Annotated in this window: 53 protein-coding genes (2 of these 53 only partly in view); 20 read left to right on the top strand and 33 right to left on the bottom strand. The window is 66.9% G+C overall.

From position 1 onward, the window contains the following. Positions 1–219, top strand: the 3' end of a protein-coding gene (mdoH, locus tag DWA33_RS00525; protein WP_114356169.1) for a glucans biosynthesis glucosyltransferase MdoH. The gene continues 1947 nt to the left of window position 1, outside the view; 219 of the gene's 2166 nt are visible here — the last part of the coding sequence; the start codon falls outside the window, past its left edge; it ends in the stop codon at positions 217–219. Here the strand turns inward: mdoH and DWA33_RS00520 are convergent. The 4 genes from DWA33_RS00520 to DWA33_RS00505 form a co-directional block, all read right to left on the bottom strand. Next, positions 216–1442, bottom strand: coding sequence for an MFS transporter (locus DWA33_RS00520; RefSeq protein ID WP_114356168.1), 1227 nt, complete (start codon positions 1440–1442; stop codon positions 216–218). The two genes, mdoH and DWA33_RS00520, sit on opposite strands and share 4 nt — an antisense overlap. Beyond that, the gene (kdsA, locus tag DWA33_RS00515) at positions 1442–2305 is read right to left on the bottom strand and encodes a 3-deoxy-8-phosphooctulonate synthase (protein ID WP_114356167.1); all 864 of its coding nucleotides are present in this window, start codon (positions 2303–2305) and stop codon (positions 1442–1444) included. Before kdsA ends, DWA33_RS00520 begins: the two co-directional genes overlap by 1 nt. After that, the gene (locus DWA33_RS00510; protein ID WP_114356357.1) at positions 2302–3171 is read right to left on the bottom strand and encodes a VOC family protein; all 870 of its coding nucleotides are present in this window, start codon (positions 3169–3171) and stop codon (positions 2302–2304) included. The genes kdsA and DWA33_RS00510 overlap by 4 nt, the downstream gene beginning before the upstream one ends. A 112-nt stretch (positions 3172–3283) precedes the next feature. Further along, positions 3284–3610 (bottom strand): NIPSNAP family protein, encoded by a 327-nt coding sequence (locus tag DWA33_RS00505; protein WP_114356166.1) that lies wholly within the window; start codon positions 3608–3610, stop codon positions 3284–3286. A 106-nt stretch (positions 3611–3716) separates the two neighbouring features. Between DWA33_RS00505 and DWA33_RS00500 the strand changes: the two genes are divergently transcribed. Together DWA33_RS00500 and DWA33_RS00495 are read left to right on the top strand one after the other, a co-directional pair. Then, positions 3717–3968, top strand: a complete 252-nt coding sequence (locus DWA33_RS00500) for a BrnT family toxin (RefSeq protein ID WP_114356165.1) — start codon at positions 3717–3719, stop codon at positions 3966–3968. After that, positions 3958–4242, top strand: coding sequence for a BrnA antitoxin family protein (locus DWA33_RS00495; RefSeq protein WP_114356164.1), 285 nt, complete (start codon positions 3958–3960; stop codon positions 4240–4242). Before DWA33_RS00500 ends, DWA33_RS00495 begins: the two co-directional genes overlap by 11 nt. Before the next feature lie 36 nt (positions 4243–4278). On the opposite strand, the gene DWA33_RS00490 is transcribed toward DWA33_RS00495, so the two are convergent. After that, complete coding sequence (locus DWA33_RS00490) at positions 4279–5136, bottom strand: hypothetical protein (protein ID WP_114356356.1); 858 nt, start codon at positions 5134–5136, stop codon at positions 4279–4281. 132 nt (positions 5137–5268) lie between these two features. Between DWA33_RS00490 and DWA33_RS00485 the strand changes: the two genes are divergently transcribed. Next, the gene (locus DWA33_RS00485; protein ID WP_244601164.1) at positions 5269–5655 is read left to right on the top strand and encodes a PAAR domain-containing protein; all 387 of its coding nucleotides are present in this window, start codon (positions 5269–5271) and stop codon (positions 5653–5655) included. A 93-nt stretch (positions 5656–5748) separates the two neighbouring features. Here DWA33_RS00485 and DWA33_RS24840 read toward each other — a convergent pair whose 3' ends face one another. From DWA33_RS24840 to tpiA, 5 genes are all read right to left on the bottom strand, one after another. Further along, positions 5749–6489 carry a hypothetical protein gene (locus DWA33_RS24840; RefSeq protein WP_147270210.1) on the bottom strand — a complete coding sequence of 247 codons (741 nt, stop codon included), beginning with the start codon at positions 6487–6489 and terminating at the stop codon, positions 5749–5751. A 32-nt stretch (positions 6490–6521) separates the two neighbouring features. Next, positions 6522–7040 (bottom strand): Panacea domain-containing protein, encoded by a 519-nt coding sequence (locus tag DWA33_RS00480; RefSeq protein WP_114356163.1) that lies wholly within the window; start codon positions 7038–7040, stop codon positions 6522–6524. A 77-nt stretch (positions 7041–7117) separates the two neighbouring features. Beyond that, positions 7118–8749 (bottom strand): CTP synthase, encoded by a 1632-nt coding sequence (gene pyrG / locus DWA33_RS00475; RefSeq protein ID WP_114356162.1) that lies wholly within the window; start codon positions 8747–8749, stop codon positions 7118–7120. A gap of 166 nt (positions 8750–8915) precedes the next feature. Continuing rightward, positions 8916–9341 (bottom strand): preprotein translocase subunit SecG, encoded by a 426-nt coding sequence (gene secG, locus DWA33_RS00470; RefSeq protein ID WP_114356161.1) that lies wholly within the window; start codon positions 9339–9341, stop codon positions 8916–8918. Positions 9342–9515: 174 nt separating this feature from the next. Continuing rightward, positions 9516–10292 (bottom strand): triose-phosphate isomerase, encoded by a 777-nt coding sequence (gene tpiA / locus DWA33_RS00465; RefSeq protein ID WP_114356160.1) that lies wholly within the window; start codon positions 10290–10292, stop codon positions 9516–9518. A 256-nt stretch (positions 10293–10548) separates the two neighbouring features. Between tpiA and DWA33_RS00460 the strand changes: the two genes are divergently transcribed. The 5 genes from DWA33_RS00460 (at position 10549) to DWA33_RS00440 (ending at position 17565) form a co-directional block, all read left to right on the top strand. After that, the gene (locus DWA33_RS00460; RefSeq protein WP_114356159.1) at positions 10549–12450 is read left to right on the top strand and encodes a peptidyl-prolyl cis-trans isomerase; all 1902 of its coding nucleotides are present in this window, start codon (positions 10549–10551) and stop codon (positions 12448–12450) included. 36 nt (positions 12451–12486) lie between these two features. Next, the gene (trpD, locus tag DWA33_RS00455; RefSeq protein ID WP_114356158.1) at positions 12487–13503 is read left to right on the top strand and encodes an anthranilate phosphoribosyltransferase; all 1017 of its coding nucleotides are present in this window, start codon (positions 12487–12489) and stop codon (positions 13501–13503) included. A 129-nt stretch (positions 13504–13632) separates the two neighbouring features. Continuing rightward, positions 13633–14430 carry an indole-3-glycerol phosphate synthase TrpC gene (gene trpC / locus DWA33_RS00450; RefSeq protein ID WP_114356157.1) on the top strand — a complete coding sequence of 266 codons (798 nt, stop codon included), beginning with the start codon at positions 13633–13635 and terminating at the stop codon, positions 14428–14430. Between the two features lie 8 nt (positions 14431–14438). After that, positions 14439–14969 (top strand): cyclic pyranopterin monophosphate synthase MoaC, encoded by a 531-nt coding sequence (gene moaC / locus DWA33_RS00445; protein WP_167443093.1) that lies wholly within the window; start codon positions 14439–14441, stop codon positions 14967–14969. Positions 14970–15006: 37 nt separating this feature from the next. After that, entirely contained in the window at positions 15007–17565 is a 2559-nt protein-coding gene (locus DWA33_RS00440; protein WP_114356156.1) for a cation-translocating P-type ATPase, read from the top strand. Positions 17566–17693: 128 nt separating this feature from the next. On the opposite strand, the gene DWA33_RS00435 is transcribed toward DWA33_RS00440, so the two are convergent. Beyond that, the gene (locus tag DWA33_RS00435) at positions 17694–18170 is read right to left on the bottom strand and encodes a hypothetical protein (protein ID WP_114356155.1); all 477 of its coding nucleotides are present in this window, start codon (positions 18168–18170) and stop codon (positions 17694–17696) included. 239 nt (positions 18171–18409) lie between these two features. On the opposite strand from DWA33_RS00435, the gene DWA33_RS00430 reads away from it, so the two are divergent. Next, positions 18410–18910, top strand: a complete 501-nt coding sequence (locus DWA33_RS00430) for an Hsp20/alpha crystallin family protein (protein WP_114356154.1) — start codon at positions 18410–18412, stop codon at positions 18908–18910. A 157-nt stretch (positions 18911–19067) separates the two neighbouring features. Next, positions 19068–19316: a PilZ domain-containing protein gene (locus tag DWA33_RS00425; RefSeq protein WP_114356153.1), complete on the top strand. Its 249-nt coding sequence runs from the start codon at positions 19068–19070 to the stop codon at positions 19314–19316. Positions 19317–19346: 30 nt separating this feature from the next. Here the strand turns inward: DWA33_RS00425 and DWA33_RS00420 are convergent, their stop codons facing one another. Further along, the gene (locus tag DWA33_RS00420) at positions 19347–20201 is read right to left on the bottom strand and encodes an OmpA/MotB family protein (protein ID WP_114356152.1); all 855 of its coding nucleotides are present in this window, start codon (positions 20199–20201) and stop codon (positions 19347–19349) included. A 261-nt stretch (positions 20202–20462) separates the two neighbouring features. Between DWA33_RS00420 and DWA33_RS00415 the strand changes: the two genes are divergently transcribed. The 3 genes from DWA33_RS00415 to arr all read left to right on the top strand — a co-directional run bounded on the left by DWA33_RS00415 (position 20463) and on the right by arr (position 22169). Then, positions 20463–21089, top strand: coding sequence for an HAD family hydrolase (locus DWA33_RS00415; RefSeq protein ID WP_114356151.1), 627 nt, complete (start codon positions 20463–20465; stop codon positions 21087–21089). Between the two features lie 31 nt (positions 21090–21120). Next, complete coding sequence (locus DWA33_RS00410; protein ID WP_181902377.1) at positions 21121–21606, top strand: acyl-CoA thioesterase; 486 nt, start codon at positions 21121–21123, stop codon at positions 21604–21606. Positions 21607–21755: 149 nt separating this feature from the next. Then, positions 21756–22169, top strand: a complete 414-nt coding sequence (arr, locus tag DWA33_RS00405) for an NAD(+)--rifampin ADP-ribosyltransferase (RefSeq protein WP_114356149.1) — start codon at positions 21756–21758, stop codon at positions 22167–22169. Positions 22170–22220: 51 nt separating this feature from the next. Here the strand turns inward: arr and DWA33_RS00400 are convergent, their stop codons facing one another. Then, positions 22221–22583 carry a hypothetical protein gene (locus DWA33_RS00400; RefSeq protein ID WP_114356148.1) on the bottom strand — a complete coding sequence of 121 codons (363 nt, stop codon included), beginning with the start codon at positions 22581–22583 and terminating at the stop codon, positions 22221–22223. Positions 22584–22766: 183 nt separating this feature from the next. On the opposite strand from DWA33_RS00400, the gene DWA33_RS00395 reads away from it, so the two are divergent. Together DWA33_RS00395 and lexA are read left to right on the top strand one after the other, a co-directional pair. Continuing rightward, positions 22767–23978: a molybdopterin molybdotransferase MoeA gene (locus DWA33_RS00395; RefSeq protein ID WP_114356147.1), complete on the top strand. Its 1212-nt coding sequence runs from the start codon at positions 22767–22769 to the stop codon at positions 23976–23978. Positions 23979–24154: 176 nt separating this feature from the next. After that, entirely contained in the window at positions 24155–24865 is a 711-nt protein-coding gene (gene lexA / locus DWA33_RS00390) for a transcriptional repressor LexA (RefSeq protein ID WP_114356146.1), read from the top strand. Positions 24866–24952: 87 nt separating this feature from the next. Here lexA and DWA33_RS00385 read toward each other — a convergent pair whose 3' ends face one another. Then, positions 24953–27226, bottom strand: a complete 2274-nt coding sequence (locus tag DWA33_RS00385; RefSeq protein WP_114356145.1) for a ComEC/Rec2 family competence protein — start codon at positions 27224–27226, stop codon at positions 24953–24955. A gap of 92 nt (positions 27227–27318) precedes the next feature. Then, complete coding sequence (locus tag DWA33_RS00380; RefSeq protein WP_114356144.1) at positions 27319–29001, bottom strand: glutamine--tRNA ligase/YqeY domain fusion protein; 1683 nt, start codon at positions 28999–29001, stop codon at positions 27319–27321. A 161-nt stretch (positions 29002–29162) separates the two neighbouring features. Here DWA33_RS00380 and gltX point away from each other — a divergent pair, with 161 nt between their 5' ends. After that, complete coding sequence (gene gltX / locus DWA33_RS00375; protein WP_114356143.1) at positions 29163–30584, top strand: glutamate--tRNA ligase; 1422 nt, start codon at positions 29163–29165, stop codon at positions 30582–30584. A gap of 150 nt (positions 30585–30734) precedes the next feature. Further along, positions 30735–32039 carry a citrate synthase gene (gene gltA, locus DWA33_RS00370; protein WP_114356142.1) on the top strand — a complete coding sequence of 435 codons (1305 nt, stop codon included), beginning with the start codon at positions 30735–30737 and terminating at the stop codon, positions 32037–32039. An 83-nt stretch (positions 32040–32122) separates the two neighbouring features. Here gltA and lpxB read toward each other — a convergent pair whose 3' ends face one another. The 16 genes from lpxB to dnaE all read right to left on the bottom strand — a co-directional run bounded on the left by lpxB (position 32123) and on the right by dnaE (position 53354). Next, positions 32123–33340 (bottom strand): lipid-A-disaccharide synthase, encoded by a 1218-nt coding sequence (gene lpxB / locus DWA33_RS00365; protein ID WP_244601163.1) that lies wholly within the window; start codon positions 33338–33340, stop codon positions 32123–32125. Then, positions 33337–34194: an LpxI family protein gene (locus DWA33_RS00360; protein ID WP_114356141.1), complete on the bottom strand. Its 858-nt coding sequence runs from the start codon at positions 34192–34194 to the stop codon at positions 33337–33339. Before DWA33_RS00360 ends, lpxB begins: the two co-directional genes overlap by 4 nt. 15 nt (positions 34195–34209) lie before the next feature. After that, positions 34210–35052, bottom strand: coding sequence for an acyl-ACP--UDP-N-acetylglucosamine O-acyltransferase (lpxA, locus tag DWA33_RS00355; RefSeq protein ID WP_114356140.1), 843 nt, complete (start codon positions 35050–35052; stop codon positions 34210–34212). Positions 35053–35061: 9 nt separating this feature from the next. Next, positions 35062–35517 carry a 3-hydroxyacyl-ACP dehydratase FabZ gene (gene fabZ, locus DWA33_RS00350; protein ID WP_110785601.1) on the bottom strand — a complete coding sequence of 152 codons (456 nt, stop codon included), beginning with the start codon at positions 35515–35517 and terminating at the stop codon, positions 35062–35064. After that, positions 35517–36602: a UDP-3-O-(3-hydroxymyristoyl)glucosamine N-acyltransferase gene (gene lpxD, locus DWA33_RS00345; protein ID WP_114356139.1), complete on the bottom strand. Its 1086-nt coding sequence runs from the start codon at positions 36600–36602 to the stop codon at positions 35517–35519. Before lpxD ends, fabZ begins: the two co-directional genes overlap by 1 nt. A 29-nt stretch (positions 36603–36631) precedes the next feature. After that, positions 36632–39160 carry an outer membrane protein assembly factor BamA gene (gene bamA / locus DWA33_RS00340; protein ID WP_114356138.1) on the bottom strand — a complete coding sequence of 843 codons (2529 nt, stop codon included), beginning with the start codon at positions 39158–39160 and terminating at the stop codon, positions 36632–36634. A gap of 172 nt (positions 39161–39332) precedes the next feature. Next, positions 39333–40484, bottom strand: a complete 1152-nt coding sequence (rseP, locus tag DWA33_RS00335) for an RIP metalloprotease RseP (protein WP_114356137.1) — start codon at positions 40482–40484, stop codon at positions 39333–39335. A 44-nt stretch (positions 40485–40528) separates the two neighbouring features. Beyond that, on the bottom strand, positions 40529–41752 hold the full coding sequence (gene dxr, locus DWA33_RS00330) for a 1-deoxy-D-xylulose-5-phosphate reductoisomerase (protein WP_114356136.1): 1224 nt from the start codon (positions 41750–41752) through the stop codon (positions 40529–40531). Positions 41753–41756: 4 nt separating this feature from the next. After that, positions 41757–42605: a phosphatidate cytidylyltransferase gene (locus DWA33_RS00325; protein WP_114356135.1), complete on the bottom strand. Its 849-nt coding sequence runs from the start codon at positions 42603–42605 to the stop codon at positions 41757–41759. A gap of 5 nt (positions 42606–42610) precedes the next feature. Then, positions 42611–43369: an isoprenyl transferase gene (locus tag DWA33_RS00320; protein WP_114356134.1), complete on the bottom strand. Its 759-nt coding sequence runs from the start codon at positions 43367–43369 to the stop codon at positions 42611–42613. Positions 43370–43574: 205 nt separating this feature from the next. After that, a complete protein-coding gene (gene frr, locus DWA33_RS00315) occupies positions 43575–44135 on the bottom strand; it encodes a ribosome recycling factor (protein ID WP_114356133.1) in 561 nt (186 codons plus the stop codon). A 56-nt stretch (positions 44136–44191) separates the two neighbouring features. Further along, on the bottom strand, positions 44192–44908 hold the full coding sequence (pyrH, locus tag DWA33_RS00310; protein ID WP_114356132.1) for a UMP kinase: 717 nt from the start codon (positions 44906–44908) through the stop codon (positions 44192–44194). Between the two features lie 71 nt (positions 44909–44979). After that, positions 44980–45906: a translation elongation factor Ts gene (gene tsf, locus DWA33_RS00305; RefSeq protein ID WP_114356131.1), complete on the bottom strand. Its 927-nt coding sequence runs from the start codon at positions 45904–45906 to the stop codon at positions 44980–44982. A 124-nt stretch (positions 45907–46030) separates the two neighbouring features. After that, positions 46031–47026, bottom strand: coding sequence for a 30S ribosomal protein S2 (locus DWA33_RS00300; protein ID WP_114356130.1), 996 nt, complete (start codon positions 47024–47026; stop codon positions 46031–46033). 245 nt (positions 47027–47271) lie between these two features. Next, a complete protein-coding gene (locus DWA33_RS00295; protein ID WP_114356129.1) occupies positions 47272–49737 on the bottom strand; it encodes a caspase family protein in 2466 nt (821 codons plus the stop codon). A gap of 161 nt (positions 49738–49898) precedes the next feature. Next, positions 49899–53354, bottom strand: a complete 3456-nt coding sequence (gene dnaE, locus DWA33_RS00290; protein WP_114356128.1) for a DNA polymerase III subunit alpha — start codon at positions 53352–53354, stop codon at positions 49899–49901. Between the two features lie 497 nt (positions 53355–53851). Here dnaE and DWA33_RS00285 point away from each other — a divergent pair, with 497 nt between their 5' ends. Continuing rightward, positions 53852–54094, top strand: coding sequence for a DUF3551 domain-containing protein (locus DWA33_RS00285; RefSeq protein WP_114356127.1), 243 nt, complete (start codon positions 53852–53854; stop codon positions 54092–54094). A gap of 103 nt (positions 54095–54197) precedes the next feature. Next, positions 54198–54464, top strand: coding sequence for a DUF3551 domain-containing protein (locus DWA33_RS00280; protein WP_244601162.1), 267 nt, complete (start codon positions 54198–54200; stop codon positions 54462–54464). A gap of 197 nt (positions 54465–54661) precedes the next feature. On the opposite strand, the gene DWA33_RS00275 is transcribed toward DWA33_RS00280, so the two are convergent. Further along, on the bottom strand, positions 54662–55360 hold the full coding sequence (locus tag DWA33_RS00275) for an ABC transporter ATP-binding protein (RefSeq protein ID WP_114356126.1): 699 nt from the start codon (positions 55358–55360) through the stop codon (positions 54662–54664). Between the two features lie 11 nt (positions 55361–55371). Next, positions 55372–56445 carry the 3' portion of a lipoprotein-releasing ABC transporter permease subunit gene (locus DWA33_RS00270; protein WP_114356125.1) on the bottom strand. It continues 207 nt past the right edge of the window, so only the last 1074 of its 1281 coding nucleotides appear in the window; its start codon lies beyond the right edge, outside the window; it ends in the stop codon at positions 55372–55374.

The raw sequence follows: 56445 nt of genomic DNA, 5'->3' as shown, positions 1-56445 counted from the left end.
CTCGCCTTCCATCCTCCCCGCCGGCGCGGACGCATCGATCCGCATCTGGCGACCGCGCGCGTGCTGATCGACGACGCGAGAAGCTTCGACGAGGCGGTCGGCTGGCTTCACCCGCGCGAAGTCCGCGCCGTGCTCGGTGATGATGAAACGCTGCGGCGGCTGCTGCAATTGTCCAGCGCCGACGCGCGGCCCGCGGTCGGCGACGAGCCCGGTGGTTAGAACGGGGATTCGCGGGTCACCGCATCCGCCGGCGGCCGCGGTTTGAGGATGCGCGCCAGCACCAGGCCGAGCATCGCCATCGTCAGGGCCGTCAGAGCCAGCGTCGCGGTCTTGCCGAGCTGCGAGAGGCCGAAGCCGTAGGCGATCGGGCCGGTGGTCTGACCGATGAAGAAGAAAAACGAGTGCAGCGACATCGCGGTGCCGCGCGCGGTCTCGGTGAGTTCGGAGGCGAACACCTGGATGCAGCCGTGCAGCATGTAGAACCCCATCCCCATCAGGATGAAGGCGACGAGCTGCGCCTGCCAGTGCGGGCCGAGCATGATGGCAACGAGCTGCAGCGCGACCAACAGGCCGCCGCCGATCATCATGCCGGTGGTGCCGAGCCGCGGCAGCAATTGCGACACAGTCAGCGTGTAGATCAGCCCGCCGACCGCGAAGCCGGCGATCACCAGACCGGCGACCGCCAGGCTCTCCTCGCCCTGCTCGTGCAGGAAGGCGGCGACGTAAGGGAACAGCCCCATCACGCAGGTGCCCTCGATGAACACCGCGGTGAAGCAGATCGCCGCATTCGGATTGCTGAAAATGGTGCGATAGCCGCGGCGCAGCGCCGGCAGGTCCATCTCGGCGCTGCGCGGCGGCATCTTGGCGCCGCGGGCGCCGAGCGCCACCGCGATCGCGGCGGCGATCACCAGCAGGCCGAGGATTGCCAGCACGCCGCGCCAGCCGAGGAAATCACCGATCACGCCCGAAGCCGAGGCGCCGAGCAGATTGCCGGCCATCGAGCCGCCGAGCACGCGGCCGATCGCCACCTGCCGCCGCTCCACCGTGACCAGATCGGCCGCGAGGCCGAGCGCCACCGGAAACACGCCGCCGGCGCCAATGCCGGCGAGGATGCGGCAGACGAACAGCACCGCGAACGACGACGACAGCGCACCGAGCAGATTGGCGAAGCCGAGCAGCGCCAGACAGACGATCATCAGCCGAGCTTTGCCGAACAGATCGCCGAGCGCGCCGATCGCCGGCTGGACCACCGCGAAGGTGAAGGAAGTGACCGCGGCGAGTCCGGCCGCGGTGGTGATCGTCACGGCGAAATCGTCGGCGATCCGCGGCAGCACCGGGTCGAGCGCGCGCGTCGACAGCGACGCTGCAAAGCTCGACAGCGCGATGATATTGAGCGCCGGCGGCAGCCCGGACGATGAGGCTGCACTGCCGGCTGGCGGCATCAAACGCTCCCGACCGCGGACCGCTTCTTGGCGAGCGCGTCGAATTCCATCAGCGTCTTCATCAGCGCCTCGAACTCACGTAGCGGCACCATGTTGGGGCCGTCGGACGGCGCGTGATCCGGATCGGGATGGGTTTCGATGAACACGCCGGCGACGCCGACCGCGACCGCAGCGCGCGCCAGCACCGGCACGTATTCGCGCTCGCCGCCCGACGAGGTGCCCTTGCCGCCGGGCTGCTGCACAGAATGGGTCGCATCGAAGATCACTGGCGCGCCGGTGGTCTTGGCCATGATCGGCAGCGCGCGCATGTCCGACACCAGCGTGTTGTAGCCGAACGACACGCCGCGCTCGGTCACCAGCACCTTCGAGTTGCCGGCGTGGGTAATCTTGGACACGACGTTGCCCATGTCCCACGGCGCCAGGAACTGGCCCTTCTTGACGTTGACGACCTTGCCGGTCGCAGCGGCGGCGAGCAGCAGGTCGGTCTGGCGACACAGGAACGCGGGGATCTGCAGGATGTCCACGGCCTCGGCGGCGCGGGCGCATTGCTCGTTCTCGTGCACGTCGGTCAGCACCGGCAGGCCGAAGCTGTCACGGATCTCGGCGAAGATCGGCAGCGCGGCGTCGAGGCCGAGGCCGCGGGCGCTGGCTGCGCTGGTGCGGTTGGCCTTGTCGAACGACGTCTTGTAGACCAGCCCGAAGCCGAGCCGGGTGGCGATCTCCTTCAGCGCTGCGGCGACTTCCAGCGCATGCGCGCGGCTCTCGAGCTGGCACGGGCCGGCGATCACCGAGAGCGGCAACGAATTGCCGAATTTGACGTTGCCCGCCACGACGCTGGTGGCGGGCGCAATGCTCTTGTTCACCGCATTGTTCCTCGTTCGAAGATCAGGATGGCGCCGCACACATCGGTCACCACCAGGCGGCCGACATGGCGCGCCGCCGGAATGTTGTGGTCTTGCAGCAGCCGTTCAACCACGTCGAGATCGTCCGCGGCAATCCGTAATCCGACGAAGCTCGCACCCTCGCCTTCGGGCGAAACAGTGATGCCGTATTGATCACGCAGCGATACCGGCTCGACGATCTGGATATCGCCGCGGCAAGTCGACGCCGTCACGCCGATCGACGACGAATGCAGATCGCGGCTGCCGGTGAACGCCTCGAGAAAGATGTGATGATCGGTCGGATTGTCGGCGACCATCACCACCGCGGTCGCGGCGCGCGCGCCGTTGGCGTGCGCCTGAAACGCCGGATTCCAGAAATTCTCCGGATAGTGATGCTGGCAGCTCGCGAACCCCGCCTGCGGCGACAATGGATCACGCGCGAACGCCAGCGAGAATTGCAGCTTCACCACGCTGCCGTCGGGACGTCGCCCCTCCCGCCCGAAGGTGAAGAGATCGCCCGCCGCGATGCCGGCGGCATCGAACCGGCGCAGGTCGGCCGCCGCATCGTCGCTCGCCAGCAGCAGCATCGACAGACCCTCGCGGGCCGCCAAGTAGTCGCGCTGCAGCGCCCCGAACGACAAGCCACCGGCGCCATGCGCGGGAATTTTGTCGGGCTCACCGACCGTCAGCAGCTCGATGAAGAAGCGATCGAACTGGACGATGCGATTGTGCGTCCCCCATGGATGAACGTTGCGCGCCCCGACGGTGAAGCCGAGCCACCGATACAGATCCGCTGCCGCATCGAGATCGTGCACCGCATGAACGATATGGTCGAAGCCGTGGGGCATGAACGACGCCGTCATCGCGAGGAGCGCAGCGACGAATCCATCCAGCCCCGTGCTCGGCGCTGGATCGCTTCGCTTCGCTCGGAATGACGATCGAACCTGATACTCATCCGAATTACTTCACCGCCGAGAACGAGGTCGGCACCAGCAACTGATTGGTGATGGTGTCGACGATCTGGCCGTCCTTCTCGGTCTCGGCCTTCGCGGCGAGCCATTCCGGATCGCTGGCGAACGCGGTCCATTTCTGCTCGCGTTCGGCCAGGCTTTCCCAGGCGAGCAGATAGGTCAATTCCTGATTTGAAGCGCCGACCAGCGTGGTGAAGAACCCGGCCTGACGGATCCCGTGCTTCTCAAACAGCTTCAGCGTGATGGTCTCGAACCGCTTCAGCACTGCCGGCAGTTTGCCCGGCACGCAGCGATAGACTCGGGTCTCGTAGATCATCAGCTCTCCCCATGTTCGGCGAGCTTATAGCGGTAAGCCGCGGGGGTTGTCTTGCGTCACGCGCAGGGAGCAGAGTTGCGCATGCGGCGAACAGATTGTATATACAATGTCGGATTTCGACCCGGCCAAGGATACGATCAACCGCGCCAAGCACGGCATTTCGCTGGCGCGTTGGGCGGAGATGCGGGTGCGGGCCATCGTCCGCGACGGGCGGTTCGACTACGGCGAGGACCGATTCCGTGCCTATGGTTACATCGATGGCCTTGCCTATTGTCTGGTGTTCACTTTTCGCGACGGGCTTCGTCCGATCAGCCTGCGACGCGCCCACGACAAGGAAATGAGGCGTCATGCCCCGTAAGCCCATCGAGCCAGTGTTCGACGACGACAACCCGGAGTGGACCGCTGAGGATTTCGCCAACGCGACTCCCGTGAACATCATGGCCAGAGATCTGACTTCGGAATTTCTCGCGAAGATCCCAAGTCGGCGCGGTCCGCAAAAGGCACCGACCAAGGTGCCGGTGTCGATCCGGCTCAGCGCCGACGTGGTGGCGCACTACAAGGCGACCGGGCCCGGCTGGCAGTCGCGGATCGACGACACGCTGCGCAAGGCCGCGAAGCTGAAGACCGGCTAGCGGGGCTGGCGCTTGCCCGATGCGCGCTGCGAGGCGTCAGCGCGGCTTCGGCGGCGGCAGTTCGCCGGCGGTGGCCGCGATCTGCGGATCGACCAGCGTGACCTTGGCGCCCGGCTCGGCGGCGAACAGTTTCCTGAAATGCTCCGGCCCGAGCAGCTTCGCAGCCTCGTCGATCAGATGCTGATTGCGTGCGTTCAGCGCTTCGGCGCTGGGCTGGCCGGTGCCGGGCCAGGGCTGGGCCGCGAAACGCTGCACCTCGCCGCGCAGCCGTAGCAGACTTGCGAGCTTGGCCGGCTCGGTCGCCAGCAGTTCGGTCGCACGCTTCTCGAATTCGTCCATTGCGACGCCCTCACCGCTCGCCGCCACCGTCAGGCCTCCCGGCCGTCCGAGCCGCGCTACCAGCTGACTGCCGCTGCAGGCGGCGACCTTGGCGGCCCAGGCGGTCTGCTGCAGCCCATAGGTTCCGTAGATGTAGCTCGACAACGGATAGCCGCGCGCCTTGCTCACCGTCAGCGGCGGGCCGCCGCCGTCCGCCGTCGCATACAACACCTGATTGGCAAGTTGGTGGCACACGCCATCGACGCCGTAGCTGTAGATCGTGCCGCGCGCCGCGGGCGTGGTGTTGGAATCGGCATTCGCCTGCACCAGGCATTGCGCCAGCTTGAGATTGCCGGCCTGCTGGCCGAGCGCGCCGGTCGGATTGACCGGCGTTCCGCCTTGCGGATGAAACGATCCCCAGCAGTACCAGAACGACTGACCGGCAACGACCACGTCGGCGATGGTGTTATAGGGATGAACCTGATTGTCGTAGCTGGTCACCCAGGTGTGGTCGACCGGAGATTCCGAGGACCAGGCCGGAATCGCCCAGGCATAGAGGCTGACCGACGGTGCCATTTCCATTCCCCCGAAGAGATGTTGCGCGACACGTTACGGTTGTGCCGGAAGCATCATCTACCGGACCAGGAATGTCCACGCGCAAGCGGCGGCCATTCACCGAAAATCGGCGCCCCCAAAAGGAGCTGGATTATGACCACGCGATCATCGCGGACCGTTGCCGGCCGTTCTGATGCCGTCCCGGGCGTGCGGTGGACGCCGCGCGCGCTGGCGCTCGTCCTGGCGCTCGGCGTGGGGCCTGCGTTCGCCCAGGCCCCCGGCAGCGGCACGCCTGGCGTCGTCACCGGCGGCAGTCAGGACGTGATGGTCGGTGGCAAGCCGGCCGCCCGCGCCGGTGACGTCACTACCGACGGCGCGATCGTGCAAGGCTCCAGCAACGTTTTCATCAACGGCAAGCCCGCCGCGATCGGCGGCAGCCGCACCGGCTGCGGCGGCGTGGTGGTCGGCAGCGGCTCGGGCGTGTTCATCAACGGCAAGCCGGTCGCGCGCAGCGGCGATCCTTCGACCGGCTGCCGCTGACGACGACTTCGCTCTTACACCAGCCGGCTCTGCACCAGCGCGAGCCGATGAAAAACTAATACAGGCACTACGAATCCACGCTCGATCATACGATCAGAATAGCGACCCCTGAGCGCTATCGACTATTCGATAGCCCCAATATTTCCCCGGATTTGTTCCATCGCCGCGTTCGAGATGCTTCACTACAGCTTCAACATACACCTGAAGAAACTGATCTATCTTATCCGCACCGAAAAGCGAGAGATCCCTACCATAGAGCGCTCGGAACTCCCGACTTGAATAATCACCGCTTGGACCAGCATATAAGTACTCGATATCCGCAGCCTCATAGTCATCACGAGCGAGCTGGTTGGCGGCCACTGAGCAAACAAAATCGACCTGCCAACCAAGCGGACGAGAGTCTTTTCGAAAGCCAGGAATAACTAGATGAGCTGATTGTCGATTTTGAACTCTAACAAAGGGAGCTTTTATACCAATGTGAATATTACTGCCTCGATATCTAGCTATGCGTACAGCTACATATCCAATCCGATAACAAACAGACTTGTTAGATGCGGCGTGCTGTCCAACTGCCCGAATGATCGCCGTGTTCTGCGCTCTGCCCTTTGGATTTCCTGAGCTTTCGCAATACTTAATGGCCTGCTCCACCGAGCTGGCACCTCTGAAGATGTCAAAAGTTGCCCGAATTGACGGGTCGTGATTAAACCCCCCGCCGCGAGGGCGTAAGTAGAGATCCTCGATCCTGTCAAAGACCGCTTGAACATCAACCTTCGTCGGTTCTGGGCCAAGAAAACGGGCGACATCCTGGACGTTCACTAAGTACAGACCCGGCATTGGGCCACCTCAGTTGTTCTCGATTTGATCTTTTACACCGAGTTACGAATTCCTTTCAACGAAAAATGGGCGAGGATTTCCTCATCCCGAATTCTCATACCAAAGCGGGCAACAACCTTGTCAGAATTCCAAAGCTTTTCCCACGGCGACCCCTCATCGTGAGTCAAATCACGAAGGTCCCAAGGGCCAAAACCTTTATAGAGGTCAAATATCTCTTCGACGAATTTTTGATCTGCCTCAAGTAGATTTGGGACGACCTCGTAGATCTCTCCGCTGAGAAGATCGAATTTCTTGGCTCTCGAACTAATTTTCGAACTACCATGATGTTTAAAGGCATCTCGAACTACTTTGACTACTGGCCCGTTTTGCCAAGCCTCGAATTCATTCTTAATAAGCGGCCTCTGCTTGTAGACCAAGTACCATCCGTGGCAGAAATATATCAACTTAAGCAAGCTTATCTGCGTGAGGCTCAACCGCTTCCCATCAGCGTAATCGAGGAGATAGTTAGCTATCTCTCGAGCGTCATAAGGAGCTGTGGATATTTGGACCATGATGAGAACATATCATGAACAAAATGGATTGGACAGCTGCGTTTAAACGCTGAATCCATAGGTATCGCAATCAACACTTACACCAGCCGGCTCTGCACCAGCGCCGCTTCGACGAACGAGGCGAACAGCGGGTGCGGGTCGAACGGGCGCGACTTCAGCTCGGGGTGGAACTGGACGCCGATGAACCACGGGTGGTCCTCGTATTCGACGATCTCCGGCAGCACGCCGTCCGGCGACATGCCGGAGAATTTCAGGCCGTGCTGCTCGAGCCGGTCCTTGTAGGCGGTGTTGACCTCGTAGCGGTGGCGGTGGCGCTCCGAGATCTCGGTGGCGCCGCCGTAGATCTGCGACACCCGGCTGCCGCGCTTCAGCGCCGCCGGATAAGCGCCGAGCCGCATCGTGCCGCCGAGGTCGCCGGCCTGGCTGCGCTTCTCCAGCTCGTTGCCGCGCACCCATTCGGTCATCAGGCCGACCAGCGGCTCCGGCGTCGGGCCGAACTCGGTCGAATTGGCCTGCTCGATACCCGCGAGATTCCGCGCGGCCTCGATCACCGCCATCTGCATGCCGAAGCAGATGCCGAAATACGGCACGTCGCGCTCACGCGCGAACTGTGCCGCCTTGATCTTGCCCTCGGCGCCGCGCTGACCGAAGCCGCCGGGCACCAGGATGCCGTTGACGTGCTCGAGAAACGGCGCCGGGTCCTCGTTCTCGAACACTTCGCTCTCGATCCAGTCGAGCTTGACCTGGACCTTGTTGGCGATGCCGCCGTGGCTCAGCGCTTCGATCAGAGACTTGTAGGCGTCCTTCATCCCGGTGTACTTGCCGACGATCGCGATCGTCACCGCGCCTTCGGGATTGCGGATGCGCTCGTTGATCTCGTGCCAGCGCGCCAGCTGCGGCGGCTCCTTGGCGTCGATCGCGAACGCCGCCAGCACTTCGTCGTCGAGCCCGGCAGCGTGATACGCCTCCGGCACCGCATAGATGCTGTCGGCGTCACGCGCCTCGATCACCGCGCTTTCGCGGACGTTGCAGAACAGCCCGAGCTTGCGCCGCTCCTCCTTCGGGATCGGCCGGTCGGTGCGGCACAGCAGGATGTCGGGCTGGATGCCGATCGAGCGCAGCTCCTTGACCGAATGCTGGGTCGGCTTGGTCTTCAGTTCGCCGGCGCTCGGGATGTAAGGCAGCAGCGTCAGGTGGATGTAGATCACGTCCCCGCGCGGCAGATCGTTCTTGATCTGGCGGATCGCCTCGAAGAACGGCAGGCCCTCGATGTCGCCGACGGTGCCGCCGATCTCGACCAGCACGAAGTCGTAGCCGTCGTTGTCGCTGACGATGAATTCCTTGATCGCGTTGGTGACGTGCGGGACCACCTGGATGGTGGCGCCGAGATAGTCGCCGCGGCGTTCCTTGGTCAGGATGTCCTGATAGATCCGGCCGGTGGTGATGTTGTCCTGCTTGGTCGCAGGCCGGCCGGTGAAGCGTTCGTAATGGCCGAGATCGAGGTCGGTCTCGGCGCCGTCGTCGGTCACGAACACTTCGCCGTGCTGATACGGCGACATCGTTCCGGGATCGAGGTTGAGATAGGGATCGAGCTTGCGAAGGCGGACTTTGTAGCCACGCGCCTGCAGCAGCGCACCGAGTGCCGCCGATGCCAGACCCTTGCCGAGCGAGGAGACCACGCCGCCGGTGATGAAGATATACCGCGCCATGGGACTTTACCTTTAATGCCGCCGGTCCGATTCGCCAAAACGAATCGCATCCCTCGGACGGTTCGGCCAAGGCCTGTGGGTGACGCTGAAGGCTCAGCGATTTCAGACGATTGCCGAAGGGACTTCAGACTGTGCGCGAGGTCCCTTCAGCGCATATCGGCAATGCTTATTGCGACTGCGGCGGGGTCGGCGCCGCGGGCGCTGCCGGTGCCGCAGGCGCGGCCGGAGCCGCGGGCTGCTGGTTCTGCTGCTGATCGGCCTGCTTCAGCGAGTCGAGCAGACCACCGCCCTGCGACAGCGGCGGGGCCGGCTGCCCCGGGGCCTGCTGCTGGATCGGAGCGGTCGGCAGGATCGTCGCCGGCTGCCGGTTGTAGCTCGCCAGCCAGGTGAGCAGCAGGCTGGTGGCGAAGAACCCGACCGCCAGGATTGCGGTGGTGCGGGTCAGAAGGTTGGCCGTACCACGGCTCGACATGAAGCCGCCACCGCCACCACCGCCGACGCCCAGGCCACCGCCCTCGGACTTCTGCAGAAGCACTACGCCGATCAGGCCCAGCACCAACATCAGGTGAATGACGATAATGACAGTCTGCATCTTACCCTTCCATCGCAAGCCGGTGCCGCCGAATGGCCACAGGCGCCGGCGGGCGGCTGCTCGACAGGCTTGCGGGATCAATGAAGTCGCGCGGTGTCTACACGATCGCGCGGGGATTTGTCACCCCCGCATGGTTCCAGAAACGCCGCATCAGAACCGCTCGGCGCGGCTTAGTTAGGGACAGCCCGCGGCGATCGCAAGGAAATCCGACGCCTTCAGGCTGGCGCCGCCGATCAGCGCGCCATTGACGTGCGGCACCGCCAGCAATTCGCGAGCGTTCGAGGGCTTCACCGAGCCGCCGTACAGGATCCGCATCGTCTCGCCGGCCGTCCCGAACCGATCGCTCAAGGTGTTGCGGATAAAGCCATGAACTTCTTCGACATCCGCCGTGGTCGGGGTGCGGCCGGTGCCGATCGCCCAGACCGGCTCATAGGCCACCACCAGATTTGCCGCGGTGGCCCCGTCCGGCAGCGAGCCGGCCAGCATCCCGGCGACGACGTCGAGCGTATGGCCGGCGTCACGCTCGCCCTGGGTCTCGCCGACGCAGACGATCGCGACCAGACCGGCGCGCCACACCGCCTGCGCCTTGGCGCGGACGATCGCATCGGTTTCGGCATGGTCGGCGCGGCGCTCGGAATGGCCGACGATGATCGCGGCGGCGCCGGCGTCCGCCAGCATCTCGGCGGCGATATCGCCGGTGTGCGCGCCCGAGGCGTTGGCGTGGCAGTCCTGGCCGCCGATCGCAAATGGCAGGGTTTTACCTGCCGCCTTGTCCACGACTCGCGCGGCAAAACTGGCGACCAGCGTCGCCGGCGGGCAGACCAGCAAATCGATACCAGGTGAAACCTGCGCCGCGCCGTCGAGCATCGCGTCCAGCTCGGCGATGGACTCCCCGAGGCCGTTCATCTTCCAGTTTCCAGCAATCAACGGGCGAACGGCGGGGACCGGCATGAGCACTCTCGCAATAGAGGGTTGAGCCGTTCCGCTAGCAGAGCCGATTGCGAGACTCAAGGAGACGTGAATTTCCCCGCTGCGGCGATCCGCAGCACAGCCGGAGATTCGAGTGGCCGCAACCCGACCACGATACTGGCGTTCGGTTGCGACGCCATCGACGGCACTTTATGATGGATTTTCAAGCCGGCGACGCTAATTTGCGCACCCGCGCCCAGCGAGCGCGGCCGGTTCCCTCCTGACAAAAAGTGACTCCATGCTCCGAGGAATGCGCAAAGCCTCATCCAACTGGGTTGGCAAGACCATCATGACGATCGTGATGGGCGTCCTGATCATCAGTTTCGGAGTCTGGGGCATCGCCGACGTGTTCCGTGGATTCGGCCGGTCGACGCTCGCCAAGATCGGCAGCACCGAGATCTCCACCGAGCAGTTCCGGCAGACCTACAATGATCGACTGCAGCAGATCGGCCGCCAGTTCGGCCGGCCGCTGACGCCCGATCAGGCGCGCGCGATCGGCATCGACCGTCAGGTGCTGCAGCAGACCATCGCCGAGGCCGCGCTCGACGAGGACGCGCGCCGGCTCGGGCTCGGCCAGTCCGACGCCGAGACCATGAAGTCGATCCTGGAGGATCCGAACTTCAAAGGTGCCAATGGACAGTTCGACGCCGGCCGCTTTCAGCAGCTGATCCGGCAGTTCGGCTTCACCGAGCAGCGCTACGTCGCCGAGCAGCGCCGCGTCGCGCTGCGCCGTCAGATCGCCGGCACCATCACCGCCGGCCTCGAACCGCCGAAGCTGCTGCTGCAGGCGCTGAGCCAATTCCAGAACGAACAGCGCGCGATCGACTATCTGAAGCTGACCGACGCCCAGGCCGGTGCCATCGAGGCGCCCTCGCCGGCCGACCTCAGCGCGTTCTACGACTCGCACAAGGCGCAGTTCCGCGCGCCCGAATACCGAAAGGTATCGTTTCTGGTGGTGACGCCCGAATCGCTCGCGAAGTGGACCGAGGTGTCCGACGCCGACGCGCAGAAGCTGTTCGAGCAGCGCAAGGACAAGCTGTCGACACCGGAGAAACGGCAGATCCAGCAGATCGTGTTCCCGAACGCCGACGAAGCCCAGGCGGCCCGCGCCAAGATCGCCGGCGGCACCAGCTTCGCCGACCTCGCCAAGGAGCGCGGCGTCAAGCCGGCCGATCTCGACCTCGGCTTGGTCAGCCAGTCCGACATGCTCGATCCGAAGGTCGCCGCGGCGGCGTTCGCGCTGCCGCTGAACGAGGTCAGCCAGCCGGTGCAGGGCCAGTTCGGCACCGTGCTGCTCGAGGTGACCAGGATCGAGCCCGGCAAGCAGCCGGAGTACGTCAGCGTGGCGGCAACCCTGAAGCGGGATATCGCCCAGGAGCGCGCCCGCAGGCAGGTGCAGGAGCTGCACGACAAGATCGAGGACGCCCGTGGCGGCGGCGCCAGCGTGATCGAAGCGGCCAAGCAGTTCGGCCTCAGCGCGGTCACGGTCGAGGCGATCGATCGTTCGGGCCGCGGGCCGGACGGCACGCCGGTGGCGTCGATTCCGAAGGGACTCGAACTTGCCAACGCCGCGTTCAACAGCGATCCGGGCGTCGACAACGACGCCATCAGCTACCAGAACGGCTATGTCTGGTACGACATCATCGGCGTCACGCCATCGCGCGAACGTCCGCTCGACGAGGTCAAGGACAAGGTCGAAGCCGGCTGGCGCGCCGAACAGGTCACCGAGAAGCTGCGCAAGCTCGCGACCGAATTGGTGCAGAAGCTGCAGGGCGGCGCCAAGCTCGCCGAGGTGGCGCCGGCCGGCGTCACGGTGCAGAGCGCGACCGGGATCCAGCGCGAAGGCGCCGACGCCGGCCTGCCGAATACGGTGGTGGATGCGGTCTTCCGGACCGCCAAGGACGGCGCCGGTCAGGTCCAGGGTGGCAGCGGCACCGAGTGGTACGTGTTCCGCGTCACCGGCGATACCGTGCCGCCGGCCGACGTCAACGCGCCGCAGATGCAGCAGTTGAAGGACAATCTGGTGCAGCGGCTGCGCGACGAGCAGGTCGGCGAGTACATCGCCTGGCTGGAGAACGACATCGGCACCAAGATCAATCAGGAAGCGGTGGCGCAGGCAACGGGGGCGGCGACGAACTGACGGCGTAACGCCGCAGTCCGGTCGCCGAAGGGGACAATGGTTGATTTCAAATCGATTATCGCAAAGGTCGCGACCGGCGCGACGCTGACGCGCGAGGAGGCTGCCGGCGCCTTCGACGCGATGATGTCCGGCGACGCGACGCCGTCGCAGATGGGCGCGCTGCTGATGGGCCTCAGGGTCCGCGGCGAGACCGTCGACGAGATCACCGGCGCGGTGACCGCGATGCGCGCCAAGATGCTGCCGGTCACCGCCCCGGCGGACGCGGTCGATATCGTCGGCACCGGCGGTGACGGCTCCGGTTCGGTCAACGTCTCGACCTGCGCCTCGTTCGTCGTCGCCGGCTGCGGCGTCACCGTCGCCAAGCACGGCAATCGCGCACTGTCGTCGAAATCCGGCGCCGCCGACGTGCTCGCCGCACTCGGTGTCAGGATCGACATCACGCCCGAGCAGGTCGGCCGCTGCGTCGAAGAAGCCGGCATCGGCTTCATGTTCGCGCCGACGCATCACCCGGCGATGAAGAACGTCGGCCCGACCCGGGTCGAACTCGCCACCCGCACCATCTTCAACCTGCTCGGACCGCTGTCCAACCCGGCCGGCGTCAAGCGTCAGATGATCGGCGTGTTCTCGCGGCAATGGGTGCAGCCGCTGGCGCAGGTGCTGAACAACCTCGGCTCCGAGGCGATCTGGGTGGTGCACGGCTCGGACGGGCTCGACGAGATCACGCTGTCCGGCACCACCGCGGTGGCCGAACTGAAGAACGGCGAGATCACCAGCTTCGAGATCAGCCCCGAAGACGCCGGCCTGCCCCGCGCCCCGGCCGAAGCGCTGAAGGGCGGCGATGCCCAGGCCAACGCGGTGGCGCTGCGCGCCGTGCTGGAAGGCATGCCCGGTCCGTACCGCGACGTCGCGCTGCTCAACGCCGCCGCGACGCTGGTGGTCGCCGGCCGCGCCAAGGACCTCAAGGAAGGCGTCGCGCTCGGCGCGAAGGCGATCGACAGCGGCGCCGCCGAAGCACGGCTGAAGAAGCTGATCGCTGTGTCGGAAGCGGCCTAGTCGTCATGCCTGGCCTCGTGCCGGGCATCCACGTCTTGGTCACGCGACGTGCCGGCGATGTGGATGGCCGGGACAAGCCCGGCCATGACGGAGTACAAACGCAGCTTCACTCGAACTGGACGAGCCATCGTGTCCGACATCCTGACCAAGATCGAAGCCTACAAGCGCGAGGAGATCGCGGCCGCCAAGCGCGAGCGTCCGCTCGCCGCGATCGAGGCGATCGCGCGTGAAGCCTCGCCGCCGCGCGGCTTCGTCAAGGCGCTGCGCGCCAAGCATGCGGTCGGCGACTACGGGCTGATCGCCGAGATCAAGAAGGCATCGCCATCGAAGGGACTGATCCGCGCCGACTTCGATCCGCCAGCGCTGGCACGGGCCTATCAGGCCGGCGGCGCGGCGTGCCTGTCGGTGCTGACCGACACGCCGTCGTTCCAGGGCAGCCTCGATTATCTCGTCGCCGCGCGCGCCGCGGTGTCGCTGCCGGCGCTGCGCAAGGACTTCATGTACGACACCTATCAGGTGGTCGAAGCCCGCGCCTACGGTGCCGACTGCATCCTGATCATCATGGCGGCGCTCGACGATGCCGAAGCCAAGGACATCGAGGACGCCGCGTTCGAGTTCGGCATGGACGTGCTGCTCGAAGTCCACGATGCGCCAGAGCTGGAGCGCGCACTGAAGCTGCGGTCGCCGATGGTCGGCGTCAACAACCGCAACCTGCGTACCTTCGAGGTGACGCTGGCGACCAGCGAGGCGCTGGCGCCGCTGATCCCGAACGATCGCCTGATGGTCGGCGAAAGCGGCATCTTCACGCCCGCCGATCTCGCCCGCCTCGCCCACGTCGGGATGTCGACCTTCCTGGTCGGCGAAAGCCTGATGCGGCAGCAGGACGTCACCGCCGCCACCCGCGCGCTGCTGGCGCGCGCGGCCTGAGGCGAAGCATGGCAAAGACCGCGAAGTCGAAATCCAAGCCGGAGGCAACGCCTCCCGCCCTCACCCATATCGGCGCCAGCGGTGAGGCGCGGATGGTGGACGTGTCGGAAAAACCTGCCACCGAACGCGTCGCGGTCGCCGAGGGCCGCGTGGTGATGAAGAAGGCGACGCTGGAGCTGATCCTCAGCGGCGACGGCAAGAAGGGCGACGTGCTCGGCACGGCGCGCGTCGCCGGGATCATGGCGGCCAAGCGCACCGCCGAGTTGATCCCGCTGTGCCATCCGCTGGCGCTGTCCAAGGTCACGCTCGACATCACGCCGGACGCCAAGCTGCCTGGCTGCATCGTCCGCGCCACCGTCAAGGTCACCGGCCCGACCGGCGTCGAGATGGAAGCGCTGACCGCGGTCTCGGTCGCGTGCCTGACGATCTACGACATGATCAAGGCGGCGGAGCGCGGCGTCCGGATCGAGGGCATCCAGCTCATCGCCAAGACCGGCGGCAAGTCCGGCGACTACGTCGCCAGTGCGAGCCGGAAATGAGCTAGCATCGGCGGCCTCTCGAACGTCAGGTTCCCCGATGCCCGCCGACCTCGCCTCTCCCGCCGACACCATCACCGGCCTCAGCGAGCGCGAGGCTGCAGCCCGGCTCGCCGGCGAGGGCTACAACGAGCTGCCCAGCCCCGATCGCCGCACGCTGCTCGGCATCGTGCTCGAGGTGGTGCGCGAGCCGATGCTGGCGCTGCTTCTCGGCGGCGGCGTGGTGTACCTGGCGCTCGGCGATCTTAAGGAAGCAATCATCCTGCTGATCTTCGCCACGCTGTCGGTGGTGATCACGGTGGTGCAGGAAGCGCGCACCGAGCGGGTGCTGGAGACGCTGCGCGACCTCACCAGCCCGCGGGCGCTGGTGATCCGCGACGGGGCACGCAAACGCATTGCCGGCCGCGAGGTGGCGCGCGGCGACGTCATCGTGCTGTCCGAAGGCGACCGCATCGCCGCCGACGCGGTGCTGTTGCAGGCCGACGATCTCTTGGTCGACGAGTCGCTGCTGACCGGCGAGTCGGTGCCGGTGCGCAAGCTCAGCCGTGACGAGGCCGACGCCTCGGCATCGCATCGCCCCGGCGGCGACGATCAGCCCAATGTTTATTCCGGCGCGCTGGTGGTGCGCGGCGGCGGCATCGCCGAAGTGATCGCCACCGGCCCACGCAGCGAGATCGGCAGGATCGGTCAGGCGCTCGGCTCGGTGCAGACCGAAGCGCCGCGGCTTCAGCAGCAGACCCGCAAGCTGGTGCGGACCTTCGGCATCATCGCCGGAGCGTTCACGCTGCTGGTCGTAATCCTCTACGGCACGCTGCGCGACGGCTGGCTCGACGCGGTGCTGGCCGGCATCACGGTCGGCATGTCGATGCTGCCGGAGGAATTCCCGGTGGTGCTGACGGTGTTCATGGCGATGGGCGCGTGGCGGATTTCGCAGGCCCGGGTGCTGACCCGGCGCGCCGCCGCGATCGAGGCGCTCGGCTCCGCCACGGTGCTGTGCACCGACAAGACCGGCACGCTGACCGAAAACCGGATGTCGGTCGCCGAACTGCGGCTCGCCTCCGGAGAGGCGTTCCGGCCGGGCGGGGACGCCGCGCTGCCGGACGGCTTCGCGCCGCTGCTGGAAACCGGCCTGCTCGCCGCGGCTCCCGATCCGTTCGATCCGATGGATCAGGCACTGCACCGTCTGGCCGGCGATCACCTGCCGAATGGCAACGGCGCACGCAGCCTGGTCCACGCCTACGGGCTGCGCCGCGACCTGCTGGCGATCACCCAGGTCTGGCGCGACCCGGACGATGCCGGCAACTACGTGGTGGCGGCTAAAGGCGCGCCGGAGGCGATCGCGCGGATGTGCGGGCTCGATGACGCCGCGCTCAGCGCCGTCTCACGGACCGTCGATGCGATGGCCGCCGACGGGCTGCGCGTGCTCGGCGTCGCCCGCGCCTCGCATCCCGGCGAGGATTGGCCGGAGACCCAGCTCGGCTTTCGTTTCAACTTCCTCGGCCTGATCGGCCTCGCCGACCCGCTGCGCGCGTCGGTGCCGGCCGCCGTCGCCGACTGCCGCGCCGCCGGCATTCGCGTGGTGATGATCACCGGCGATTATCCGGCGACCGCGCAGGCGATCGCCCGTCAGGCCGGGATCGGGGCCGACGCCTGCGTCACCGGCGAAGAAATCGCGGCGCTCGACGACGCCGCGCTGGCGGAGCGGCTGCGCAGCGTCACCGTGTTCGCGCGGATCATGCCGGAGCAGAAGCTGCGGATCGTCGAGGCGCTGAAGGCCGATGGCGAGGTGGTGGCGATGACCGGCGACGGCGTCAACGACGCGCCGTCCCTGAAGGCCGCGCATATCGGCATCGCGATGGGCGGCCGCGGCACCGACGTCGCCCGCGAGGCTTCGGCAATCGTGCTGCTCGACGACGACTTCGCCTCGATCGTCAAGGCGATCCGGCTCGGACGGCGGATCTACGACAACCTCGTCAAGGCGATGGGCTTCATCTTCGCCGTGCACGTGCCGATCGCCGGGCTGGCGCTGCTGCCGCTGCTGTTCGGACTGCCGATCCTGCTCGGCCCGATCCATATCGCGTTCCTGGAGATGATCATCGATCCGGTGTGCTCGATCGTATTCGAGGCCGAGACCGCCGAGGACGACGCGATGAAGCGGCCACCGCGCGATCCGGAGCAGCCGCTGTTCAGCCGTGCGCTGATCGCCTGGGGTTTCATCCAGGGAGCGCTGGTGTTCGCGCTGGTCGGCGGCGTGTTCGTGATCGGACAGTATCGCGCGATGCCAGACGCCGAACTCCGCGCCCTCACCTTCTTCGCGCTGGTGCTGAGCTTCGTCGGGCTGATCTTCGTCAATCGCTCGTTCAGCGCCTCGCTGCTGACGGCACTGCGGCGGCCGAACGCGATGCTGGCGGGGATGCTCGGCATCGTCGCGGTGGTGCTGGTGGCGAGCCTGACATGGCCCTGGCTGCGCGATCTATTCCGGTTCGGCCCGCTGCATCCGGACGATCTCGGCCTCACCGCGGCCGCGGCGCTGGCGGTTCTGATCGTGCTGGAACTGGTCAAGCCGCTGTGGCGGAGGATGATGCGGCAATCGGCCTGACGCCGGCCGCCGCATCGCACGGCGCGCATCTGCGTCGTCACGCTAACGCGTAGTCCGCGGCCTGCCGGTCGATCACGAACCGGCTGGTGTTGGAGCAATTTTCACAGCGGTAGATGTGGCGCTCGAATTCAACCCTGCGCCCGACCGGCCGCGGCTCGACGCGCGCAAGCCGCATGGTCGCGCCGCACTCGGGGCAGCGTGACGGGTCGAAACTGGTTGATACGTGGCGCCAGACCATAATGCCTCCTCCATGATGGCCGGTCATCGTCGGACGGATCATGCTGAGCGGCGCGGTCGCCGCTCAGACGGATCGAGGCCCCGCCTTTCGGCGGCGGATCGTCGTCATCGAGCCGCTGCAGGGCGTCGAGGATCGCGCGTAGCGGCACCGGATTGCGGTGCCCCGGCGCAAGACGCAGCCACGGCTGCTGCTCGACGGCGTTGGCGTCGGATGCCCATGAGGACAGAATGGCCCGCTTGTCCGCGGTGCTCAGCGCGTCGTCACGCAGCACCTGGTCGGGATGATCGTAGACCGTCGCCGACGGTCTCGAGGCCGTGACGCTCGCGGCGCCAGGCGCGTAGCTGTGTTCGAAATTGGTGGATCGCATCTGTGGTCCTCCCGAATTCCTCCTTCCAAACCGGGACGGCCGATGACTTGGACACGGCGTTACCGCTTTCAAGACCCCGCGCGAAAAAAATCTTCTCGCCCCGTCACAGGGCTACCACCCGCCTCTTGACGGCGGCACGGCCGCGCCCAAATCGAGGGCGCACCCACGATACGCGGGCGACTTCCCGATCACAACTAACAGTATCGAGGATCATTCAAGACGAGTACGAGGAGGCATCCATGAACATGCGCGACATCATCCCCTGGGGCCGGACCAATCAACCCGCGACCCGCTCGTTCGACGGTGACCCGTTCCTGTCGCTGCACCGCGAAATGAACCGGCTGTTCGACGACGTATTCCGCGGTTTCGACTTGCCGACGCGTGCCGGTGCGCTGACGCCGTTCAGTACAGGTTGGCCGAAACTCGAAATCGCCGATGGCGACAAGGAGCTGAAGATCGCTGCCGAAGTGCCGGGCCTTGAAGAAAAGGACGTCGAGGTGTTGCTCGACGATGGCGTCCTGACCATCCGCGGCGAGAAGACGTCGTCGACCGAGGCCAAGGACAAGCAGTTCAGCGAGCACTTCTACGGCAAGTTCGAACGCCGGATCCCGCTCGACGCCGCGATCGCGGCGGACCAGGTCACAGCCAGCTTCAAGAACGGCGTGCTGACCGTGACGCTGCCGAAAGTGGAAGCCCCGCCCTCGACGGCCAAGCGGATCGAGATCCAGAAGGCGAGCTGATACTAACCCGCGGTTAAGCATGTCGTCGTGCCCCCCGTGCGGGGCACGGCGTGTCGCAAACAGTTAGCGATCGTTATCCGTCGACAACAACTCGAATTTAACAAGTCTGAGTTGCAATCGTTTCCGACGTTGCTCCAACCACGCGGGGAACCATTGCATGACTCAGCCGCGGCGATTTGCGCGTGTCCGTCCGAGCGGGCTCGTATCCGGCAATGCCAATTTGATCGTCGGGGCCAAGCTGCCCGTGATCCCCTGCCGCGTGCTCGACTATTCGGCCGGTGGCGCCTGCGTCGAGCTCAATGCCGACGCCAATCTGCCGCAGCGGTTCGAGCTGCTGCACGGCGCCACCAGAAAAAAATGCCGCATGGTGTGGAAGCGCGGCCGCCGCGTCGGGCTGTGCTTCTGAGCCGATCGAACGGGCCCGGCGAAAGCTCTGTCAGCGTTGCAGGTCCGGCGGGAGCGGCGGATTCTCGCGCATCAGCATGATGGTGACGCGACGATTGGCCGACAGCATCGGCGCATCCGGCAACAGCGGATCGCCGTCGCCCTTGCCGATCAGAGACAGCACCTGGCTTGTCGGCAGCCCCTCCTGCTTGAGAATTTCGTGCACGGCGCTGGCGCGGTCGACCGACAGGCTCAGCGGATCGACGTCACCGTTCCGCATGACGGTGGCTGCGGTGTGTCCGACGATGCTGATCCGCAGCGAGGTGGCGCGCAGCGGCGCCGCGAGCCGGGCGACCAGCTTGCGGGTGCGCTCGTACGGCACCGCCGAGCCGTCCGGAAACATCGGGCGGCCGTCCTGATCGGTGAGCTCGAGATTGAGCCCGGCCGGGGTTTCGTCGAACATCACATTCTTCGACATCTCGGCGAGTTCAGGCACGTCCTGCAGCGCCTGGCGCAGCGAGGCCGAGGCCAGTGCGAATTCGCGTTCGGCCTTGGCGTGCGAAGCCGCGCTGCCGGAGCCGCCCGCCTCTTCCAGATGCGGCGTGTTGCTGGCCTGGTCGGGCGCGACGTTGCGCTTGCTCTTGACGTGGCCCTGCACCGGCACCCCGTCGGTCTCGAGAATGCCGGCGAACCGCGAATTCTGCTGCACGCCGAACGCCTCGCGCATCGAGCCGGCGATGATCTGCATCTTGTGCAGGTCCTGGGTCGAGAACGAAACCAGCATCACGAAGAAGCTGACCAGAAGGCCCATCAGGTCGGCGAAGGTCACGAACCAGCCGTGGGCCTGGTGTTCCTCTTCGACCTTCTTCTTGCTGCCCGACGCCAGGCGACCGCCACCGCCCTTCATCAGGATCGCCCCGATGCGGTCGAGAACTGCGACAAGACGGGACCTTCGAAGCGCATGAGCGGATCGCCGCTGACCAAATCCGGCGCCGCGACCCCGCATGTGGTGCAAGGTGATTGCAAAAGGATGCGCTCGCAGCGCCAATCGTTCTACCTGCTGCGGATTACCAAACGGTTTCGTCAGCCTATAACATTCTTTAACCAAAATAAGCCTGTGTCGCTGCTCGCCTCTGATTCCGGACTCTCGCCGACAGGTTTCGAAGATATGACGACCGCTCTCAGTCCCGGCGCCGCCGATGCGCTGCTGTTCGATCTCGGCCGCGTGGTGATCGACTACGATCTGCGCCGCACGCTGAAGGCCTGGGCGGTCGAGCTCGGCAGCGATCCGCACGCGTTGATGGCCAAGCTCGCGCAGGACGACACTTTCCACCGCTACGAGACCGGACACGTCACCGACGAAGAGTTCTTCGCAGCGGTACGCACCGCGCTGGACCTGAAGCTGACGGACCAGCAACTGCGCGACGGTTGGAACGCGATCTTCATCGGCGAGATGCCCGGCATCGCCCCGCTGCTCGACCGCGCCGCCAGGCATCTTCCGCTGTACGCGCTGTCCAACACCAACGCCGCGCACATCGCGCATTTTTCCGAGCACTATGCCGAGTTGCTGGTGCACTTCCGCGAACTGTTCCTGTCGTCGCGGATCGGAATGCGCAAGCCGCACGGCGAGACCTACGATTTCGTCGTCAAGGCGATCGGCATCGCGCCGCAGCGCATTGTGTTCTTCGACGATCTGGCGGAAAACGTCGCAGCCGCGCGCGAGCGCGGGCTGCACGCGGTCCAGGTGCGCTCCAGCGACGACGTCGCCCGCGCGCTCGATCAGCTCGGCCTGTAAGCGCGCGAACGAACCGCGACGAGACCTGATGATGACCGACGCTGCCGCCGATCTCGCCTGGGATCATCCCGCCCCGTTCACGCTGCCGATGACGCCCGCGCCGGGCGATATCGACGGGCTCAATCACACCAACAATTCGGTGTATGTGCGGTGGTGCGACAGCGTCGGATGGGCGCATTCCGAAGCGCTCGGCCTGTCGCTCGCCGACTGGCAGCGGCTCGATCGGGCGATGGCGATCCGCCGCGGCGAATACGACTACCTGCTGCCCAGCCATCTCGGCGACGAGATGCTGCTCGGCACCTGGATCTACGGCAGCGACGGCAAGCTGGTGATGGAGCGCCGCTTCCAGCTGATCCGCCCACGCGACGGCGCCACCATCATGCGCGGGCGCTGGCAACTCGTCTGCATCGAACTCAGCAGCGGCCGGCCACGGCGCCTGCCGCCGGAATTCGCTACGGTGTATCTGCCGGTGATGATCAACGCCGACGATGGCGACCCGGCGCCGGCAACCGCTTAGTACAGGCCCCTTCAGGCCGAGGCCGCACGACGTCTCGGCCCCTGGCGAAGGAAACCGCGACGCAGGTCGGTATCAGCGCCTGACTTGATTGCCCGCCCACGTGGCGCCTTGTCGCCTCATCTCGGTTCAACCACCGGAGCCCGCCCCTCATGTCCGCAGCGGCCAGCATGTTCGTGCGCCAATTTTTCCACGGGACACGGGCAGATCTCAGTCCCGGAGACCTGATCGTGGTCGGCCACCAGTCCAATTTCACTACGGCTGCGCCGTTGTCCTGGGTGTATTTTGCCGGCACGCTGGATGCCGCGATCTGGGGCGCCGAGCTGGCGGCCGGCGATGCGCCGCAGCGGATCTATGTCGTCGAGCCCACCGGCCCGTTCGAGGACGACCCTAACCTGACCGACAAGAAGTTCCCCGGCAACCCGACGCTGTCCTACCGCTCGCAACATCCGCTGCGCATCGTCGCCGAAGTGACCAAGTGGCAGGGCCACACGCCGGAGCGCGTGCAACAGATGAAGGACGGGCTCGCCCGCCTCAGCGCCGAGGGCGCTGAGATCATCGACTAGAGCCTCAGACGCGCGACCACGCGGCGAGCGCACGCCGCGCGACGACCGTCGTCATTGCGCCGGCAGCGCCCGGCAGTCCATCGAATACACCAGCTCGCCCTTGGCGGTGCGGCCGATCGGCTGGCACGGCACGGAGGCGCGGGCAGCAGCCGGCGCCGCCGCAGGCACGCTCGGCGCGGCCGTGGGCCTCGCTGCTTCGCCGGCTACCGATGCGGCTGGTGCGGGCGCCGGAGACGGTGCCGGAGTTGCCGGGACCGCCGGTTCAGGCGCGGCGCCGGGCGGACTGTAGTCGCCGGTGTTGAACGACGGCATCCAGCCTTTGCTCCAGTCGTGGCGCATCCAATACACCGAGACGAAGGCGATCGTGCCGACCACGATCATGATCCGCAGGAACCATTTCGGAAACTCATCCATCTGCGCGCTCCGTCCGCTCGATGCCAGCAACAGGTGGTACAGGCCGACACGACGGTTCGACAATAATGATTTCGAACGACGCGGCGCCGCAGGACGGCTGCGGCAGGCTTGCGTGGTCGCCGTGCGCCACCTAAAGCCGGCTTGGACGCTTCGATTTCGTTTCGCCTGGAAGGGAGTGGTGCCATGGCCCTGATGCCGGTCGACGATGCGCTCGCCGCGGTGCTCGCCGGCGCGCACGGGCTCGAGACCGAGATGGTCGCGCTCGAGGACGCGCACAGCCGGGTGCTGGCGCGCGATCTCACCGCGCTGCGCACCCAGCCGCCGCAGCCGATGTCGGCGATGGACGGCTATGCGGTACGTGCCGCCGATGTCGCGGCCCCGCCGGTAACGCTGCGGGTGATCGGCGAGATCGCAGCCGGCCGGCCGGCGACGACCGGCATTGCTGCCGGCGAGACGTTGCGGATCTTCACCGGCGGCGTGGTGCCGGACGGCGCCGACGCGGTGGTGATCCAGGAAGACACGGTGCGCGACGGCGACCGCGTCACCGTGAACGAAGCCGTCCGGCCCGGCCGTCACATCCGCCCGGCCGGGATCGATTTCAGCGAAGGCGAGGTGCTGCTGCGCCACGGCCACCGCCTCAGCGACCGCGACCTCGCGCTCGCCGCCGGCATGAACCACCCGGCGCTGCCGGTGCATCGCCGGCCGCGGCTGGCGATGCTCGCCACCGGCGACGAACTGGTGATGCCGGGAGCGACGCCCGCCCCCGGCCAGATCGTCTATTCCAACGGCTACGCGCTGCGCGCGCTCGCCCGTGCCGAGGGCGCCGAGGTGATCGACCTCGGCATCGCGGCCGACACCCTCGACGCCACTCGGGCGGCGATCCGGCAGGCGCGCGATCTCGACGTCGATCTGCTGGTGACGACGGGCGGCGCGTCGGCCGGTGACCACGATCTGGTCAAGGACGCGCTGGAGGCCGAGGGCACCGCGATCGCGTTCTGGAAGATCGCGATGCGCCCCGGCAAGCCGATGATGCACGGCCGCCTCGGTGCGCTGCGGGTGATCGGCCTACCCGGCAACCCGGTGTCGTCCTATGTCTGCGCCGTGCTGTTCATGGTGCCGCTGATCCGGGCGCTGTCGGGGCGGAGCCAGGCCAAGCATGTGCCCGAACCGGCGCTGCTCGGCGCCGACATCGGCGCCAACGATCAGCGCCAGGACTATCTGCGCGCCAATCTGGCGCGCGACGGTGAAGGCCGCCAGATTGCGACCCCGGTCGACAGCCAGGATTCGTCGCTGCTCGCCCGGATGGCGGCAGCCGAAGCGCTGATCGTACGCCCGCCCTTTGCCCCGGCGGCGCAAGCCGGCTCCGGCTGCCTCATACTTAAATTACCGTCATAGCAACTGGTGAATTTCCGGGCGCGCGATTAAGAGGTTGCGGAACACACCCCGAACAGATAGTGTCCGTTCATGATTTGTTTTCGAGATTCGAGGAAGATGGCTGCCGTCGGAAGCTACTCTCTTCGAACCGGAACGCACCTCGAACCGGCCCACCGTCGCCGACTGGGGATTTGCCGATGCTGACGCGCAAGCAGTTTGAGTTGTTGAAATTCATCAACGAGCGGCTGAAGGAAGCCGGCGTCCCGCCGTCGTTCGACGAGATGAAGGACGCGCTCGACCTCCGCTCCAAGTCCGGAATTCACCGCCTGATCACGGCGCTGGAAGAACGTGGCTTCATCCGTCGGCTGCCGAACCGCGCCCGCGCGATCGAAGTCATCAAGCTGCCGGACACCGGTGGCATGCCCAGCGGAGGCCGCCGCGGCTTCACCCCGAGTGTGATCGAAGGCAACCTCGGCAAGGTTCGGCCGCCGAGCTCGGCTCCCGTCGAGGATGACGATGATCGCGGCAGCGTCGCGGTGCCGGTGATGGGCAGGATCGCCGCCGGCACCCCGATCGAAGCGCTGCAGACCCGCAGCCACACCATCAGCGTCCCCGCCGACATGCTGGGTAGCGGCGAGCACTACGCGCTGGAAGTGCGCGGCGACTCGATGGTCGAGGCCGGCATCCTCGACGGCGACATGGCGCTGATCCAGAAGAACGATGTCGCCAACACCGGCGACATCGTCGTGGCGCTGATCGACGACGAGGAAGCGACGTTGAAGCGGTTCCGCCGCCGCGGCGCGTCGATCGCACTGGAGCCGGCCAATGCGGCGTATGAAGTGCGGATCCTGCCGCCCAACCGCGTCCGGATTCAGGGTAAGCTGATCGGGCTGTACCGCAAATACTGAGGCGGACCGCCTCCGGTCCGGCGGCGCCCTGCTCTGCGGCCGCCGCCACATCGTCTCGCACCGCATCGTCTCGCACCGGCCGGCGGTTCAGTCCTCGTCCGACTGATCCTGCGGCGCCGGGGTCGCGTCGACCGGAGCCCGGCGGGCGGCTGTGCCTGGGGCAGCGGGATCACCGGCCTGCTGCGGCCCCTCCGGCCGCGCCGGAGCCCACGGACGATTGCGGCCGCTGGGCCGGGCCGTCTCGGCCACGAACAACTTGGGAGCGGCCGGGCTCCGACGCAGCGCCACAGCGCCCTTCTCCCGCAATTCATCGGTCGCGATCACCCGCGCCGCACAGTCCGGCGGCGGCTGCGCCGCGGTGACGATCAGGACGGCGCGGGCGCAGTCGTCGTCGAGGCCGTCGGGCCGCAGCGACAGCGCCACCAGTCGGCCATCCGCCAGTGGCGCCACGCAGCCGTCGGGATCGCAGGACACGCCGGCGCGCAGCGACGGCGCGTCCGGGGTCCGGGGATCGGCGTCGGCGGCGAGCCACTGCTTCAGCCGGAAAGCGTCGGCGCCGCTCTGCATCAGGTGCAGCCGGCCGTCGGCGCCCCGGACCGCGACCTGCCGCCCGTCACCTGAAATCAGCACCTCCGGCTGCGGCGTCAACGCCACCCAGCCGACTGCGGCCACCAGCCCCAGCGCACCGCTCCAGCGCAGCGGCGTGCGCAGCAATCCGATCAGCACCAGACCGAGCGAGGCCAGCAGCAGCGCTCCGGTGCCGAACGCGGTGACGCGGCCGACCGCGCCGGGCAACGCCGCCACCCACTGCGCCACCAGCACCATCCAATCGATGCCGAACTCCATGATCCGCCAGAACGGCGCGTCGAACCCGAACGGCATCGCGGCGAGCCCGAGCAGCCCCGCCGGCATCACGATCGCGGAGACCACCGGCATCGCCGCCAGATTGCTGAGCACGCCGTACGGCGTGATGCGGTGGAAGTGATAAGCGCCGTAAGGCATGGTCGCGAGGCCGGCGATCAGCGAAGCGAGCGCCAGCAGCGCAATCTCGCGGCCGCCCCACAGCGCTGCGCGCGCCGCCGCCGAACTGTCCGCCTTGGCGAACAGCGCCGGCATGCCGACCTGCACCAGCGCCACCAGGCCGAAGGTGGCGGCGAACGACATCTGGAAGCTCGGGTGCACCAGCGCTTCCGGGGCGATCAGCAGCACGACCAGCGCCGCCAGCGCGAGGGTGCGAAAGGTGATCGCGCGGCGGTCGACCATCACCGCGATCAGCACCACCGCGGTCATCAGAAACGAGCGCTGGGTCGCGACCTCGGCGCCCGACAGCGCCAGGTAGAACGCCGCCGCGCCGAGTGCCGCCGCGGCAGCGACCTTCTTGATCGGAAACGTCACCGTCAGCGCCGGGATCAACGCCAGCAGCGCGCGCAACGCAAAGAACACCACGCCCGCGACGACCGCCATGTGATATCCGGAAATCGACAGGACATGGCCCAGGCCGGAGACGAACATCGCGTCGTTGACCGGCGTCGAAATCGCGTCGCGCTTGCCGGTGAGCAGCGCGGTGGCGATGGCGCGCACATCGCCGTCGAGCGCAGCCTTGATCCGGGCGTCGATCGCGTCGCGCAATCCCTGCGTCGCCGCAGCGTAGCGGAGCCGCCAGCCGCCGTCCTGCGGCGGCTCGGCGGTGGCGATCGCGCCGAGCACGAAGCCGGACGCCGCGATGCCTTGGAAATACAGATCGCGCGCGAAGTCGTAGCCGCCCGGCCGCAGCGGCTGCAGCGGCGGCTGCAGCCGGGCCTTCAGCGTCACGAAGCTGCCGACCGCGGGCGCGGTGCCCTTGCGCACCGACAGCCGCACCCGCTGTAGCGGCGGCGCTCGCGCCGCCGTCAGCTTGGTCACCCGCAGCACGAAACGATCGGTGCGCTCGCGCTCCTCGCGAACTTCGACGAAGCCCTGCAGCTCGGCAGCAAAGACCGGCACCGCCAGCACCGGATGCGCGATCCTGGCGGCCTTCAGCGCCACGGTGGCGAACCCCGCCGCCAGCGCTGCGCTCAGCAGCAGCGCCGCAAACGCCCGGCTTCGCCGCAGCAGCACGGCGGCGACCGCGGCCACTGCAGCGGTTGCCGCAGCGACCCAGGCGACCGGCTCGTGATCGGCGGCGAAGTACAGCGCGATGCCGGCACCGAATGCGACCGGCGTCCACGGCAGCAGCCGGCCGGGCCCGGCTTCGGCATAGGTCCAGTCACGCAGGCGGTCCTGCAGGGCCGGCCACCACGACAGGCCGAACGGCTGCACCGCGCCGGCCCCTGCCGGAGCGGTCGGCCACGTCCGTGCTCTGGTCCGATCGCGCCGCTCCACGGCACCCGCCCCCGTCCGCCGCGGCGCGGACAGTGGAGCAGATTGCGCCGGCCGGCAATCGCCCGCGGGCCGCGATCGGGATCAGAAGCCGGTCAGCCCTTGGCGACTTCCTTGGCGAAGGTATCTCGCAACCCGATAGTCCGGTTGAACACCGGCCGCTCCGCGGTCGAGTCGCGGTCGCGGACGAAGTAACCCTGGCGCTCGAACTGCAGCGGATCAGTCGAAGTGCTCGCCGCCGTCTCCGGCTCGATCCGAGCCTCGGTGAGAATTTCGAGCGACTGCGGGTTGAGGTCGTCGGCGAAGGTCGCGGCGCTCGGCGCAGGATTGGCGAACAGCTGATTATAGATCCGGATTTCCGCCTTGACCGACTGTGCGGCCGGCAGCCAGTGCATCGTCGCCTTGACCTTGCGGCCATCGGGCGCGTTGCCGCCGCGGGTTTCCGGATCGTAGGTGCAGCGTAGCTCGACGATCTCGCCGGCGGCGTTCTTGATCATCTCGCGGCACTTGATGAAATACGCGTAGCGCAGCCGCACTTCGTTGCCCGGAGACAGCCGGAAGAACTTCTTCGGCGGGTTCTCCATGAAGTCGTCCTGCTCGATGTAGATCTCGCGGCCGAACGCGACCTTGCGGGTGCCGAGGCTCGGATCGTCCGGATGGTTGATCGCCTCCAATTCCTCGGTCTGGCCTTCCGGGTAGTTCTCGATCACCACCTTGAGCGGCTTCAGCACGGCCATCCGGCGCTGCGCGGTGCGGTTCAATTCCTCGCGGATGCAGAACTCCAGCATCCCGAGATCGACCACGCTGTTGGCTTTCGCCACGCCGATCCGCTTGACGAAGTCTCGCAGCGCCGCCGGCGGCACGCCGCGGCGCCGCATCCCCGCCATCGTCGGCATCCGCGGATCGTCCCAGCCCGCGACATGGCCACCGCGCACCAGCTCGGTCAGCACACGCTTCGACAGCAGAGTGTAGGTGATGTTGAGCCGCGCGAATTCGTACTGCCGCGGCTGCGACGGCACAGGGAGCTTCGACAGAAGCCATTCGTACAGCGGCCGGTGATCCTCGAACTCCAGCGTACAGATCGAATGGGTGATGCCCTCGATCGCATCCGACTGGCCGTGCGCGTAGTCGTAGCTCGGATAGATCGACCATTTGTCGCCGGTGCGCGGATGGTGCGCATGCAGGATGCGGTACAGCACCGGATCGCGCAGGTTGATGTTGCCCGACGCCATGTCGATCTTGGCGCGCAGCACTCGCGCGCCGTTCGGAAACTCGCCGGCCTTCATCCGCCGGAACAGGTCGAGGTTCTCCTCGACCGAGCGGTCACGGAACGGGCTGTTCTGGCCCGGCTCGGTCAGCGTACCGCGGCTGGCACGGATCTCGTCCTGCGACTGGTCGTCGACATAGGCGTCGCCGTTCCGGATCATCAGCTCCGCCCAGGCGTAGAGCTGCTCGAAATAGTCCGAGGCATAGAACATGTGCTCGCCCCAGTCGAAACCGAGCCAGCGCACGTCGGCCTGGATCGAGTCGATGTATTCCTGCTCTTCCTTGGTCGGATTGGTGTCGTCGAACCGCAGGTGGCAACGGCCGCCGAATTCCTGCGCGATGCCGAAGTTCAGCGCGATCGACTTGGCATGGCCGATGTGCAGATAGCCATTGGGCTCCGGCGGGAACCGGGTCACGATGGTCCGGTGCTTCCCGCTGTCGAGATCGGCCTGGACGATGTCGCGAATGAAGTCGCGCCCTGCCTCGCCCGCCGCTGTGTCTGCCGTCGTCATGCGTCAATCGTCCTACTGCTCGGAACCGAAGGGGGTATCTGCCAAATCCGCCGCCCCGCGCCAACCCCCAGGGAGCCCGCGGACCACTTTAGTTATGCGCCGATCCTGCTATACACCCTGCGCGCCGCTCCGGCCTGTTTCCTTCCCTGCAATTGGTTCGAATGACCCGTCCCGTCGTCACCCGCTTCGCGCCCTCGCCCACTGGTTTCCTGCACATCGGCGGAGGCCGCACCGCGCTGTTCAATTGGCTGTATGCGCGCAAGCACGGCGGCACCATGCTGCTGCGAATCGAAGACACCGACCGCCAGCGCTCGACCCAGGAAGCGATCGACGCCATCCTCGACGGGCTGAAATGGCTCGGCATCGACTGGGACGGCGACACCGTCTACCAGTTCGCACGCGCCGCCCGGCACCGCGAGGTCGCCGAGCAGTTGCTCGCCGCCGGCAAGGCCTACCGCTGTTACGCCACCGCCGAGGAGCTGGCGACGATGCGCGACAAGGCCCGTGCCGAGGGCCGAGCCAAGTTGTACGACGGCACCTGGCGCGATCGCGATCCGGCCGAGGCGCCGGAGGGCGTCAAGCCGACCATCCGGCTGAAGGCTCCGCTCACCGGCGAGACCGTGATCGACGATCAGGTGCAGGGCCGCGTCGCCTGGCAGAACGAGAACCTCGACGACCTGGTGCTGCTGCGCGGCGACGGCACGCCGACCTACATGCTGGCGGTGGTGGTCGACGATCACGACATGGGGGTCACCCACGTCATCCGCGGCGACGACCATCTGATCAACGCCGCGCGGCAGAAACAGATCTACGATGCGATGGATTGGGAGCTGCCGGTGATGGCGCACATCCCGCTGATCCACGGCCCCGACGGCTCGAAATTGTCGAAGCGCCACGGCGCGCTCGGCGTCGATGCTTACCGTGCGATGGGGTACCTCCCCGCCGCGTTGCGCAACTACCTCGTCCGACTCGGCTGGAGCCACGGCGATCAGGAAATCTTTACCACGCAGGAGATGATCGAGGCGTTCGATCTGCCGGCGATCGGCCGCTCGGCGGCGCGATTCGATTTCGCCAAACTCGAGAGCCTGAACGGTCACTACATCCGCCAGAGCGACGATCACTGTCTCGTGACGCAACTCGAGGACCTGCTGAAATACATCCCGCAGGGCCCGGCGCTGGCCGCCAAGTTCGACGACAGCGTTCGCGCCAAGCTGGCCCAGGCGATGCCGGGACTGAAGGAGCGCGCCAAGACGCTGGTCGAATTGCTCGACAATGCCGGTTTCATCTTCGCCGACCGCCCGCTGGCGCTCGATCCGAAGGCCCAGGCGGTGCTGACACCCGAAACCAGGCATTTGATCGGCCGGCTGCGCGCCGCGCTGGAGGACGTTTCGCCATGGACAGCGGCGACCACCGAGGCGGCGATGCGGGCGTTCGCCGACCAGGCCGGCCTGAAACTCGGGGCGGTGGCGCAACCGCTTCGGGTGGCGCTGACCGGACGGACCACCTCGCCCGGAATCTTCGATGTTCTGGCGGTGCTGGGGCGCGACGAATGTCTGTCGCGGCTGGCTGATCAGGCCGGGTAAAATCCCCGGGGAACGGCTCGTGTCCGGCCGCCTTGCAGTGCACAGTGCAATGAGCTACGCCTTTCCGCCAGCGCTTCAAGACAACCAGTCTCGCTCGCAAGAGCGCTGCGCATACGGCTGGTTTCGCCAACGAACATCGGGGACCACACGATGGACGCAACGACCAACAACAAAACGGCAACGCTGACGGTTGGAAACAAGAACTACGATCTTCCGGTTCTGACCGGGACAGTCGGCCCCGACGTCATCGACATCGGCAAGCTCTACGCCCAGACCGGGATGTTCACCTACGACCCGGGCTTCACTTCGACGGCGAGCTGCCAGTCCAAGATCACCTACATCGACGGCGACGCCGGCGTTCTCGAATATCGCGGCTACCCGATCGAACAGCTCGCCGAAAAAGGCGACTTCCTCGAGACCTGCTATCTGTTGCTGTACGGCGAACTTCCGACCAAAGCGGCGAAGGAAGATTTCGACTACCGCGTCACCCGGCACAACATGGTGCACGAGCAGATGGCCCGGTTCTTCCAGGGCTTCCGTCGTGACGCGCATCCGATGGCGGTGATGGTGGCTTCGGTCGGCGCGCTCGCCGCATTCTACCACGACTCCACCGACATCAACGATCCGCAGCAGCGGATGGTCGCCTCGATCCGGATGATCGCGAAGGTCCCGACGCTGGCGGCGATGGCCTACAAGTACTCGGTCGGCCAGCCCTTCATCTATCCGAAGAACACGCTCAGCTACGCGGCGAACTTCCTGCGGATGTGCTTCGCGACCCCGTGCGAGGAGTACATCGTCAATCCGGTGCTGGCGAACGCGCTCGACAAGATCTTCACGCTGCACGCCGACCACGAGCAGAACGCCTCGACCTCGACCGTGCGCATCGCCGGCTCGTCGGGTGCCAATCCGTTCGCCTGCATCGCGGCAGGTATCGCCTGCCTGTGGGGCCCGGCGCACGGCGGCGCCAACGAAGCCGCGCTGCAGATGCTGAAGGAGATCGGCACCGTCGAGAACATCCCGGATTTCATCGCCAAGGTGAAGGACAAGAGCTCGTCGGTGCGGTTGATGGGCTTCGGCCACCGCGTCTACAAGAACTACGATCCGCGCGCCAAGATCATGCAGCAGGTCTGCCACGAAGTTCTGGCCGAAACCGGTCACCACGGGGACCCGCTCCTCAAGGTGGCGATGGAGCTGGAGAAGATCGCGCTCAGCGATCAGTACTTCATCGATCGCAAGCTGTACCCGAACGTCGACTTCTATTCGGGCATCACGCTGAAGGCGATGGGCTTCCCGACCGACATGTTCACCGTGCTGTTCGCGGTCGCCCGCACCGTCGGCTGGATCAGCCAGTGGAGCGAGATGATCGAGGACCCGCAGCAGAAGATCGGCCGTCCGCGCCAGCTCTTCACCGGCGCCACCACCCGCGACTACGTCGAGATCGACAAGCGCGGCTGATCTCCACACGCACGAACGTCGTTGAAGGACCGGCCTCGCGCCGGTCCTTTTCGTTTCCGGGATCGGGTCGGTAGAGCAGTCCCTCAATCCGCCGATGAAGCGCTGTGGTGATCACCACCCTTGTGCCGCATCACGTCCAGCACGATGTCGGCCGCGCAGGCGCTCGGCGTTTGCGCGCCGGTCGACAGGATGCCGTCGATCCTGGCGAAGCCGGCGAGCTGGCGGCGGCGCGCCGGCGTGTCTCCCAGCAGGTCGCGCACCGCCGGCGCGAGCTTTTCGGGGACGCAGTCCTCCTGGATGAATTCCGGCACGACCTCCTCGCCGATCACCAGATTGGCGAGGATCACCGTGCCCGGCCGCACCACCCGCCGCGCGATCCAGACCTCCAGGCTGCCGGCGCGATAGGCGGTGACCATCGGCACACCGGCGATCGCCAGCTCCAGCGTCACCGTGCCCGATTTCGCCAGCGCCGCATGGGCAATCCGGAACGCGGCGCGCTTGTCGTTCTCGCCGACCACGATGCGCGGCTGCACCTCCCAGGACGCGACCGCGGCGCGGACCAGAGCCTCCAGATGCGGCGTGGTCGGCAGCACCGCCTCGAACGCCACGCCGTCGCGCCGGAGCTGCGCCAGCGTCTCGCCGAACGCGGCAGCGTGGTGACGTACTTCGCTGCGCCGGCTCCCAGGGAGTACCAACAGCACGGGCGGCGAGGCTTCACGGCGCGCCTGCTCGGCCGGATTCGGCCGCAGCGAGCCGAACTGCTCGGTCAGCGGATGCCCGACATAGCTGCACGGCGGGCCCTGCAGCCGGCGATACTCCGCAGGCTCGAACGGCAGCAGCGCCAGCACGTGATCGACATAGCCGAGCATCGCCCGCGCCCGGCCCGGGCGCCATGCCCACACGGTCGGCGACACGTAGTCGACGATCGGAATCGCCGGATCGCGCTGCCGCACCCGGCGAGCAACGCGGTGGGTGAAATCCGGGCTGTCGATAATCACCAGGATGTCGGGCCTGGCGGCGAGCACGTCGTCTGCCGCGCGGCGGATCAGCTTCAGGATCATCGGCAGCCGCTGCACCACCGCGGCGAAGCCGATGATCGACAGCTCCTCGATCGGAAACAGCGACACCAGCCCCTCGCCGGCCATGCTGTGGCCGCCGATGCCGGCGAACCGCACGTTGGCGCCCAGCCGCGCCCGCAGCTCGCGCATCAGGGCGCCGCCGAGCCGATCGCCGGACTCTTCGGTCGCAATCAGATAGATCGTCGGGACGAGGTCGCCAGCCATGACGGTCGTGGTGCTCATGCGGGCATCCCGATCACGAACAAACCGGCCCGGTCGGCGGCGAGGACCATCTCCTGGGGCTCAGCGACGACGGTATGGCCGGCGACAACGGCGACGCCGCCAAGATGCGCGGCGACCAGTCCCTCGATGGTTTTCGGCCCGAGCGCCGGCAGGTCGAAGCGCAGATCCTGACCGGTCTTGGGTGCCTTCACCAGCACGCCGTGGCCGGGCTTGGCGCGGATCCGCCCGCCGTCGCGAAGTTGCGCCACCCGCCGCAGCAGTTCGTCGGTGCCGCCGGTGTCCTCGACCGCCACGACGTGGCCGTCGATCACCACGCAGCCCTGGCCGATGTCGAACGGGCTCAGCGCCGCCAGCACCGAGCGGCCTTTGGCGATGTCGGCCTGGACGCTGGCGTCCGGAGCGGCGCGGGTCAGGCAGCCCGCGGGGATCAACAGATCGCTGGCGACGTCCTTCAGACCGAGCAGCCGGAAGCCGTGACGCTCGAACAGCCGTCCGATGCCGGTCAGCAGATGGTCGTCGCCGCCGCGATAGGCCGCCAGCACCGCCGGCAGCACCTTGATGGCGCCCCAGTCGAGCCGCAAGTCCGACAGCGCCGGCCGCACCAGGGAGCCGATGAACACCAGATCGCTGCAGCCCTCGGCGCGCAGCAGCCGCAGCAGCTTGCCCAATGCCCCCATCCGCAGCCAGTGATGGCGGTAGGCGGTGACGCGCTCGGGATCGCAGCTTCCCTTCAGCGCGAACAGCACCGGCGTCAGTCCACGCGCGGCGAGCTGGTCGGCGACCGCGAACGGCAGCGTGCCGCCGCCGGCGATGATGCCGACCGGGCTAGCTGTCTGCAGCGTGGGATCGGTCATGGCCGCGCCGGGCGGTCAGGCGTCGTCGCCGTCGTTGACGGCCGAACCGCCTTCACGCGCCATGCACAGCGCGACGCGCGCGCCGCGACCGCCGCGGCCCTTGATGTCGTCGATGAACGCGACGATCTCGGCGATTGCCGGATCCTCGGCGGTGCGCGGACGCACCCGTTCGAGCCGTTCGGCGAGCGGACCGCTGCTGTAGAACAGGTCGTCGAAGAACGAGCGCACAATCGCGAGCCGCTCCTTGGTGAATTTCCGCCGGCGCATGCCGACGATATTCAACCCGGCCAGCTTCGCATAGATGCCGCTGGCGAGCGCGTAGGGAATGACGTGGGTGCGCAGCCCGCTCATGCCGCCGATCATCACCTGGGAGCCCACCCGGGTGAACTGCTGCAGCACCGTCATGCCGCCGATGAAGGTGAAGTCGCCGATCTCGCAATGGCCGCCGAGGGTCGCCGCATTGGCGAAGATCACGTCGTTGCCGACGATGCAGTCGTGGCCGACATGGCTGGCCGCCATGAAGAAGCCGCGGTCGCCGACACGGGTGACGCCGCCGCCGCCGACCGTGCCGGTGTTCATCGTCACGTTTTCGCGGATGGTGCAGGCGCTGCCGATGATCAGCGTGGTCGGCTCGCCCTTGTAGCCGGTCGACTGCGGCGCGCCGCCCAGCGAGGCGAACGGATGGATGGTGCAGCCTTCGCCGATCGTGGTGTGGCCGGTCAGATTGACGTGACCGATCAGCCGGGTGCCGGCACCGATGCTGACATGCGGGCCGATCGTGCAATACGGCCCGATCTCGACCCCGTCGCCGATCACGGCCCCGTCTTCGATCCGCGCAGTCGCGTCAATTGTGCTCATTCAGGTCCGTCAATCTGCCAGCATCGCGCCGACATCGGCCTCGGCGACGATCTGGCCGTCGACCTTGGCCTCGCCGTGAAACCACCACATCGTCTTACGGCGGCCGGTGCGTGTCAGGTGATACTCGACGGTATCCCCTGGAATCACTGGCTTGCGGAACTTGCACTTGTCGATGGTGAGGAAATACACCGCGCGCGGCTTTTCGGTGCCGGTCACCGACATGATCCCGATCACGCCAGCGGTCTGCGCCATGCCTTCGATCATCAGCACGCCCGGATACACCGGCCGCTCCGGGAAATGCCCCTGGAACGCCGGCTCGTTCACGGTGACGTTCTTGATGCCGATGCCGCTGTAGTCCTCGCGAATGTTGATGACGCGATCGATCAGCAGAAACGGAAAGCGGTGCGGCAGTGTCTGGAGGATGGTGTTGATGTCGACTTTCTCAAAGCGTATCGGCGATTCCATCACGCCCGTCCTTCGTCCCTGTCGTCGTCGGGTCGTGCCGCCGTCTCGGCTCCGCTGCCCTCAGCGAGCCGCCGTACCGCCAGCATCTCCCGGAACCATGTCCTGGTCGGCCGGGCGAACATGCCGCCCCAGCGCTCACCTGCGGGAATACTGTCCTTCACTCCGGACATCGCCGCCACCTGGGCGCCGTCGCCGATCACCACGTGATTGTTGATGCCGACCATGGCGCCGAGGGCGACGTTGTCGCCCAGCGTCAGGCTGCCGGCAAGACCGCATTTGGCGGCGATCACGCAATGTCGACCAATTGTTACGTTGTGGCCGATCTGAACCTGATTGTCGATCTTGGTGCCCTCGCCGATCACGGTGTCGCGCAGCGATCCGCGATCGATCGTGGTGCCGGCGCCGAGTTCGACGTCGTTCTGGATGATCACACGGCCGGTCTGCGGCACCTTGGTGTGCTGGCCGGCAAAGATGAAGCCGAAGCCGTCCTGGCCGATATGGCAGCCGGGATGCATCAGCACGTTGTTGCCGATCAGGGCGTGCTGCAGATGGCTGCCGGCACCGATGTCGCAATCCCGTCCGATCTTCACCCCGGCGGCAATCACCGTGCCGGCTCCGATCACCGTGCCGGAGCCAATCTCGACGTCGGGCCCGATCACCGCGAGCGGCTCGACCGTGACCTCGTCCTCGAGCCTGGCGGTCTCGTGGATCACCGCCGTCGGCGCGATGCCGGGCGCAGCTGCGAGGCCGGTGTGCGGGCGCAGCGCGTCGGCATAAAGCTGCCGCGCATAGGCAACAAAGGCGTGGAACGGCCGCCGGGCCCGCAGCACGGCGACGTGCGGCGGCACCCTGCCCTCGAACCGCTCGCTGACCAGACAGGCGCCGGCCCGGGTGTTGGCGAGCTCGTCGGCATACCGCAAATTTTCAAAAAAGCTCAAGTGCATAGGGCCGGCCTCGTCGAGCGAGGCCAGTCCAGTGATGCGATGCTCCGCGTACGAAGCATCGACCAGCGTTGCCTTCGTGAGGCTGGCGATCTCGGCCAGGGTCGCCGAAGGACGCGGCGGGAAGAACGAAGTGGATGCCATTCCTTCGGTCGCAGTCCGATCTGCGGGACTTAGAACGAGGTCCCGCCGCCGAACTTGAACTCCTGAACGCGGTCGTACTTACCCTTGGTGATCGGGATCGCGTAGTCGAAGCGCAGCGGTCCGAACGGCGACGCCCAGATCAGGCCGACACCGACCGAGGTGCGGACGAGGTTGGTGTCGTCGTAGTTCAGGCCGGAGCAGGTGCCGATCGTGGTCTGGCTCGCCGGGGTGCAGCCGGGCGTGTTGACCTCGCCGGTGAGCGACCACGACGTCGGGCCCTTGTAGTCGAACAGCGAACCGGCGTCGGCATAGACGGCGCCCTTGAGCCCGACTTCCTTCGGCAGGAACCAGAACGGCATCTGCAACTCGACCGACGCGCCCCAGTAGTTGGTGCCGCCCAGCGCGTCGCCGCCGTAGCCGTAGATGGCGTAGGTGCCGATGTCGCGCGGACCGATGCCGTTCGGGGCAAAGCCGCGAACCAGGTTCGAACCCATCTGGAAGTGGTCGAGCATCCGGAGCTGGTTGTCGCCATAGGTGCTCAGGTTGCCGGCCTGCAGGTGGATCAAGCCGACCAGATCCGCCACCAGCGGGGTGTAGTACTTGGCGTCGAACGCGGTCTTGATGAACTTCACGTCGCCGCCGACGCCGGCGAAGTCCTGGCGCAGGTCGACCAAGAGACCGTCGGTCGGGTTCTTGATGTTGTCGAGGGTGTTGTAGGTCAGCGTGTAGCCGAGCGACGAGGTCCAGTAGGCGCCGCCGGCCAGACCGATGCGGACCGGCAGCGAGGCTTCGCCGTCGCCGTAGCAGCCGAGCACGCCATAGGTGCCCTGCAGGTTGTTGGCGGCGATGTACTGCGGCGTCGGGAAGAACGAGCTGCTGCTCGGGATGTTGTTACAGTTGTTCAGGTACGACGGCAGCGTGATCTCCTGCCGGTACAGCGAGTAGCGGATCTGCAGCGACAGGTCTTCCCGCAGCGCGAAGCCGAGCCGCGGGCTGAAGCCGAGCGTCTTGGTCGAGTACGAGATGTAGCGGTTGGCGAGCTGCTCACGCTGGTACAGGTCGAGGCCCAGCGCGACGCGGTAGTCGAGCAGGTAGGGCTCGACGAACGACAGCGAGTAGCCGCGGGCGTACTGGCCGTACTGCACCGACGCCTTGGCGAAGATGCCGCGGCCGAGGAAGTTGCGCTCCGACACCGAGACTTCGCCGAGCGCGCCGTCGCTGGTCGAATAGCCACCCGACACCGAGAAGTCGCCGGTCGACTTTTCTTCGAGGTTGACCACCAGGATGACGCGGTCGCTCGAAGAGCCCGGCTCGGTGGTGATCTTGACCGACTTGAAGAAGTCGAGATTCTTCAGGCGACGCTCGGCGCGGTCGACCAGCGCACGGTTGTAGGCGTCGCCTTCCGAGATGTCGAACTCGCGCCTGATCACGTAATCCCGGGTCCGGGTGTTGCCGACGACGTTGATGCGCTCGATGTAGACCCGCGGACCCTCTTCGATCGAGAACACGATCGAGACGGTGTGCTCGTCGAAATTGCGGTCGCCGCGCGGCCGCACGGTCGCGAACGCATAGCCGCGCCGCGACAGCTCGATCTGCATTTCCTCGACCGACTTCTCCAGCGCCTCGGCGTTGTACAGCGAGCCGACATTGACCCGCGAGAAGCTGCGCATCGAATTGGCGTCGAGGGTCGGAATCGTGGAGTCGAACGTCACCGAACCGACGCGGTACTGCTGGCCTTCCTCGATCTTGAAGGTGACCAGGAAGCCCTTGCGGTCCGGATCGTATTCGGTCAGCGCGGCCACCACCTGCACGTCGGCGAAACCGTGCTTCAGATAGAAGCGGCGGATCAGATCGCGGTCGGCCTCGACACGGTCCGGATCGTACACGTCGCCATTGCCGAGGAAGCTCAGCAGGTTGGATTCGCGAGTCTTGATCACGTCCTTCAGCCGATAGGACGAATAGGCCTTGTTGCCGACGAACTCGATCGACTTCACGCCGGTCTTCGGACCTTCGGTGATCACAAACACCAGGTCGACGCGGTTGTTCGGCTGCTCGATGATCTGCGGGTCGACGCGAACGTCGTAGCGGCCGGAGCGGCGATAGATTTCGGCGATCCGCAGCGCGTCGCCCTGCACCATCGGGCGGGACAGCGTGCCGCGCGGCTTCGACTGGATTTCAGCCGACAGCTGCTCGTCCTTGATCTTCTTGTTGCCCTCGAACGCCAGCCGGCCGATCACCGGGTTTTCGACGACGCTGACCACCAGCCGACCGCCGACCTGGTTGATCCGCACGTCCTGGAACAATCCGGTTTCGATAAGCGCCTTGAGGCCGTCATCGATCGCCCCCTGGTCGAGCCGACCGCTCGGACCCGGCTTGAAATACGAGCGAATGGTCTCTGCCTCGACGCGCCGATTGCCCTCGACCCCGATCGACGAGGCAGACTGTGCGGCGACAGGAGACGCCATCACCACGCCAACCGCCGTGGTGGCGACCGGTACGGCGAAAAACACCAGGGCGGCACCGACTACCCCCCGCAACACTCGCATTCCAAGTTTCATGCGCAACGCGCCCTTGTCATTCCGATGCCGGCACGTAGCCCCCGCACCGACAGAATCCCCAGGTTGCCTCGCTTGTAGACAATTTTGCCCGCCCGGCAAATGTCCTTTAGCGCTGCGATTTCAATTTCATTCCAACACGTTGCCCATCCGCCACGTTTGACAGACCAGAGACTCACGATGACGCCAGATGCAGGATGTCGTTGTAGGTCGCGAACATCATCAACATCAGCACCAGCGCGAGACCGATTCGGAACCCGACCTCCTGGGCCCGCTCCGACAGCGGCCGGCCGCGGGCGGCTTCAATCCCATAAAACAACAGATGCCCACCGTCGAGCAATGGAACCGGGAACAGGTTCAACAGTCCGATCGAGATCGACAGTACCGCCGCCAGGTGCAGGAGCGGGGTAAAGCCGATCGTGGCCACCTGCCCCGACACCTGGGCGATCCGAAGCGGTCCGCCGAGCTGGTCGGCGGCCTCACGCCCGGTGAAAATGCCGCCGATATAAGAGAACGTCCGCTCGACCACGAACCAGGTCTCCTTGACGCCCATCCACAGCGCCACCGCGGGATTGACCTGCTCGGTGGTCACCTCCCCGGCAGCGGTCGACCGGCTGATGCCGAGAATGCCGAGGCGCTGGACGTTGCCGAAGCGGTCCTTGATCTCCTTGAGCTGCGGCGTCGCCACCAGATCGACGGTCGAGTCGCCGCGCTTGACGGTAAATTTGAGCTGGTTGCCGGCTTCGGCGCTGACGAAGCGCTGCATCTCGAGGAAATTGCTGATCGCGCTGCCATTGATCGACGTCACCACGTCGCCCGGCTTGAACCCGGCCGCCTCGGCGGCGCTGCCGGGCTGAACGCCGTCGACCCGCGCGGAGGTGCTGGGAACCCCGAAGACGCTGAACAGGAAGGTGAACAGCACGATCGCCAGAATGAAATTCGCCAGCGGTCCGGCCACCACGATCGCCGCGCGCGGCCCGACCGGCTTGTGATGGAAGCTGACGGCGCGATCCGCCGCGGACATCTGCGACAGCGTCTCGCCCGAAGGCGTGCTGGCCTCGCTGTCGTCGCCGAAGAACTTGACGTAGCCGCCGAGCGGCACCGCCGACAGCTTCCACCGGGTACCGTGGCGGTCGTTGAAGCCGAAGAGCTCCGGGCCGAAACCGATCGAGAAGGTCAGGACCTTCACGCCATTCCAGCGCGCGACCAGAAAATGCCCGAGCTCATGGAAGAACACCACGATCGTCAGCACGAACAGGAACGGCACCACATAGCCTACGAGGCCGTGGCTCAAACTATTGAAACTGTTCAGAAAAAGATCGGCCATCCCATTCCTTTCGCGCAGAACCGACGGCCCTGTTCCATGATCCTCTAAGATGCCTTTGCGGCAATTTGAGGCAATAGGGTGGCAGCCAGGTTGCGCGCCTGCTGGTCAAGAGCGATGGCGTCGTCGGCGGAGCCGAGTGGCGCCTGGTTGCCGGCCCGAACCCAGCTGTTGAGGGTATCTTCGACCAGCCGCGCGATCGCCCCGAACCGGATCTTCTGGGCGATGAAGGCGGCGACGGCGATCTCGTTGGCGGCGTTGTAGACGGTGGTGGCGCCGTTGCCGATGCGGAGCGCGTCGTAAGCCAGGCGTAAACCGGGAAAACGCGCGAAATCAGGTGCTTCGAACGTCAACTGACCAATCTTGGCGAGGTCGAGCCGGGCGGCCCGGCCGGTAATTCGATCCGGAAAGCCGAGACAATGCGCGATCGGGATCCGCATATCGGGAGCGCCGAGCTGCGCCACCACCGAGCGGTCGGCGAATTCGACCAGGCCGTGAACGATCGACTGCGGGTGCACCAGCACGTCGATCTCGTCCGGCGAAAGCGCGAACAGGTACGAAGCCTCGATGACCTCAAGGCCCTTGTTCATCATCGAGGCCGAATCGATGGTGATCTTCTGGCCCATGCTCCAGTTCGGATGCTTGAGCGCCTGCGCCAGGGTCGCCTGCTCGATGTCGGCGGCGGCCCAGGTGCGGAACGGACCGCCCGAGGCGGTAATGATGACCCGGGTCAGTTCATGGCGATTGCCCGAAGCCAGAGCCTGGAACAGCGCGTTGTGCTCCGAATCTGCCGGCAGGATCTGCGCGCCCGCGGCGGCGGCCCGGCTCATGAAGAAGTCGCCGGCGCACACCAGGCACTCCTTGTTGGCGAGCGCCACGGTGGTGCCGCGGTCGACCGCGGCCAGCGCCGGCTTCAGACCGGCCGCGCCGGAGATCGCCGCCATCACCCAGTCGGCCGGCCGCGCGGCCGCCTCGATCACGGCGCTCTCGCCCGCGCCGCAGGCGATGTCGGTGCCGGCCAGCGCCGCGCGCAGCTCGCCGAGCCGTGCCGGATCGGCGACCGCCACGAAGCGGGCATTGAATTCCTTGGCCAGCTTGGCGAGGCCGGCGACGTTGGCGTTACCGGTCAGCGCCTCGACCCGGTAGCGCTCCGGCTCGGCGCGGATCAGGTCCATCGTGCTGTCGCCGATCGACCCGGTGGCGCCTAGCACGCTGACCGAGCGGATGCCGCCATGGGCCGGGTCGGCGTTTTTCAAAGGGACAGGGTTCATTGCCTCACCACACCATCAATCCGCCGCCAATACCATCCAGTGGCGCCCGCGTCAGTCCAATCAATACTGCCACCACCACCGCTGTTACATAACCGTCGAGCCGGTCCATCAGCCCGCCATGGCCGGGAATGATGTGGCTGGAGTCCTTCACGCCGAACCGGCGCTTGACCGCGGATTCGAGCAGGTCCCCAAGCTGGGATGCGGTTGAAAGAACCGCCGCAAGAACCAGAAGCGGCACGACTTTCCCAAATCCCGCCAAGCCGAAACCGAGCCCGACGACGAGGCTCAGGACCAGCCCGCCAATCGCCCCCGCCCAGGTTTTCTTCGGGCTGACGCGCGGCCACAGCTTGGGGCCGCCGATCGTCCGGCCGGCGAAATAGCCCCCGATATCGGCACCCCACACCACCAGCAGGACCAGCACCAGCGCGGCGAAACCATGATCCGGATCGAGCCGGACCAGAATCGAGGCGATCAGCGCCGCGGCGGCGTAGCCGAGCCCGGTCGCGGTCCAGCGCCGCGGCTGATCGCCGAGCAGCGTCAGCCCGCCGACACCGAGCACCGCCGCGACCAGCGCCGGAGCGGGCTTGCCGAACGCCAGCCCCAGCCCGCAAACGATCAGGCACAGGCAACCGAGCACCAGCACGCGAAAGTCGCGCGCCGCGCCGACGATCCCGAGCCATTCGACGAACAGGCCGATCGCAACCAATGTGGCGAGCACCGCCCAGGGCCAGCCGCCGAGCCAGGCGATCGCGATCGCGCCCGGCGCCAGCACCAATGCGGCGGCGATTCGCTGGATCAGATTCCGGGACCCCTGCTCGGCCGCCGGCGCCGGCGGCGCGTTGTCCTGGCTCACGCGTGTCACGATCCTGTCTTGGCGGCCAAACCGCCGAACCGGCGCTCACGCCGGGAATACTCGGCAATCGCGCCTTCCAGCGCGGCCTTGTCGAAGTCCGGCCAGTGAATGGGCACGAATACCAGTTCACTGTACGCCGCCTGCCACATCAGGAAATTCGACAATCGTTGTTCTCCGCTTGTGCGGATGATCAGGTCGGGATCGGGGATGTCGGGGGCGTCGAGATAGCGACCCAGCGTTTCGATATCGATCGTCGCCGGATCGCGCTTGCCTTCGGCAACCTCGCGCGCCAGCCGCTGCGCGGCGTTGGCGATCTCCTGCCGGGAGCCGTAGTTGAACGCGACGACGAGGTTGAGCTTGGTGTTGTTGCGGGTCAGCTCCTGCGCCTCGTCCAGCATCGCACACAGATCGCGGTCGAGGCGGTTGCGCTCGCCGATCACCCGGATGCGGACGCCATCCCGGTGCAGCGAGGCGAGATCGTTACGGATGAAGCGGCGCAGCAGGCCGAACAGATCGCCGATCTCGGTGGCCGGCCGCGACCAATTCTCCGAGCTGAACGAGAAGATCGTCAGATACTGGATGCCGAGCTCGCTGGAGGCCCGGACCACACGGCGGAGCGCCTCGACGCCGCGGCGATGGCCCTCGGCGCGGGGCAGCCCTCGCGCAGCGGCCCAGCGGCCGTTGCCATCCATGATGATCGCGACATGCGCTGGCGCACTCGGCGGCTCGGTCGGATCAGGCAGCGGCGCGGCAGCTTTCGACATAGCTCATTCCCGAAGCGTCATCCCGCGAGAAGGTCACCGGCTCGCTGCCAGAAATTATTCGAGATCAGTAAGTTATAGTCGACGCCGCGACAAGACCCGAAGTGTGACGACGGCCGGCGCCGCACCGGCGGGCGTCGCTGCCGGGAGCCCATGCAGCCGACCGTCGGACGCCACGATCCCGTGCATCCGACGGTCGTCAGAGAGCCTAGACCGTGAGGATTTCCTTTTCCTTGTTCGCGAGCAACTGATCGATTTCGGCGATCGACGCGTCGGTGGCCTTCTGCACCTCCTGGTCGAGCCGCTTCTGATCGTCCTCGGAGATCTCGTGCGCCTTCTCCAGCTTCTTGATGGTGTCGAGGCCGTCGCGGCGGACGTGGCGAACGGCAACACGCGCGGCTTCGGCGTATTTGTGAGCGACCTTGACCAGATCCTTGCGGCGCTCCTCGTTGAGCTCGGGAATCCGCAGCCGGATCACCTGCCCTTCGGTCGCCGGAGACAGGCCGAGGTTCGAATCGACGATGCCTTTCTCGACCGCCTTGACCATCGACTTGTCCCAGACCTGCACCGAGATCATCCGCGGCTCCGGCACCGAGACGGTGGCGACCTGATTGAGCGGCATGTGGCTGCCATAGGCGTCGACCTGCACCGGCTCCAGCATCGAGGCCGAGGCGCGCCCCGTGCGCAGACCGCCGAGCTCGTGCTTCAGGGACTGCGCGGCCCCCTGCATCCGCCGCTTCAATTCGTTGATGTCGAACTTGTCGGACATTGCCGCCTCTCTTTCTCAACCGCTCATCATCATCGCCGCGCGCCGCGCGGCCGTCGTCAGCCTGCTACGACAGTGCCCCGTCCCGCGCCGCTCAGCACCGCGCCGATCGAACCGGGCTCGGCGATCGAGAACACGATGATAGGCAGCGAGGTCTCGCGGGCAAGCGCGAAGGCCGTCGCATCCATCACCTTGTAGCCGCCGGCCAGCGCTTCGGAGTGCGTCAGTTTCTCGAACCGCTTCGCAGTCGGATCGAGCTTGGGGTCGGCGGTGTAGACGCCGTCGACATTGGTCGCTTTGAGCACCGCGCCGGCGCCGATCTCGGCGGCCCGCAGCACGGCGGCGGTGTCGGTGGTGAAATACGGATTGCCGGTGCCGGCGGCGAGCAGCGCGATGCCGCCTTCGGCGAGCGTCTGTTCGGCGGCGGCGCGGGTGTAGAGTTCGCAGACTTCCGGCATCATCAGCGCGGCCAGCGCGCGCGCGTTCTGACCGCGGCGCCGCAGCGCTTCGGCGAGCGCCAGGCAGTTCATCACGGTGGCTAGCATGCCCATGGTGTCGCCGGTGGTGCGCGAGACGCCGCGGGCGGAGACCTCGACACCGCGGAAGATGTTGCCGCCGCCGACCACCACCGCGACCTCGACGCCGAGGGCGCGGGCGGCGATCAACTCGCCGGCGATGCGATCGATGGTGGCCTGATCGATACCGTAGTCCTGGGGACCGGCGAAGGATTCGCCCGACAGCTTGACCAGCACACGACGATAGATCGGCTCAGCCATGACGCGGTCGCTTCCCCTGTTGCTGTGGCGACTCCCGGCCGGAGGGCCGGAAGTCGCAGAGCGCGAAACGCTTACTTCTGGCCCGAGGCGGCGGCGACTTCGGCGGCGAAGTCGCTGGTCTGCTTCTCGATGCCCTCGCCGAGCGCGTAGCGGACGAAGCCGGTGATCTTGATCGCCGCGCCGACCTTGCCTTCGGCTTCCTTGACCGCCTGCGCGACGGCCTTGCCCTTCTCGTCGTGGATGTAGGCCTGCTCCAGCAGGCAGACTTCCTTGTAGTAGGTCTTCAGGCCGTTCTCGACGATCTTCTCGATCATGTTCTCCGGCTTGCCCTGCTGACGATACTTGTCGGCCATCACTTCGCGCTCGCGCTGCACCACCGCCGGGTCGAGGCCGGCGGGATCGAGCGCCTGCGGGTTGGCGGCGGCGACGTGCATGGCGAGCTGGCGGCCGAGGGTCGCGAGCTCGTCGGTCTTGCCGGCGGACTCGAGCGCAACGATCACGCCCATCTTGCCGGCGCCGTCGATCACCGCGTTGTGGATGTAGCTGGCGACCACGCCCTGCGACACTTCGAGCGCGGCAGCGCGGCGCAGCGTCATGTTCTCGCCGATGGTGGCGATCGCATCGGCGATCGCGCCGGCGACCGTCGAGGAGCCGACCGGGGCGGCGTTGATCGCGTCGATGTCGGCGCCGACCTTCAGCGCGACCTGGGCGATCATCTTGACCAGGCCCTGGAACTGCTCGTTGCGGGCGACGAAGTCGGTCTCGGAATTGACCTCGATGACAACGCCCTTGGTGCCGTCGGTCAGCGCGCCGATCAGGCCTTCGGCGGCGACGCGGCCGGCCTTCTTGGCGGCCTTCGACAGGCCCTTCTTGCGCAGCCAGTCGATCGCGGCGTCCATGTTGCCGTCGGTTTCGGCGAGCGCCTGCTTGCAATCCATCATGCCGACGCCGGTGGTCTCGCGCAGCTCCTTGACCATTGCTGCAGTAATCGTTGCCATCGCTAATAAGCCCTCTGCCTGTGAGTGCGACCGCGCAGCCGAAGCCCGCGGTTCGCAATCAGGAACACATCTCAGATTTTGACGACGGAACGATGCGGCCGGATGCCGGCCGCATCGCCTCGTATTATTCCGCCTCGGCGGTCAGCGACTTGGCCTGCGCCACCCAGGCGTCGGCCCGGCTCGGCAGACCGACTTCTTCGCCGATCTGATGCGCGGTGGCCTGGTCGAGTTCGGCGAGCTGCCAGTAGTGGAAGATGCCGAGGTCGTTGAACTTCTTCTCGATCGCGCCGGACACGCCCGGCAGCTTCTTGAGATCGTCCGGGGTGCCGCGCGGGCCCGGCAGGCCCTGGAAGGTCGTCGCCTGCGCCGCCGGCAGGTCTTCACGCAGCGGCTGCGCCGCCGCGCCGATGTCGATGCCGACATCACCCTGCGCGCGCGAGATGCCGTCGATCACCGCACGGGCGACCAGGTCGCAGTACAGCGAGATGGCGCGACCGGCGTCGTCGTTGCCCGGCACCAGGTAGGTGATGCCCTTCGGATCGCAATTGGTATCGACGATCGCGGCGACCGGGATGCCGAGACGCTGGGCTTCCTGGATCGCGATGTCTTCCTTGTTGGTATCGATCACGAAGATCAGATCCGGCAGGCCGCCCATGTCCTTGATGCCGCCGAGCGAGCGGTTGAGCTTGTCGCGCTCGCGCTGCAGCTCGAGGCGCTCCTTCTTGGTGTAGGCGGCCGCGTCGGCCGAGCTCAGCACGTCTTCGAGGTGACGGAGCCGGCGGATCGAGCCGGAGATCGTCTTCCAGTTGGTCAGCGTGCCGCCGAGCCAGCGCGAGTTGACGAAGTACTGCGCCGAGCGCTTGGCCGCGTCGGCCACCGCATCCTGCGCCTGGCGCTTGGTGCCGACGAACAGCACCCGGCCGCCCTTGGCGACGGTGTCGCTGATCGCCTGCAGCGCGCGATGCAGCATCGGCACGGTCTGGGTCAGGTCGACGATGTGGATGTTGTTGCGGACGCCGAAAATGTAGTCCGCCATCTTCGGATTCCAGCGATGCGACTGGTGACCGAAATGCACGCCAGCTTCGAGCAGCTGACGCATCGAGAATTCAGGAAGCGACATAGGTAGTTCTCCGGTTGGTTCCTCCGGAAACGTGTGAGCGACCATGCCGAACTGGGGACGAATCCCTTCGCGGCCCGGTGCCACCGGACGGCCTTGTGAGCCATGTTTCCGTGTGAGATGGCGCGCGTTATAGCGGGATTCCCCGATAACGCAAGGCGAACCGCTCCGGATCGGCACAGGAGGCGGCGGAGAGGCGGCGGACCGGGTCTGGCCCGATCCGTCCGATTCCCCCCTCCCGGCCGGGTTCAGCACTCCTTTGCGCCGGGCGGGCACCGTTTGGCGGGACCCTGCGGCCGCGGCGGCGGGGCAGCCCGGGGCGGCGCCGGCGGCCGCGGCGGAGCCACGTGGGGCGGCGGCGGTGCGACGCGCGGCGGAGCCGACGGCGGCGCCATCCGCGGGGCTGCATGTTGCGGCGGTGGCGGCGGCGCCATACGGGGCGCCACATGCACCGGCGGCGGCACCGGTCGGGCGACCGTCGGCGGTGCAGGTCGCTGGATGCGCGGGGCGGCAGGCGGTGGGCGCCGCTCGACCGCCGCGCCGCCCGGAGGTCCCGGCGGTCTGGCGGGCGCAGAGACCGGCGGGGCCGGCCGTAGCCTGGCCGCAGGGGCCTGCGGACGGGCCGGTTCGGGACGCACGGCAGGGGCTGGACCGGGTCGTGGTGCGACGACCTGGGGCTTTGCCGGCGGTCCTGCCGGTGGCGCGACCGGACCATTCCGGACCGCGGCCGGGCCGCCGGGACCGGGAGCCGGCCGACCAGCCGGCTGCGGCTGACCGACCGAAGCAGCCCCCGGCCGCGCGGCGACGCCCGGCGCGGGGGGCAATCCCTTGGTGCCGGGCACCGGCAGCGCCTGAACGGCCGGCGCAGCGCCGCCGGGCGCACCCGGTCCGGGCTGGCCCTGCCCCGCCGGCCGGGCGACGGCGGGTCCGGGGCCCTGGCCTGGCCGCTGCGCAGCTGGGTTCGCCGGCGCGGGGCTATTCGGAGCCGGCGCCGCGGCGGGCCGGATCAGCCTCGGCCCCTGCAGCTGGACGCCGGGGCGCGGCGCGAAGCCGCCGGGCGGCGCTGTGGCGATCGACGCACTCTGCGGCACCGGCGCCTTGCCCTGCCGGATCAGGGCGGCCCGATGCAGCGCGGCAGCGGGCAACGCCGCGCCGATCACCGCCCCCGACGCGACAGCGGCCGCGGTGCCTGCCGAAACCGGGGCGCCAGGAGCCGCGACGGCAGGCCCGGCCGCCGGGGGGCTCGCCACCGGAGCCGCCGGATTGGCCGGCGCGGCCGGCGGCTGGTTGATCACCTGATTGATCACCGTGGTGTTGTGGATGTTGGCGAAGATGATGTTGTTCGGCGGCGGACGCACGTAGTCCGGCGGGCGGACATAGGCCGGGATCGGCACGAACAGCGGCCTCGGCAGATAGAACAGCCCGATCGGCGGCGGTGGCGGCGGCAGCACCACGAAGTCCGGCGGCGGTGGCGGCAGCAGGTACACCGGCGGAGGCGGTGGCGGCGCGAAGTCGAACTCCGGATCGCTGAACATCAGCACCGGCCGGTCGACATAGACGATCTCGTCGGGCGGCGGCGGCGGCACGTCGTAGTCTATCACCGTGAAGCTCGGCGGAGGCTCCAGCGCCGCCGCAAGTATCTCCAGCCGGCGCCGCGCATCGGCCGCATGCGGACCGCGCGGATAGCGTCGCAGATACGACCAGTACGCATCCGGCGTATCGACGCGGTAAGTCCGACGCCAGGTAATCGCCTCGCGCCGCGCGGCGACGATCGCCCTCACCCGCTTCGCCAGCGGATCGTTCGGATAGGCAGCGAGGAAATCCTCATAGGCTTGCAGCGTGTCGCGATCGAGCGCCGCTGCAAACGCCTCTTGCGCGCCGAAATCGCGGATCGGTTTGGCGCGCAGCGTCTGGTCGACCGCGGCCATCGGCGGCGCGTCGGGCGCGCGATCGAAGAACATGAAATTGGACTCGATCGTCCGCGTATCCCACGGCAATTGCGCGCCCTTGGTATTCTCATTGACGCGCAGCCGGACGCGGTCGAACAGTTGCGGCAACGTCAGGCCGCCGGTGCGGATCATCTCGGCCAGCGCCTGGGCGTAGACTCCGTAGGCGCCGCGCTCGTCCGGCGCCACGGTGCCGGGCGCGGCGTTGAAGGCGATCAGCATCTTCGGATTGGGCTCGACCATCGCCAGACCCGAAGCGACCGAGCCGGCCGGCACGAACGGCTGCTCGCGCGCCAGATCGAGCACCACGACACTGGTCTTCAACGGCAGCGCCGCGAGCTGGCGCAGATAGTCGCTGATCCGCAGGCCTTCGGTCGGAATCTCGGTGTCGCGCGACAGCTGCGTATCGACCGGGATGAAGTAGTTCTCGCCGGCATATTGCACGCCGTAGCCGGCAAGATAGATCGCCGCGACGGTGTCCGGCCCGGACTCCTCGGCCTTCTTCAGAAAATCGCGGAAGGTGCCGCGCAGCGTGTCGCCGTCGAGATCGCGCGCGCCGCTGACGTCGAAGCCCGCCGCCTGCAAAGTCTGCGCGATCAGACCGCCGTCGTTCGCGGCGGTGGACAACGGCGCTTTCGCATAGGCGCCGTTGCCGATCACCAGCGCGATGCGTTTTTCCTGCTGCTGAGCCGCCGCAGGGCCGATCGGGCCGGCGATCAGAACAACCAGGATGGTGGAGACGACCGAAACGAGATGGTTGAGACGCATGGCCGGAGACCCGCTGCACGGGCGCCGCAGGAACCGGCGCAGCGCCGCGGATGACATTTCAGCGCGTCGCAATCTGAATGGTGATTGAACAAACCGCCGTTGGTTCGCGGGGAAGCACTGCCCTCGCCGCGGGTCGCCTTCACGCCGGAGTGAGCTCCCGCCTACAGCGTCTCGACGTGTTCGACGCCGCTGACGGCCTTAATCGCGCCCGCGATCTGCGGCGACACCTGATATCTGCCAGGGATCTCGAACTCGACCTCGGTCTGCGGGTCCAGCCGCAGCACCAGCGCGACGTTGCCGCCGGCCGCCTTCGACTCCGGGGGCTGCAAGCGTTTGGTAAGCGATTCCAGCGGCTTGGTGTCAAGCAGGAAGATCCGCAGGCCCTTCTGGGTCTTCGCCGCTGCCGCGTCGAGCAGTTCGGCGTGCAGCACGCGGGCGCGGACGTCCTCGCCCTGCAATTCGGCGCCGAGCTGCATCAGCACCGCCGCACCGGGTTCCAGCACCTCGCGATATTGCGCCAGCCCCTCGGAGAACAGCACCGCCTCGAAATGCCCGGTCGGGTCCGACAGGCCGATGATGCCCATCTTGTTGCCGGTCTTGGTGCGCCGCTCCATCCGCGACACCACCGTGGCGGCAACCTTGCCGGCGGTGGCGCCGGATTTCACCGCCTTGCAGAACTCCGACCAGGACTGCACCCGCAGCCGCTTCAGCGCGGTGGCGTAATCGTCGAGCGGATGCCCCGACAGGAAGAAGCCGATCGCGTCATATTCACGGCGCAACCGCTCCGCCGGCAGCCAGGCCTCGATCTGCGGTAGAATAATCGACGGCGCATCCGACAGGCCGCCGAACATGTCGTTCTGGCCGCTGGTCGCCGCTTCATGATTGCGCTGGCAGGCCGCGACGATGGCGTCGGCGCCGCCGAACACCGCCGCGCGGTTGGAGTTGAGGCAATCGAACGCGCCGGCGGCAGCGAGACATTCGACGACGCGGCGGTTGAGGGCGCGCGGATTGACCCTTGCGGCGAAGTCGGCGAGCGAGGCGAACGGCTTGTCGCCGCGTGCCTCGACGATCTGCTGCACCGCCTGCAGGCCGACGCCCTTGAGGCCGCCGAGCGCGTAGTAGATCGTGTTCGGCCCGACCTCGAAGGTGGCGCCGGAATGGTTGACCGAAGGCGGCTCGACCTTGATGCCGAGCCGCTGCGCCTCGGCGCGGAATTCGCTCAGCTTGTCGGTGTTGTGGATTTCCAGCGTCATCGACGCGGCGAGGAATTCCACCGGATAGTGCGCCTTCATGTAGGCGGTGTGGTACGACACCAGCGCGTAGGCCGCCGCGTGGCTCTTGTTGAAGCCGTAGTCGGCGAACTTCGCCAAGAGGTCGAAGATGGTGTCGGCGGCGTCCTTGGCGACACCGTTCTTGACTGCGCCGTCGACGAAGATCGCGCGCTGCTTGTCCATCTCGGCGCGGATCTTCTTGCCCATGGCGCGGCGCAGCAGGTCGGCGTCGCCGAGCGAATAGCCGGCCATCACCTGCGCGATCTGCATCACCTGTTCCTGGTAGATGATGACGCCGAACGTCTCCTTCAGGATCGGCTCCAGCATCGGGTGCAGATATTCCGGCTCCTCGTCGCCGTGTTTGCGGGCGCAGTAGGTCGGGATGTTGGCCATCGGGCCCGGGCGATACAGCGCCACCAGCGCGATGATGTCCTCGAACCGGTCGGGCCGCATGTCGATCAGCGCCCGCCGCATGCCGGCGCTTTCCACCTGGAACACGCCGACCACGTCGCCCCGCGCCAGCATCTGGTAACTCGGCGCGTCGTCGATCGGCAGCGTGGCGAGATCGACGTGGATGTCGCGCTGCTTCAAGAGCTTCACCGCGACGTCGAGCGTCGTCAGGGTCTTCAGGCCGAGGAAGTCGAACTTCACCAGCCCCGCCGGCTCGACCCATTTCATGTTGAACTGGGTCACCGGCATGTCGGACTTCGGATCGCGATACAGCGGCACCAGCTCGGACAGTGGGCGGTCGCCGATCACGATGCCGGCGGCGTGGGTGGAGGCGTGGCGGGTCAGGCCTTCGAGCTTCTGCGCGATGTCGAAAGCGCGCGCCACGATCGGGTCTTCGTCGCGCGCCGCCTGCAGTTTCGGCTCGCCCTCGATCGCCTGTTTCAGGGTGATCGGCGCCGCCGGATTCTGCGGCACCAGCTTGGTCAGCTTGTCGACCTGGCCGTACGGCATCTGCAGCACGCGGCCGACGTCGCGCAGCACGCCGCGCGCCTGCAGCGTGCCGAAGGTGATGATCTGCGCCACCTGATCGCGGCCGTAACGCTGCTGCACGTATTCGATCACTTCGCCGCGGCGGTCCTGGCAGAAGTCGATGTCGAAGTCCGGCATCGACACGCGCTCGGGATTGAGGAACCGCTCGAACAGCAGGCCGAACTTGATCGGATCGAGGTCGGTGATGGTCAGCGAATACGCCACCAGCGAGCCGGCGCCGGAGCCACGGCCCGGACCGACCGGAATGCCGTGCGCCTTGGCCCATTTGATGAAGTCCGACACGATCAGGAAGTAGCCCGCGTATTTCATGCGGGTGATGACGTCGAGCTCGAAGGCCAGCCGCTTGTGGTAGTCCTCCTCGGTCATGCCCTGCGACAGGCCGTGGACGCTGAGCCGCTTGGCGAGGCCCTGCTCGGCCTGGCGGCGCAGCTCGGCGGCTTCGGCGGCGGCGGCTTCCGCCGCGTCGCTGACGCCGGCCCCGACCGTGAACAGCGGCAGGATCGGCTTGCGGGTCAGCGGCCGGTAGGCGCAGCGCTGCGCGATCTCCACCGTCGAGGCCAGCGCCTCGGGGAGATCCGCGAACAGCACCGCCATTTCGGCACGGGTCTTGAACCGGTGGTCGGGGGTGAGCTGGACCCGCTCGGTCTCGGCGATCAGCTTGCCGGAGGCGATGCACAGCAGCGCGTCGTGGGCTTCGTAATCGTCGGCGGTGGCGAAATGCGGCTCGTTGGTCGCGACCAGCGGCAGTCCCTTGTCGTAGGCGAGATCGATCAGCCCGCCTTCGGCGCGGCGCTCGGCCTCGGTGCCGTGCCGCTGCAGCTCGACATACAGGCGGTCACCGAACGCCTGCAGCAGGCGCTCGCAGCGCTCCGCGGCGAGCGCCGGGTCGGTCAGCATCGCCAGCGAGATCGGGCCATCCGGCCCGCCGGTCAGCGCGATCACGCCGTCGGTCTCGCCGTCGAGCCAGTCGACCTTGATGTGCGGCACCTGATTGACCGGCGTCTCCAGGAACGCCCGCGAGTTCAGCCGCATCAGGCTGCGGTAGCCCTGCTCGCGCGCGCCCAGCAGCACGATCCGCGCCGGCGTCGCCAGCGCGCCGTGGCGGGCGTTCGGGTCCTGGTCGCCGAAATCGATTCCGAGTTCGAGCCCGACGATCGGCTGGATTCCCGAGCCCGACAGCTTGTCGGAGAACTCCAGCCCGCCGAACATGTTGTCGGTGTCGGTGAGCGCCAGCGCCGGCTGGCGGTCGGCCTTCGCCAGCTCGGCGAGCTTGGCGATCTTCATCGAGCCCTTCAACAGCGAATAGGCCGAGTGGACGTGCAGGTGGACGAATCCGGCATTGCTCATCGGCGCGGCGGCTCTTCAGACAAACGTGCGGGTTGGGACGATGGGTTTCGCGGAGTCGGCGCCGTCACCGCCACCGACTCGGAAGCCCAATGGTGGGCTCCCTCCCCCTTCACCGCAAGCATTGGCAGACCGCTTATCCCCGCTATGCCGACGCGGTCGCACGCCGTCGGATTCAGGCCTGCGCCAGCACCTGGGCCCACACCGCCACCATGCCGATGAACAGCGCAATCGACGTCAGCGCCGCAGCCTCCTGGATGAAGATCTTCAACATCGTCCGCCTCCCTGACCTTGTGAACATAACAAGAACAATGTTCTCATTTCGTTCTAGAGTCAAGAATGCCCGATGCGCAGCAACTTCAATCGTTAACGAGGCGTTACTATCCCCGGAATTCACCTGTGCAGTCCGGATTGACGGTCGTCGGGGAAAAGCGCACGGAGACGCGGCGGGGCACCGTCGATTTGGGAGGTCGGCGCGCCTCGCAGCAGCGGAGACGACGATGCGGATCGGAGCGATGGTGCTGGTGGCTAGTCTGGCGCTGCCAGCGGCCGCGACGGCACAGCCTTACGACAACTATCCGGTCTGCCTGCGGGTCTACGGACCGGTGCGCTACGACGAGTGCCGCTACGTCTCGATCGAGCAGTGCCGGCCGTCGGCCTCGGGCATCGCCGGGCAATGCGTCGTCAATCCGTGGTATCGGCCGCCGACGGGACCGAGTTCGCGGCGCGTCAAGCGACATTGAGCCGGCGCATGTGCACCCGCCCCAGCGCCGTCATAGACTTCTGCAACACTGCCGACAGCGTCGAGTCGCGGCCGCGGCGACCGGCGCCGCAACAAGGATTCGAATGAAGATGCGCAAGATGTTCCTGATCGCGATGCTCGCCGGCCTCGGCCTGACCACCACCGCGGAGGCGCGGGACTATCCGGTCTGCCTGCGGGTGTATCAGAGCTACTACGACTGGTACGACGAGTGCAGCTACGACACCATGGCGCAGTGCCGGATGTCGGCGTCGGGCCGTCACGCCGACTGCATGACCAACCCGTGGTACACCGCGCCGCAGCCGGCGAAGAAGAAGCCGCGCAAGCATCGCCGCCAGCATCGGCAGCACTGAGACCCGCTGCGCGGCCCTCAGGCCAGTCATTCCGGGGCGCGCGCAAGCGCGAACCCGGAATCTCGAGATGTTCTGCGTTCAGGCCCTTGGCCCTGCACTGCGGGATTCCGGGTTCGCTCGCTGACGCGAGCGCCCCGGAATGACGGCTAAAGCAATGACGTGCTGAAGCGACGACGCGCTGAAGCCGGCCGCCCGCGCTATTCCAGTTCGACCACCACGCCGTCCTGCAGCGACACCCGGCGGTCCATCCGGCCGGCCAGTTCCATGTTGTGGGTGGCGATCAGCATCGCCACCCGGGTCGCCTTGACCAGCTGCATCAGCGCATTGAACACGTGATCGGCGGTGTGCGGATCGAGATTGCCGGTCGGCTCGTCGGCGAACAGCACGCGCGGCGCGTTGGCGACCGCGCGGGCGATCGCGACGCGCTGCTGCTCGCCTCCCGACAATTCCGAGGGCCGATGGGTGATGCGGTCGCCGAGCCCGAGATAGGCCAGGATTTCCTTGGAGCGGCTGATCGTCTCCTTGCGTTTCAGGCCGCGGATCATCTGCGGCATCATCACGTTTTCCAGCGCGGTGAATTCCGGCAGCAGCCGGTGCGACTGGTAGACGAAGCCGATGTCGGTACGGCGAATCTGGGTGCGCTCGGCGTCGGTCAGCGCCGAGGTCGCGGCACCGCCGACATAGACCTCGCCGTCGTCGGGATGTTCGAGCAGCCCGGCGATGTGCAGCAGAGTCGACTTGCCCGAGCCCGACGGCGCCACCAGCGCCACCGACTGCCCCGCCCACAGCGCCAGCTTGGCGCCGTCGAGGATGGTCAGCGTCGCCTCGCCTTGCGAATAGTGCCGCTTGATGTCGTGAAGGTACACGACCGGGATGTCTTCGGCGCCCTGCTCCATCGTGTTTCGCCTTACTCGTAGCGCAGCGCTTCGACCGGATCGAGGCGCGCGGCGCGCCACGACGGGTACAGCGTGGCGAGGAACGACAGCGTCAGCGCCATGATCACCACCGCGCTGGTCTCGGCGAAGTCGACCTCGGCCGGCAGCTTCGACAGGAAATACAGTTCCGGCGAGAACAATTCGGTGTTGGTGACCCAGGACAGGAATTGCCGGATCGACTCGATATTGAGGCACACCAGGAGGCCGACGAAGAACCCGGTCAGCGTGCCGACCACGCCGATCGCCGCGCCGGTGATCAGGAACACCCGCATGATCGAGCCCTGCGTCGCCCCCATGGTGCGCAGGATCGCGATGTCGGCGCCCTTGTCCTTCACCAGCATGATCAGGCCCGAGATGATGTTGAGCGCCGCCACCAGCACGATCAGCGTCAGGATCAGGAACATGACGTTGCGCTCGACCTGCAGCGCGTTGAAGAACGTCGAGTTGCGCTGCCGCCAGTCGACCAGGAACACCGGCCGCCCCGCCGCCTCGGTCACCGCCTTGCGGAAGGCGTCGATCCTGTCCGGATTGTCGGTATAGACTTCGATCGCGGTGACGTCGTTAGCGCGGTTGAAATACGCCTGCGCCTCCTTCAGCGGCATGAACACGAAGGTCGAGTCGTATTCGGACATGCCGATCTCGAACACCGCCGCCACCTTGTACGGCTTGATCCGCGGCGTCGTGCCCATCGGCGTCACCGCGCCGCGCGGCGCCACCAGCGTGATGCTGTCGCCGGCGTGCAGCGAGAGCTGATCGGCGAGCCGCCGGCCAATCGCAACGCCCTGGCCGTCGTCGAACCCTTCCAGCGTGCCCTGCTTCAGATGATTGGCGATCGACGACAGCCGGTTGAGGTCCTCGGCGCGGATGCCGCGCACGAACACGCCCGAGGCGTTGAACGGCGACGACGCCAGCGCCTGACCGTCGACCACCGGCGCGGCCAGCTTGATGCCCTGCACGCCGCTGAGCCGGTCGGCGACATCCTTCCAATCGGTCAGCGGGCTTTCCAGTGGCTGCACCAGCAGATGGCCGTTGAGGCCGAGAATCTT

This window comes from Rhodopseudomonas pentothenatexigens (assembly GCF_900218015.1).
Classification (GTDB): Bacteria; Pseudomonadota; Alphaproteobacteria; order Rhizobiales; family Xanthobacteraceae; genus Rhodopseudomonas; species Rhodopseudomonas pentothenatexigens.
Note: the sequence above shows the minus strand (reverse complement) of the source record. Positions and strands in the feature narration are given on the sequence as shown.

What these genes read in the sequence shown, in the direction of transcription:
- DWA33_RS00520 (WP_114356168.1), bottom strand. Translation starts at nt 1,442, where the DNA reads ATGCCGCCAGCCGGCAGTGCAGCCTCATCGTCCGGGCTGCCGCCGGCG.
- DWA33_RS00510 (WP_114356357.1), bottom strand. Translation starts at nt 3,171, where the DNA reads ATGCCCCACGGCTTCGACCATATCGTTCATGCGGTGCACGATCTCGAT.
- DWA33_RS00505 (WP_114356166.1), bottom strand. Translation starts at nt 3,610, where the DNA reads ATGATCTACGAGACCCGAGTCTATCGCTGCGTGCCGGGCAAACTGCCG.
- DWA33_RS00500 (WP_114356165.1), top strand. Translation starts at nt 3,717, where the DNA reads ATGTCGGATTTCGACCCGGCCAAGGATACGATCAACCGCGCCAAGCAC.
- DWA33_RS00495 (WP_114356164.1), top strand. Translation starts at nt 3,958, where the DNA reads ATGCCCCGTAAGCCCATCGAGCCAGTGTTCGACGACGACAACCCGGAG.
- DWA33_RS00490 (WP_114356356.1), bottom strand. Translation starts at nt 5,136, where the DNA reads ATGGCACCGTCGGTCAGCCTCTATGCCTGGGCGATTCCGGCCTGGTCC.
- DWA33_RS00485 (WP_244601164.1), top strand. Translation starts at nt 5,269, where the DNA reads ATGACCACGCGATCATCGCGGACCGTTGCCGGCCGTTCTGATGCCGTC.
- DWA33_RS24840 (WP_147270210.1), bottom strand. Translation starts at nt 6,489, where the DNA reads ATGCCGGGTCTGTACTTAGTGAACGTCCAGGATGTCGCCCGTTTTCTT.
- DWA33_RS00480 (WP_114356163.1), bottom strand. Translation starts at nt 7,040, where the DNA reads ATGGTCCAAATATCCACAGCTCCTTATGACGCTCGAGAGATAGCTAAC.
- pyrG (WP_114356162.1), bottom strand. Translation starts at nt 8,749, where the DNA reads ATGGCGCGGTATATCTTCATCACCGGCGGCGTGGTCTCCTCGCTCGGC.
- secG (WP_114356161.1), bottom strand. Translation starts at nt 9,341, where the DNA reads ATGCAGACTGTCATTATCGTCATTCACCTGATGTTGGTGCTGGGCCTG.
- tpiA (WP_114356160.1), bottom strand. Translation starts at nt 10,292, where the DNA reads ATGCCGGTCCCCGCCGTTCGCCCGTTGATTGCTGGAAACTGGAAGATG.
- DWA33_RS00460 (WP_114356159.1), top strand. Translation starts at nt 10,549, where the DNA reads ATGCTCCGAGGAATGCGCAAAGCCTCATCCAACTGGGTTGGCAAGACC.
- trpD (WP_114356158.1), top strand. Translation starts at nt 12,487, where the DNA reads ATGGTTGATTTCAAATCGATTATCGCAAAGGTCGCGACCGGCGCGACG.
- moaC (WP_167443093.1), top strand. Translation starts at nt 14,439, where the DNA reads ATGGCAAAGACCGCGAAGTCGAAATCCAAGCCGGAGGCAACGCCTCCC.
- DWA33_RS00440 (WP_114356156.1), top strand. Translation starts at nt 15,007, where the DNA reads ATGCCCGCCGACCTCGCCTCTCCCGCCGACACCATCACCGGCCTCAGC.
- DWA33_RS00435 (WP_114356155.1), bottom strand. Translation starts at nt 18,170, where the DNA reads ATGCGATCCACCAATTTCGAACACAGCTACGCGCCTGGCGCCGCGAGC.
- DWA33_RS00430 (WP_114356154.1), top strand. Translation starts at nt 18,410, where the DNA reads ATGAACATGCGCGACATCATCCCCTGGGGCCGGACCAATCAACCCGCG.
- DWA33_RS00425 (WP_114356153.1), top strand. Translation starts at nt 19,068, where the DNA reads ATGACTCAGCCGCGGCGATTTGCGCGTGTCCGTCCGAGCGGGCTCGTA.
- DWA33_RS00420 (WP_114356152.1), bottom strand. Translation starts at nt 20,201, where the DNA reads ATGAAGGGCGGTGGCGGTCGCCTGGCGTCGGGCAGCAAGAAGAAGGTC.
- DWA33_RS00415 (WP_114356151.1), top strand. Translation starts at nt 20,463, where the DNA reads ATGACGACCGCTCTCAGTCCCGGCGCCGCCGATGCGCTGCTGTTCGAT.
- DWA33_RS00410 (WP_181902377.1), top strand. Translation starts at nt 21,121, where the DNA reads ATGACCGACGCTGCCGCCGATCTCGCCTGGGATCATCCCGCCCCGTTC.
- arr (WP_114356149.1), top strand. Translation starts at nt 21,756, where the DNA reads ATGTCCGCAGCGGCCAGCATGTTCGTGCGCCAATTTTTCCACGGGACA.
- DWA33_RS00400 (WP_114356148.1), bottom strand. Translation starts at nt 22,583, where the DNA reads ATGGATGAGTTTCCGAAATGGTTCCTGCGGATCATGATCGTGGTCGGC.
- DWA33_RS00395 (WP_114356147.1), top strand. Translation starts at nt 22,767, where the DNA reads ATGGCCCTGATGCCGGTCGACGATGCGCTCGCCGCGGTGCTCGCCGGC.
- lexA (WP_114356146.1), top strand. Translation starts at nt 24,155, where the DNA reads ATGCTGACGCGCAAGCAGTTTGAGTTGTTGAAATTCATCAACGAGCGG.
- DWA33_RS00380 (WP_114356144.1), bottom strand. Translation starts at nt 29,001, where the DNA reads ATGACGACGGCAGACACAGCGGCGGGCGAGGCAGGGCGCGACTTCATT.
- gltX (WP_114356143.1), top strand. Translation starts at nt 29,163, where the DNA reads ATGACCCGTCCCGTCGTCACCCGCTTCGCGCCCTCGCCCACTGGTTTC.
- gltA (WP_114356142.1), top strand. Translation starts at nt 30,735, where the DNA reads ATGGACGCAACGACCAACAACAAAACGGCAACGCTGACGGTTGGAAAC.
- lpxB (WP_244601163.1), bottom strand. Translation starts at nt 33,340, where the DNA reads ATGAGCACCACGACCGTCATGGCTGGCGACCTCGTCCCGACGATCTAT.
- DWA33_RS00360 (WP_114356141.1), bottom strand. Translation starts at nt 34,194, where the DNA reads ATGACCGATCCCACGCTGCAGACAGCTAGCCCGGTCGGCATCATCGCC.
- lpxA (WP_114356140.1), bottom strand. Translation starts at nt 35,052, where the DNA reads ATGAGCACAATTGACGCGACTGCGCGGATCGAAGACGGGGCCGTGATC.
- fabZ (WP_110785601.1), bottom strand. Translation starts at nt 35,517, where the DNA reads ATGGAATCGCCGATACGCTTTGAGAAAGTCGACATCAACACCATCCTC.
- lpxD (WP_114356139.1), bottom strand. Translation starts at nt 36,602, where the DNA reads ATGGCATCCACTTCGTTCTTCCCGCCGCGTCCTTCGGCGACCCTGGCC.
- bamA (WP_114356138.1), bottom strand. Translation starts at nt 39,160, where the DNA reads ATGAAACTTGGAATGCGAGTGTTGCGGGGGGTAGTCGGTGCCGCCCTG.
- rseP (WP_114356137.1), bottom strand. Translation starts at nt 40,484, where the DNA reads ATGGCCGATCTTTTTCTGAACAGTTTCAATAGTTTGAGCCACGGCCTC.
- dxr (WP_114356136.1), bottom strand. Translation starts at nt 41,752, where the DNA reads ATGAACCCTGTCCCTTTGAAAAACGCCGACCCGGCCCATGGCGGCATC.
- DWA33_RS00320 (WP_114356134.1), bottom strand. Translation starts at nt 43,369, where the DNA reads ATGTCGAAAGCTGCCGCGCCGCTGCCTGATCCGACCGAGCCGCCGAGT.
- frr (WP_114356133.1), bottom strand. Translation starts at nt 44,135, where the DNA reads ATGTCCGACAAGTTCGACATCAACGAATTGAAGCGGCGGATGCAGGGG.
- pyrH (WP_114356132.1), bottom strand. Translation starts at nt 44,908, where the DNA reads ATGGCTGAGCCGATCTATCGTCGTGTGCTGGTCAAGCTGTCGGGCGAA.
- tsf (WP_114356131.1), bottom strand. Translation starts at nt 45,906, where the DNA reads ATGGCAACGATTACTGCAGCAATGGTCAAGGAGCTGCGCGAGACCACC.
- DWA33_RS00300 (WP_114356130.1), bottom strand. Translation starts at nt 47,026, where the DNA reads ATGTCGCTTCCTGAATTCTCGATGCGTCAGCTGCTCGAAGCTGGCGTG.
- DWA33_RS00295 (WP_114356129.1), bottom strand. Translation starts at nt 49,737, where the DNA reads ATGCGTCTCAACCATCTCGTTTCGGTCGTCTCCACCATCCTGGTTGTT.
- dnaE (WP_114356128.1), bottom strand. Translation starts at nt 53,354, where the DNA reads ATGAGCAATGCCGGATTCGTCCACCTGCACGTCCACTCGGCCTATTCG.
- DWA33_RS00285 (WP_114356127.1), top strand. Translation starts at nt 53,852, where the DNA reads ATGCGGATCGGAGCGATGGTGCTGGTGGCTAGTCTGGCGCTGCCAGCG.
- DWA33_RS00280 (WP_244601162.1), top strand. Translation starts at nt 54,198, where the DNA reads ATGAAGATGCGCAAGATGTTCCTGATCGCGATGCTCGCCGGCCTCGGC.
- DWA33_RS00275 (WP_114356126.1), bottom strand. Translation starts at nt 55,360, where the DNA reads ATGGAGCAGGGCGCCGAAGACATCCCGGTCGTGTACCTTCACGACATC.